General features: G+C 56.0%; 52 protein-coding genes, 1 tRNA gene and 1 pseudogene (1 of these 54 cut by a window edge). 33 read left to right on the forward strand and 21 right to left on the reverse strand.

The window, feature by feature from the left end; all coding sequences use genetic code 11:
• Nucleotides 1-23 precede the first annotated feature (23 nt).
• Nucleotides 24-1,244: a sulfite oxidase gene (locus RSQ48_RS06855; RefSeq protein WP_193353490.1), complete on the forward strand. Its 1,221-nt coding sequence runs from the start codon at nt 24-26 to the stop codon at nt 1,242-1,244.
• 53 nt (nt 1,245-1,297) lie between these two features.
• A complete protein-coding gene (locus tag RSQ48_RS06860; protein WP_240208813.1) occupies nt 1,298-1,609 on the forward strand; it encodes a c-type cytochrome in 312 nt (103 codons plus the stop codon).
• A 36-nt stretch (nt 1,610-1,645) separates the two neighbouring features.
• Here the strand turns inward: RSQ48_RS06860 and RSQ48_RS06865 are convergent, their stop codons facing one another.
• From RSQ48_RS06865 to dapD, 6 genes are all read right to left on the reverse strand, one after another.
• The gene (locus RSQ48_RS06865; protein ID WP_240208812.1) at nt 1,646-3,592 is read right to left on the reverse strand and encodes an alkaline phosphatase D family protein; all 1,947 of its coding nucleotides are present in this window, start codon (nt 3,590-3,592) and stop codon (nt 1,646-1,648) included.
• Between the two features lie 198 nt (nt 3,593-3,790).
• On the reverse strand, nt 3,791-4,177 hold the full coding sequence (locus RSQ48_RS06870) for a hypothetical protein (RefSeq protein WP_415302269.1): 387 nt from the start codon (nt 4,175-4,177) through the stop codon (nt 3,791-3,793).
• Nucleotides 4,178-4,291: 114 nt separating this feature from the next.
• Nucleotides 4,292-6,220: an ABC-F family ATP-binding cassette domain-containing protein gene (locus RSQ48_RS06875; protein WP_240208810.1), complete on the reverse strand. Its 1,929-nt coding sequence runs from the start codon at nt 6,218-6,220 to the stop codon at nt 4,292-4,294.
• On the reverse strand, nt 6,217-7,140 hold the full coding sequence (gene prmB / locus RSQ48_RS06880) for a 50S ribosomal protein L3 N(5)-glutamine methyltransferase (protein ID WP_240208809.1): 924 nt from the start codon (nt 7,138-7,140) through the stop codon (nt 6,217-6,219). The genes RSQ48_RS06875 and prmB overlap by 4 nt, the downstream gene beginning before the upstream one ends.
• A complete protein-coding gene (dapE, locus tag RSQ48_RS06885; RefSeq protein WP_003801435.1) occupies nt 7,134-8,270 on the reverse strand; it encodes a succinyl-diaminopimelate desuccinylase in 1,137 nt (378 codons plus the stop codon). The genes prmB and dapE overlap by 7 nt, the downstream gene beginning before the upstream one ends.
• A gap of 2 nt (nt 8,271-8,272) precedes the next feature.
• Nucleotides 8,273-9,091 carry a 2,3,4,5-tetrahydropyridine-2,6-dicarboxylate N-succinyltransferase gene (gene dapD / locus RSQ48_RS06890; protein WP_003801431.1) on the reverse strand — a complete coding sequence of 273 codons (819 nt, stop codon included), beginning with the start codon at nt 9,089-9,091 and terminating at the stop codon, nt 8,273-8,275.
• Between the two features lie 863 nt (nt 9,092-9,954).
• Here dapD and RSQ48_RS06895 point away from each other — a divergent pair.
• Nucleotides 9,955-10,860, forward strand: a complete 906-nt coding sequence (locus RSQ48_RS06895; RefSeq protein WP_415302270.1) for a hypothetical protein — start codon at nt 9,955-9,957, stop codon at nt 10,858-10,860.
• Between the two features lie 91 nt (nt 10,861-10,951).
• Here the strand turns inward: RSQ48_RS06895 and RSQ48_RS06900 are convergent.
• Nucleotides 10,952-11,275 (reverse strand): annotated as a pseudogene (locus RSQ48_RS06900) (transposase); the annotation flags it as partial.
• A gap of 206 nt (nt 11,276-11,481) precedes the next feature.
• On the opposite strand from RSQ48_RS06900, the gene RSQ48_RS06905 reads away from it, so the two are divergent.
• The gene (locus tag RSQ48_RS06905; RefSeq protein ID WP_003801424.1) at nt 11,482-13,248 is read left to right on the forward strand and encodes an SLC13 family permease; all 1,767 of its coding nucleotides are present in this window, start codon (nt 11,482-11,484) and stop codon (nt 13,246-13,248) included.
• A 200-nt stretch (nt 13,249-13,448) separates the two neighbouring features.
• Here RSQ48_RS06905 and RSQ48_RS06910 read toward each other — a convergent pair whose 3' ends face one another.
• Nucleotides 13,449-13,739 (reverse strand): DUF202 domain-containing protein, encoded by a 291-nt coding sequence (locus RSQ48_RS06910; protein WP_240208807.1) that lies wholly within the window; start codon nt 13,737-13,739, stop codon nt 13,449-13,451.
• A gap of 391 nt (nt 13,740-14,130) precedes the next feature.
• On the opposite strand from RSQ48_RS06910, the gene RSQ48_RS06915 reads away from it, so the two are divergent.
• Together RSQ48_RS06915 and RSQ48_RS06920 are read left to right on the forward strand one after the other, a co-directional pair.
• Nucleotides 14,131-14,529, forward strand: coding sequence for a DUF1090 domain-containing protein (locus tag RSQ48_RS06915; protein WP_415302271.1), 399 nt, complete (start codon nt 14,131-14,133; stop codon nt 14,527-14,529).
• 202 nt (nt 14,530-14,731) lie between these two features.
• Nucleotides 14,732-15,640, forward strand: a complete 909-nt coding sequence (locus RSQ48_RS06920; RefSeq protein WP_003801417.1) for a DNA/RNA non-specific endonuclease — start codon at nt 14,732-14,734, stop codon at nt 15,638-15,640.
• A gap of 33 nt (nt 15,641-15,673) precedes the next feature.
• On the opposite strand, the gene RSQ48_RS06925 is transcribed toward RSQ48_RS06920, so the two are convergent.
• Nucleotides 15,674-16,099, reverse strand: a complete 426-nt coding sequence (locus RSQ48_RS06925) for a hypothetical protein (RefSeq protein WP_003801415.1) — start codon at nt 16,097-16,099, stop codon at nt 15,674-15,676.
• Between the two features lie 132 nt (nt 16,100-16,231).
• Here RSQ48_RS06925 and RSQ48_RS06930 point away from each other — a divergent pair, with 132 nt between their 5' ends.
• From RSQ48_RS06930 to RSQ48_RS06950, 5 genes are all read left to right on the forward strand, one after another.
• Nucleotides 16,232-16,474: a hypothetical protein gene (locus RSQ48_RS06930; RefSeq protein ID WP_003801413.1), complete on the forward strand. Its 243-nt coding sequence runs from the start codon at nt 16,232-16,234 to the stop codon at nt 16,472-16,474.
• Nucleotides 16,475-16,516: 42 nt separating this feature from the next.
• Nucleotides 16,517-17,482, forward strand: coding sequence for an arsenic resistance protein (locus tag RSQ48_RS06935; RefSeq protein WP_415302272.1), 966 nt, complete (start codon nt 16,517-16,519; stop codon nt 17,480-17,482).
• 167 nt (nt 17,483-17,649) lie between these two features.
• On the forward strand, nt 17,650-18,186 hold the full coding sequence (locus tag RSQ48_RS06940) for an AmiS/UreI family transporter (protein WP_415302273.1): 537 nt from the start codon (nt 17,650-17,652) through the stop codon (nt 18,184-18,186).
• 1,693 nt (nt 18,187-19,879) lie between these two features.
• On the forward strand, nt 19,880-20,938 hold the full coding sequence (locus RSQ48_RS06945; RefSeq protein ID WP_301607206.1) for a DUF1176 domain-containing protein: 1,059 nt from the start codon (nt 19,880-19,882) through the stop codon (nt 20,936-20,938).
• Nucleotides 20,939-21,122: 184 nt separating this feature from the next.
• Nucleotides 21,123-21,207 (forward strand) — tRNA-Leu (locus RSQ48_RS06950).
• A gap of 198 nt (nt 21,208-21,405) precedes the next feature.
• On the opposite strand, the gene RSQ48_RS06955 is transcribed toward RSQ48_RS06950, so the two are convergent.
• A complete protein-coding gene (locus RSQ48_RS06955) occupies nt 21,406-22,617 on the reverse strand; it encodes a CaiB/BaiF CoA transferase family protein (protein ID WP_240208806.1) in 1,212 nt (403 codons plus the stop codon).
• Nucleotides 22,618-22,790: 173 nt separating this feature from the next.
• Between RSQ48_RS06955 and tig the strand changes: the two genes are divergently transcribed.
• The 4 genes from tig (at nt 22,791) to lon (ending at nt 28,887) form a co-directional block, all read left to right on the forward strand.
• Entirely contained in the window at nt 22,791-24,101 is a 1,311-nt protein-coding gene (tig, locus tag RSQ48_RS06960) for a trigger factor (protein ID WP_059317756.1), read from the forward strand.
• Complete coding sequence (gene clpP / locus RSQ48_RS06965; RefSeq protein ID WP_039943264.1) at nt 24,102-24,755, forward strand: ATP-dependent Clp endopeptidase proteolytic subunit ClpP; 654 nt, start codon at nt 24,102-24,104, stop codon at nt 24,753-24,755.
• A gap of 100 nt (nt 24,756-24,855) precedes the next feature.
• The gene (gene clpX, locus RSQ48_RS06970) at nt 24,856-26,157 is read left to right on the forward strand and encodes an ATP-dependent Clp protease ATP-binding subunit ClpX (RefSeq protein WP_039943329.1); all 1,302 of its coding nucleotides are present in this window, start codon (nt 24,856-24,858) and stop codon (nt 26,155-26,157) included.
• A 264-nt stretch (nt 26,158-26,421) separates the two neighbouring features.
• Entirely contained in the window at nt 26,422-28,887 is a 2,466-nt protein-coding gene (lon, locus tag RSQ48_RS06975) for an endopeptidase La (RefSeq protein ID WP_240208805.1), read from the forward strand.
• A gap of 215 nt (nt 28,888-29,102) precedes the next feature.
• Here the strand turns inward: lon and lexA are convergent, their stop codons facing one another.
• From lexA to RSQ48_RS06990, 3 genes are all read right to left on the reverse strand, one after another.
• Nucleotides 29,103-29,762: a transcriptional repressor LexA gene (gene lexA, locus RSQ48_RS06980; RefSeq protein ID WP_003801392.1), complete on the reverse strand. Its 660-nt coding sequence runs from the start codon at nt 29,760-29,762 to the stop codon at nt 29,103-29,105.
• Between the two features lie 81 nt (nt 29,763-29,843).
• Nucleotides 29,844-30,428 carry a GNAT family N-acetyltransferase gene (locus tag RSQ48_RS06985; protein ID WP_240208804.1) on the reverse strand — a complete coding sequence of 195 codons (585 nt, stop codon included), beginning with the start codon at nt 30,426-30,428 and terminating at the stop codon, nt 29,844-29,846.
• Nucleotides 30,429-30,500: 72 nt separating this feature from the next.
• Nucleotides 30,501-31,703: an amino acid aminotransferase gene (locus RSQ48_RS06990; RefSeq protein WP_003801389.1), complete on the reverse strand. Its 1,203-nt coding sequence runs from the start codon at nt 31,701-31,703 to the stop codon at nt 30,501-30,503.
• A gap of 84 nt (nt 31,704-31,787) precedes the next feature.
• Between RSQ48_RS06990 and uvrB the strand changes: the two genes are divergently transcribed.
• The 7 genes from uvrB (at nt 31,788) to RSQ48_RS07025 (ending at nt 38,155) form a co-directional block, all read left to right on the forward strand.
• The gene (gene uvrB, locus RSQ48_RS06995) at nt 31,788-33,809 is read left to right on the forward strand and encodes an excinuclease ABC subunit UvrB (protein WP_240208803.1); all 2,022 of its coding nucleotides are present in this window, start codon (nt 31,788-31,790) and stop codon (nt 33,807-33,809) included.
• A gap of 367 nt (nt 33,810-34,176) precedes the next feature.
• Nucleotides 34,177-34,668, forward strand: a complete 492-nt coding sequence (locus RSQ48_RS07000; RefSeq protein WP_039943261.1) for a low molecular weight protein-tyrosine-phosphatase — start codon at nt 34,177-34,179, stop codon at nt 34,666-34,668.
• A gap of 141 nt (nt 34,669-34,809) precedes the next feature.
• Nucleotides 34,810-35,286: a Fe-S cluster assembly transcriptional regulator IscR gene (gene iscR, locus RSQ48_RS07005; protein WP_051010420.1), complete on the forward strand. Its 477-nt coding sequence runs from the start codon at nt 34,810-34,812 to the stop codon at nt 35,284-35,286.
• A 33-nt stretch (nt 35,287-35,319) separates the two neighbouring features.
• Nucleotides 35,320-36,513, forward strand: a complete 1,194-nt coding sequence (locus tag RSQ48_RS07010; protein WP_059317754.1) for an IscS subfamily cysteine desulfurase — start codon at nt 35,320-35,322, stop codon at nt 36,511-36,513.
• Complete coding sequence (locus RSQ48_RS07015; protein WP_240208802.1) at nt 36,510-36,893, forward strand: iron-sulfur cluster assembly scaffold protein; 384 nt, start codon at nt 36,510-36,512, stop codon at nt 36,891-36,893. The genes RSQ48_RS07010 and RSQ48_RS07015 overlap by 4 nt, the downstream gene beginning before the upstream one ends.
• A 53-nt stretch (nt 36,894-36,946) precedes the next feature.
• On the forward strand, nt 36,947-37,270 hold the full coding sequence (locus tag RSQ48_RS07020) for a HesB/IscA family protein (RefSeq protein ID WP_003801383.1): 324 nt from the start codon (nt 36,947-36,949) through the stop codon (nt 37,268-37,270).
• 6 nt (nt 37,271-37,276) lie between these two features.
• On the forward strand, nt 37,277-38,155 hold the full coding sequence (locus tag RSQ48_RS07025) for a methylglyoxal synthase (RefSeq protein ID WP_059317753.1): 879 nt from the start codon (nt 37,277-37,279) through the stop codon (nt 38,153-38,155).
• A gap of 327 nt (nt 38,156-38,482) precedes the next feature.
• On the opposite strand, the gene lysS is transcribed toward RSQ48_RS07025, so the two are convergent.
• From lysS to infA, 5 genes are all read right to left on the reverse strand, one after another.
• Nucleotides 38,483-40,006 (reverse strand): lysine--tRNA ligase, encoded by a 1,524-nt coding sequence (lysS, locus tag RSQ48_RS07030; protein WP_131071567.1) that lies wholly within the window; start codon nt 40,004-40,006, stop codon nt 38,483-38,485.
• Nucleotides 40,007-40,017: 11 nt separating this feature from the next.
• Nucleotides 40,018-40,755: an SDR family NAD(P)-dependent oxidoreductase gene (locus RSQ48_RS07035; RefSeq protein WP_003801380.1), complete on the reverse strand. Its 738-nt coding sequence runs from the start codon at nt 40,753-40,755 to the stop codon at nt 40,018-40,020.
• Nucleotides 40,756-41,860 (reverse strand): peptide chain release factor 2 gene (gene prfB, locus RSQ48_RS07040; protein ID WP_131071568.1). Its coding sequence is split into 2 segments (ribosomal slippage): nt 40,756-41,778 and nt 41,780-41,860, totalling 1,104 coding nucleotides; the frame shifts between segments, so codons are not numbered across the junction.
• Nucleotides 41,861-41,973: 113 nt separating this feature from the next.
• The gene (locus tag RSQ48_RS07045; protein ID WP_415302274.1) at nt 41,974-43,683 is read right to left on the reverse strand and encodes a methyl-accepting chemotaxis protein; all 1,710 of its coding nucleotides are present in this window, start codon (nt 43,681-43,683) and stop codon (nt 41,974-41,976) included.
• A gap of 112 nt (nt 43,684-43,795) precedes the next feature.
• On the reverse strand, nt 43,796-44,068 hold the full coding sequence (gene infA, locus RSQ48_RS07050; RefSeq protein ID WP_003801377.1) for a translation initiation factor IF-1: 273 nt from the start codon (nt 44,066-44,068) through the stop codon (nt 43,796-43,798).
• 696 nt (nt 44,069-44,764) lie between these two features.
• On the opposite strand from infA, the gene RSQ48_RS07055 reads away from it, so the two are divergent.
• Nucleotides 44,765-45,676, forward strand: a complete 912-nt coding sequence (locus tag RSQ48_RS07055) for a DMT family transporter (RefSeq protein ID WP_059317749.1) — start codon at nt 44,765-44,767, stop codon at nt 45,674-45,676.
• Nucleotides 45,677-45,792: 116 nt separating this feature from the next.
• Here RSQ48_RS07055 and RSQ48_RS07060 read toward each other — a convergent pair whose 3' ends face one another.
• The gene (locus RSQ48_RS07060) at nt 45,793-46,725 is read right to left on the reverse strand and encodes a bile acid:sodium symporter family protein (protein WP_003801373.1); all 933 of its coding nucleotides are present in this window, start codon (nt 46,723-46,725) and stop codon (nt 45,793-45,795) included.
• A 348-nt stretch (nt 46,726-47,073) separates the two neighbouring features.
• On the opposite strand from RSQ48_RS07060, the gene RSQ48_RS07065 reads away from it, so the two are divergent.
• From RSQ48_RS07065 to RSQ48_RS07095, 7 genes are all read left to right on the forward strand, one after another.
• Complete coding sequence (locus RSQ48_RS07065; RefSeq protein WP_240208799.1) at nt 47,074-47,997, forward strand: DMT family transporter; 924 nt, start codon at nt 47,074-47,076, stop codon at nt 47,995-47,997.
• 182 nt (nt 47,998-48,179) lie between these two features.
• Complete coding sequence (locus RSQ48_RS07070; protein WP_338081240.1) at nt 48,180-48,623, forward strand: ShlB/FhaC/HecB family hemolysin secretion/activation protein; 444 nt, start codon at nt 48,180-48,182, stop codon at nt 48,621-48,623.
• 48 nt (nt 48,624-48,671) lie between these two features.
• The gene (locus tag RSQ48_RS07075; RefSeq protein ID WP_415302275.1) at nt 48,672-49,529 is read left to right on the forward strand and encodes a hypothetical protein; all 858 of its coding nucleotides are present in this window, start codon (nt 48,672-48,674) and stop codon (nt 49,527-49,529) included.
• A gap of 111 nt (nt 49,530-49,640) precedes the next feature.
• Nucleotides 49,641-50,201, forward strand: coding sequence for a hypothetical protein (locus RSQ48_RS07080; protein WP_415302276.1), 561 nt, complete (start codon nt 49,641-49,643; stop codon nt 50,199-50,201).
• On the forward strand, nt 50,198-50,671 hold the full coding sequence (locus tag RSQ48_RS07085) for a hypothetical protein (RefSeq protein WP_415302277.1): 474 nt from the start codon (nt 50,198-50,200) through the stop codon (nt 50,669-50,671). The genes RSQ48_RS07080 and RSQ48_RS07085 overlap by 4 nt, the downstream gene beginning before the upstream one ends.
• Nucleotides 50,672-50,912: 241 nt before the next feature.
• Entirely contained in the window at nt 50,913-51,314 is a 402-nt protein-coding gene (locus RSQ48_RS07090; RefSeq protein ID WP_415302278.1) for a hypothetical protein, read from the forward strand.
• A gap of 287 nt (nt 51,315-51,601) precedes the next feature.
• Entirely contained in the window at nt 51,602-52,573 is a 972-nt protein-coding gene (locus RSQ48_RS07095; protein ID WP_240208793.1) for a dienelactone hydrolase family protein, read from the forward strand.
• A gap of 84 nt (nt 52,574-52,657) precedes the next feature.
• On the opposite strand, the gene recJ is transcribed toward RSQ48_RS07095, so the two are convergent.
• Entirely contained in the window at nt 52,658-54,382 is a 1,725-nt protein-coding gene (gene recJ / locus RSQ48_RS07100; protein WP_415302279.1) for a single-stranded-DNA-specific exonuclease RecJ, read from the reverse strand.
• A complete protein-coding gene (locus tag RSQ48_RS07105; protein WP_415302280.1) occupies nt 54,364-55,311 on the reverse strand; it encodes a hypothetical protein in 948 nt (315 codons plus the stop codon). Before RSQ48_RS07105 ends, recJ begins: the two co-directional genes overlap by 19 nt.
• A 42-nt stretch (nt 55,312-55,353) precedes the next feature.
• On the opposite strand from RSQ48_RS07105, the gene RSQ48_RS07110 reads away from it, so the two are divergent.
• The 3 genes from RSQ48_RS07110 to RSQ48_RS07120 all read left to right on the forward strand — a co-directional run.
• Nucleotides 55,354-56,628, forward strand: a complete 1,275-nt coding sequence (locus tag RSQ48_RS07110; RefSeq protein WP_240208791.1) for a lipoprotein-releasing ABC transporter permease subunit — start codon at nt 55,354-55,356, stop codon at nt 56,626-56,628.
• On the forward strand, nt 56,621-57,334 hold the full coding sequence (locus RSQ48_RS07115; protein WP_003801352.1) for an ABC transporter ATP-binding protein: 714 nt from the start codon (nt 56,621-56,623) through the stop codon (nt 57,332-57,334). Before RSQ48_RS07110 ends, RSQ48_RS07115 begins: the two co-directional genes overlap by 8 nt.
• Nucleotides 57,335-57,409: 75 nt before the next feature.
• Nucleotides 57,410-57,671 carry the 5' end (the start) of a TatD family hydrolase gene (locus RSQ48_RS07120; protein ID WP_240208789.1) on the forward strand. Its footprint extends 572 nt past the window's final position, so only the first 262 of its 834 coding nucleotides appear in the window; its start codon is at nt 57,410-57,412; the stop codon falls past the right edge of the window.

The following is a 57,671-nucleotide window of genomic DNA, read 5'->3' on the forward strand; positions in this document are numbered from 1 at the left end:
AACAAACATACATGGAGGCGATCATGGAACCTAGCAATCTTTCACGTCGGCGCATGCTTTTGTCGACAGGCGGGGTGATGGCCCTGGCTGGTACCGCAAGTCTGACCCCTTTGTCAGCCGCTCTGGCTCAGGAAAAGGCTAAAACGCAAGCGAAAGCTCTGCCGGCCTATGCGTCCTGGAAACATGCCGACAGTTTGATCGTGCATAGCGCCAATACGATTGAAACCAAACGCAGCGCCTTTGGCTCCGGTTTGATTACACCGCTGGATCGCTTGTTCGTACGCAATAATGTAGCCCCTCCGTCCGAGCAGATCGTGGCTGATCCGGATGCCTGGGTATTGTCCATCAAGGGGGTGAAGAACCCACAGGACATGACCGTGGCCCAGCTCAAGCGTCTGGGTCTGGTTGCCGTGCCGATGGTGCTGCAGTGCTCGGGTAACGGCCGTGCCTACTTTCCTGAAAAACCCAGCGGCACCAAGTGGACCGTGGGTGCAGCAGGCTGTGTCGTGTTCTCGGGCGTACCTGTCAAGGCTGTGCTGGAAGCTACCGGCGGAATGGACGCCGGCGCTAAGTACATGACGGGTACCGGTGGGGAGGATATTCCAGAAGGCCTGGACCCCAATACCATCATGGTAGAGCGTTCGCTGCCGCTGGAAGCGATTGATGACGCTATTTTGGCCTGGGAAATCAATGGTCAGCCCATTCCCCTGGCTCACGGTGGCCCATTGCGTTTGATCGTGCCGGGTTACACGGGCGTCAATAATGTCAAATACATCAAGCAACTGGCCTTTAGCAAGGACCAGTCGGCTGCCAGCATTCAGCAAAACAGCTACCGCATGACGCCTATGGGCGAAAAGACCAATGTGAATCAGGAATCGGTGTGGGAAATGCCGGTCAAGTCCTGGATCACCAGCCCGAACGGCGAGCCTGGCGAAGACCTCAAGGCAGGACTCGTACAGATTCAGGGCCTGGCCTTTGGCGGCATGTCCGCTGCCAAGGAGGTGGAAGTGACGGTGGACGGCGGCAAGAACTGGGTCAAGGCCCAGTTCGTTGGACCGGACCTGGGCAAGTATGCCTGGCGCCAGTTTGTGGTGGGCATGGACCTGAAGCCTGGTCAATATGAAATCGCCAGCCGCGCGACCAGTGAAGCCGGCACGGTTCAACCTGAGGAGCGCGTGGCTAACAGCCATGGCTATTTGAATAATAGTTGGCGTGACCACATGTTGGCGGTCACCGTTGTTTAAGTATTAAATGTTGTAGCCACCCCGACACGTCGGGGTGGGTGCGGAAGAAAATCATGAATAAATACCTCGTTGTTGCTGCTGCCTGTTTGTTTGCTGTTGCAGGTCAGGCCCATGCAGATGAGCAAGGCAAAGTTCTGTTTAGCAGCGGTGCCAAACCTATTGCCTGTGCGGTTTGTCATACCTTGGCCGATGCCGGTTCTGCCGGTGCCATCGGCCCTGATCTGGATGAGTTGCAGCCCTCGAAAGAGCAAATCCTGAAAGTCATGAAAGAGGGTATGGGTGCCATGCCCTCGTTCGCGCAGACCTTGAGCGATGAAGAGCGCGACGCCATCGCGACCTACGTCAGTTCCGTAGCAGGACAGTAAAACCTGCGATTGCCCCTTGGGGCAGATCTGGTCGCCTTACCCTTCAGTCTCCTGTTCAGGAGGCAGAAATTCGGTAGGCGGTTTTTTGTTGGCATTGTGATGGAGTACGCGCGCTGGACGACCTTGATCGTCCAGCCAGATTTGGCCCAGCCCTGACCCATTCCAGACGCGCTCACCATGCTGGCGTTGATCGGGCAGGCGGGGTGTGATGCTCAAGTCACGCCGTTGCGTAAACCAATTCAGCGGCGAGCGGGGCGAGTAAAGCCAACGGTTGAGCCGATCCAGCCAGTTGAGCAAACCTTCCGGAAATTCATTTTTAATGCCGCTGCTGGTGACCTGCCAGATATGCGGGATATGTTTGCTATGGCGCACCTGCACGTCGTAGACAAATGAATAATGCACATCACCGGACAAAATGACGTAATTGCCCGGCGTGCGTGAATGCCGGAAAATATTGAGCATGGTGTTGGCGGCTCCGCGGTGGGCCATCCAGTTTTCCGCATCTACTGTCAGCGCAAAACCGGCGTACGTGCAAATTCTTTGTATGACCTCAATCAGTTTGACGCCAAACATAGGGGTGGGCGAGACAATGACCGCAGCGCGTTCATCCAGCAACTCGTGCTGCAGCTCGGTCAGGGATTCCCAATCCATCAGACCGGAAGGGCGGCTGGGCAAGCGGCGGTTGTGCCAGCGGCGCGTACGGGTGTCCAGTACGATCAGCGTAGGCTGAGTGCGCAGCACATAGTCCCATTGACGGAAATCCAGCAGCTCTTTGATCAGGGCGTCCTGGGTCGCATGGTCCAGGCGATGATGCTTGTCTGGCAAACGTGTCCAGGCGTTGACGGTGTCCAGAACGGACTCAAAGACATCAGGACGGTTGCCCCAGGCCTGACACAACATATACGCCACCAGCGCATTGCCCACGATCTGACGAGAAAAAGGGTGGCCGTAGGCCGTGCTTTCCCATTTGGCCGACAGGTTCCAGTCATCGGTAATGTCGTGGTCATCAAAAATCATCAGTGTCTGTACATGCGCCAGCAAGCGTGCCGCTTGGGGCAGGTCCTGACGAAAACCTTCTAAGGCACGCGATTCACGTTGCCAGCGCTGCTGGTGCTCAGCGGAGAGCTCCGGCGGAGTGGGCTCGCCAATGATTTGCCAGGCAGTGGGGGACCAGACCAGCAAGTACATGGCCAGGACTTCGGCCAATGTCACCAGGTGATTGTGTGCATTGGCGGTAGTGAAAATGGGTTTTTCCACACCGCCGAAGAAGCGCTCGCGCAAATCTTCATTGGACTTGAAGGCAGGCAGCAGATCAGCCCGCCGATAATAGCTGGCAGGGTGGCGGTAAAGAGATTCGCTGTCGGACACGACCGCGCCTTCCAGATATTCCCCGAACAATCCCAAGCGTTCAATCAGTGCATGGATGGCTGCCAGCATTGGGCCTGCCACATCGTCGGCATAGATCTGATCGCCAGCCAGCATCAGTAAAGCGGGCCGCATATCGGCGTGGCTGATATGTTCGCTCAAGACCCGGTCGGCTTGTGCCAAGCCGTCGCGGGACGCGTGATGCGGCTTGCGGCAAGAGCCAAACATCAGATTGTCAGCGCGGCTGGACAGCACCAGGCTGGGTCGGGTTTGGCCTTGATGCAGCAGGTGAGGGGCCCAATCTGCGATGTTTTGCTCCGTTTCACACGCTGAGTGCAGAATCAGGTCGTAGAAAACAAGCGTATCCAGGGGCAGCGGGTCGGCAAGCTGCACATCAATGAAGTGGATAAAGGCGTGCTTGCCAATGGGCACGATACGGCATTGCCCGGCATCCAGTGCAATGCGATGGGCAGGGGCGCCTTGCGGTTCCAGAAGCAGTTCCAGCGACAGGGCTGAGCTGCCAACCAGCCACAAATTCAGACGTTGCGCATCGAGACGACGCAAAATAGGGCCGGCCAGCACGGGCGGCAAGTTCGAGGAGGAATGGGAGAGATTCAAACGGGTTACAGCCAGAATCAGAAAGGACAATGGACAGCATTATGCGCATAAAGTTGCACGTTGGGCGGTGCCATTGTGTGCGGGGGGCGAGCATCGGGTGCGGATGTAGGGTTTTGAGCACAGAGATGCAGATGGCGGACACCATCTGCCTGATGGGCTGTTGTGGGCAGGATGAGTAGGGTTTGGCAGCGCGGCGGTTTAGCTGTTTTCCAGGGCGGGAGTGGCCTGCAAATAAGCGGTGACTTGTGAATCGAGCTCATCCTCATGTACGACACGAACAGGAAAACCCAGCTTCTTGCTCAGCGGGGTGACGAATGCATTCAGGGAAAAGGCCATCAAGGCATTGTTCACGACCACCAGGCTGGCCGCACAGCACAGGCGTAGACGATCGCGATTGTCTTTGATCCATTGAGAAAATGCTTCTGCGTCATTGTCAGGTCCGTCTGACGCAGCTCCCGGAAGCTCGCGTGTCAGCAGCACAAAGCGCTGACCCTGTTCCAGCAAGGCTTCCAGTTGCTCTTTCCAGTTGGAAGGAGAGTCGTTCGAGATCCAGATGCGGGGAAAATCCTGTGTTGCAAGGTGCATGGTCAAGTTCTGATGTGGTCGGTTGAGGGGATAAAGGTAAGTAGTGGGGCGTGCTGGCTCTGTCTGCGTCGCCAGCAATGTCGCAGGGGCAAAGCTCTTATCGATCAGGTCGACTCAAGCCTGCCGCCCGATTTCCTCCAGGGCTTCCTGAATCTCCAGCCATTCTTCTTCCAGGGCTTGGTGCGTTTTGCTCAGCTCGCCATGCTCGCTCATCAGGGCGGGGCGTTGATCCTTGTAGCTGTCTGAATAGAAGTCCGGGTCCTGCATCAAGGTATCCAGCTCGTGCAGACGTTGCTGGGTTTTTTCCATTCCGGCTTCCACTTTTTTCAAGCGGCTTTCCAAGGGTTTGCGTTGCTGTGCCTGGCGTTGGCGTAATTCCGCTTCCTGCCTGCGTTGGGTCTTGCGGTCGGTGCCCTCATTGCCGTTATCGTTCGCTCGTGCTTCTTGACGCGCTTCCGAACGTGATTGCGCACTGCGGGCCAGTAGCCAGTCGCGGTAGTCTTCCAGGTCGCCATCAAACTCCTGAACCTGGCCATCGGCCACGATCCAGAAAGAATCAACGGTAGAACGCAACAAATGGCGATCGTGCGATACCAGCAGCACGCTGCCACCGTAATCAGCCAAGGCCGTCGCCAGGGCTTCACGGGTATCCACATCCAAGTGGTTGGTGGGCTCGTCCAGCAGAAGCAGGTTAGGTTTTTGCCAAACAATCAGGGACAGGGCCAGACGCGCCTTTTCACCACCCGAAAAGGGGGCGGTCAGGCTGGTGACCATATCACCGCTAAAGCCGAAGGAGCCGAGGTAGTTGCGCAGCTCCTGCTCGCGCACATCTGGTGCCAGCCGCGCCAGATGCTGCAAGGGAGTCGAGTCGGGATCAATGGAATCGAGCTGGTGCTGGGCAAAGTAACCAATCACGAGCCCCTTGGATTCCAGGCGTTCGCCTGTGACGGGAGCCAGCTTGCCGGCCAGGGTTTTGACCAGCGTGGACTTGCCCGCACCGTTCATCCCCAAAATACCCACCCGGGCGCCGCCCCGCACCATCAAACGTACCTGGCTCAAAATAGGCTTGTCTTGTCCAGGGTAGCCCAGGTCGGCCCGATCCAGCATCAGCAGTGGGTCAGGGGTGTACTCCGGTGAGGGCAGGCGAATCGATACGCTGGAGTCGTCACGCAAGGGTGTCAAGGTTTGCATGCGTGCCAGGGCCTTGACCCGGCTTTGCGCCTGCTTGGCCTTGGTGGCCTGTGCCTTGAAGCGGTCAATAAAGCTTTGCAGACGGGCGGCTTCACGAGTCTGGCGTTCGTACGCAATCTGACTTTGCTGTACGCGTTCGGCGCGTTGCATCAGAAAGTCGTTATAGCCACCCTTGTAGCGAACCAGTTTGCCTTGGTCTACGTGCAGAATCGAACGAGCCACTGCATCCAGAAATTCGGTGTCATGCGAAATCAGCAAGACAGTGCCGGGATAAGAACCCAACCAGCGCTCCAGCCAGAGCATGGCGTCCAGATCCAGGTGGTTGGTGGGCTCGTCGAGCAAGAGCAGGTCCGAGGGGGCCATCAATGCGCGTGCCAGTGACAAGCGCATTTGCCAGCCGCCGGAGAACTCGCGTACCGGCAGCATCCACTGATCGGGACGGAAACCCAGCCCTGCCAGCAGTTGCTCGGCACGCGAGGGAGCCGACCAGGCATCGGCCTCGATCAGCGCATTTTCCAGCTCAGCAATGGTCTGGCCGTCGCTGTCAGGGGTATTGGCACGCTGTTCCTGCAAGGCTCGCAGACGTTCGTCACCATCGATAACGAATTCGCGGGCGGGGCGGTCACGGTCCGGGATGGTCTGGCGCACACTGGCCACTTCCCAGACCTCAGGAATGCTCAGGTCGCCCCCGTCCAGGTCCAGCTCGCCTTGCAGCAAAGCGAACAGCGAGGACTTGCCTGCGCCGTTCTTGCCCACGATACCCAGACGCTCGCCTGGGTTAACGATGAAATCGGTATTGTCCAGCAGGACTTTGACGCCGCGACGCAGCGTAATTCCAGTAGCGCGTATCACGGGGCCAACTGCTCCCGGCTTAACAGGAGAATCTGGTCTTCAGCGGTTTCCGTGCTTAGCCAGATCGGTTCCAGCTCCGGGAAGGCGGCAACAAAGTTGTCATACTCATTGCCAATTTCCAATACCAGCACGCCTTCGGGGGAGAGGTAATTGGGCGCGGCTTCCAGAATGCGCCGCACCAGATCCATGCCGTCGTCGCCTCCCGCCAGGGCCAGTTGCGGCTCGTGACGGTATTCCTGCGGCAGGTTCTGCATGGACTGCTCATTCACATACGGCGGATTGCAAATGATCAGGTCATAGGCGGTTTGCGGCACCTGGTCGAGCAGATCGCTCTTGAACAGGCTCATGCGATCGTTCAGTCCGAAGGCATCAATATTTGACTGGGCCACTTCCAGCGCGGCATCGGACAGATCGACGGCATCGACCTGCGCCTGGGGGAATGCCAGTGCCGTCAAGATAGCCAAGCAACCCGAACCGGTACATAAATCCAAGGCGCTGTAGATGGCATCGGGGTCGGCAATCCAGGGCTGGAGCTGCTCGGCCAGCAACTCGGCTATCGGAGAGCGCGGTACGATGGTGTCGGGCGTGACACGGAAGCGATGACCTTGCAGCCAGGCCTCACCCGTCAAGTAGGCTGCGGGAACACGCTCATTGCAGCGACGGGCGATCAGGGCCAGATAGGCAGTGCGCTCGGACTCCAGAACAATGGCATCCAGATAGGGGTCCAGCGTGTCCAGCGGCAGGTGCAAGGTATGCAGCAGCAGATAGGCAGCCTCGTCCCAGGCATTGTCACTGCCGTGGCCGAAGGCCAGTTCACAGCGGTTGAATTGGCTCACGGACCAGCGCAACAAGTCGCGCACGGTGCGCAGCTCCTGCTGGGCGTGGAGCAGGGAGGAATGATCGATGCAAGGGCTTAACAAAGCAGGGATTCCAATGTACGGCGATAAATGTTTTTAAGAGGCTCAAGATCAGCAATGGCAACATGCTCGTTGATTTGATGAATGCTGGCGTTGAGCGGGCCAAATTCGACCACTTGAGGGCAGATTTTAGCGATAAAGCGACCATCTGAGGTGCCACCGGTGGTGGACAGATCCGTTTCCAGACCGGTTTCAGCTTCAATGGCCTTGGCCAGGGCCTGGCTCAGAGGGCCGGCCTCTGTCAGGAAAGGCTCGCCGCCCAAGGTCCAGGTGAGCTGGAAATCCACGCCGTGACGGCGCAAGATGGACTCCACTTCCGCCTGTAGACCGGCAGGAGTCTGCTCAGTAGAAAAGCGAAAATTGAAGTGGACATCCAACTGGCCGGGAATCACATTGCTGGCGCCAGTTCCGGCGTGGATGTTGGAGATCTGGAAGCTGGTGGGGGGGAAATCGATATTGCCAGCGTCCCACATGCGATCGGTCAGTTCATGCAGTGCAGGAGCGAACACATGCAGCGGGTTGATGGCCAATTGCGGGTAGGCCACATGGCCTTGGCGGCCCTTGACGATCAGGTGGCCTGACAGTGAGCCGCGACGGCCATTTTTGATGGTGTCGCCCAGTTGGCGCGAGCAGGTGGGTTCGCCCACAATGCAGTAGTCCAGCTGTTCGTCGCGCTCTTGGAGAACACGGCAAACATGTACGGTGCCATCGATAGCCGGACCTTCTTCATCCGAGGTCAGCAGCAATGCGATCGAGCCTTTGTGTGCAGGATGGGCGGTGGTGAACTCCTCGACGGCATGAAGGAAGGCCGCAATTGAGGCCTTCATGTCTGCGGCACCGCGGCCATACAGCTGACCATCGCGCACGGTAGGCTCGAAGGGGGGCGAATCCCAGGCCGCTTCCGGCCCGGTAGGCACCACATCTGTGTGGCCTGCAAAAACAAACAGGGGGGCCTGGGTGCCACGGCGGGCCCACAGGTTCGAGACCGGGCCGCTGGGCAAATGTTCCAGCTTAAAGCCTGCTTGCTCCAGGCGGGCACCCAGCCATTGTTGACAGTGTGCGTCCTCGGGGGTGACTGAGGGACGGGCAATCAAGGCTTTAAGGGTATCAAGTACAGAATTGTCAGTGCTCATGTTCAGGCGCGAAGTAAATCGTTAATACTGGTTTTGGCGCGGGTACGGGCATCCACACGCTTGACGATGATGGCGCAGGCCAGGCTGTACAGGCCATCGGGCGAGGGCAGCGAACCCGGCACGACGACCGAGCCGGCAGGCACGCGGCCTTGATAAATTTTGCCCGTTTCGCGCTCGTAGATCTTGGTGCTTTGCGACAGGAATACGCCCATGGCCAGCACCGAATTTTCTTCTACGATTACGCCTTCCACCACTTCAGAGCGGGCGCCGATAAAGCAGTTGTCCTCGATAATGGTGGGATTGGCCTGCAAAGGTTCCAGGACTCCGCCAATCCCTACGCCCCCTGACAGATGGACATGCTTGCCAATCTGGGCGCAGGAGCCGACGGTGGCCCAGGTATCGACCATGGTCCCTTCCCCGACATAGGCGCCGATATTCACGAAAGAGGGCATCAGCACTACGTCGGGGGCGATATAGGCACCTTGGCGTACGACGGCGCCGGGGACGGCGCGAAAACCGGCTTGGGCAAAGGCGGCCTGGTCATGTTGCTCAAACTTCAAAGGCACCTTGTCATAGAAGGGAGCGGGCTCGCCAGCCATGACGCGGTTTTCCTTGATTCTGAAAGACAGGAGAATCGCTTTCTTGACCCAGTCATTGACCTGCCATTGTCCGTCAATCTTTTCCGCCACGCGCAGGGAACCGTAATCCAGCTTTTCAATCACGGTATGGATGGCCGTGCGCAGTTCAATGCTGTGTTCTTGGGGGGAGAGGGAAGCTCGCTGTTCCCACGCCGATTCGATCAGACTTTGGAGGTCGCTCATAGGCTAGGCTCTGTGTGAATTCAGGCCGTCATTGGCAGTATCGGGATACAGAAGGCGCATGATGCGCGGCTTACCACCGCAGCGGCCGAGCTTGAATGGAGGCAACAGGATAACCGAGTCTGCCCCATCCATGTACGGTTTTATGGCTTTCTGTAGTGCTTTTGAGGGCCTGATGCGGCCGTTCTGGGCTCTGGCTGGAGTCGTGTGCGCGTTGCCGGGCTTGGTGGATAAGAAAAAGCTTGAACCTGATAGCAGGTTTACCGGGAGGAGTGCAGACATTCTTCTGAGATTATTTTTTGAGTTTTTGCATTCTTGTTTTCCGATAATTTTTTATTGATTCGCCATTTTCGCTTATTTCAGTTATTTCATTGGTGCTGGTGGGGATTATTTATCTATGCTGTGTGCGTAAATAAATATTTCCAAAGACTAAAAAATAAGTATGAAAAGCGGAGTTGGTATTAGCCACCCATCAAGAGTTTTTCACGAAGCACGAGGATGTCGCCTGATAGTTGAGCTTACCGGATATCCGATCTTCCTCTGTGTGGCACGTCAAAAAAGGCTTGCAAGCTTTTTGCAAAAGGGACATGTCAGGGTTTTACAGAGCAATGACCTTGCGTTCCCCGTGCAAATCGAATTGGTTTCGTTTTTTACATTTTATAAGATGTAGGGGTTTTTTATCTGCCTAGAATGACGACGAGGACAGTGTTGTTAATAGCATTTTGCTTTTAATGTCTCATTCGAATGGAGGGGTTATGAGATCAATTCTTTTATGGCTCTTGGGTGTACCTATCCCTATCATCATTTTGTTGGCTTTGTTCTGGCACTGAGGTGCTTGCGATCACAATCCGGAATAAGGAATCATCATGGCTACAACGCAATTTGGTTCAGATGCAGGTTTGGGTACGCCCGCCGTAGCGGAGTCCTCGCATTCAGCGGTATCGTGGGGCGCCGTCATTGGAGGGGCCGTCATCGCCGCTGCCATGACCGTGACCTTGCTGGTGGGCGGGACGGGTCTGGGATTCATGGCGATCTCTCCTTGGAACAATGATGGGGCCTCGGGCACCACGATCGCTATCGGCACAATTGTCTGGTTGTTCCTTACACAGATCATTGCTTACGGGATGGCGGGCTATATAACCGGTCGCCTGCGCACCAATTGGACGGGTGTGCATGGTGACGAAGTCCATTTTCGCGATACGGCACACGGTTTCCTGGTCTGGGCTGTCAGTGCCGTCGTCAGTGTGTTTCTGCTGGGTTCTGGGGTGGCATCGCTGGTGTCGGGCACCGCTCAAGCCGGCGCCAATCTGGCCGGGGCTGGGGTAGGCGCTGCCTCGGCGGTGGTAGGGCAGGCGGGTAAGGATCAGATGCAGGGGCCAGGCCTGGGTTACTTTACCGATAGCTTGCTGCGTCCTGCTGATCCGGCTAATGCACCGGCGCAAACGGCCAATCCAGAGCGTGAGGTCAGTCGTATTCTGGCTCGCAGCCTGGCCGAAGGTCAGGTGTCTCAGCAGGATCAGGACTATTTGCTGAAGCTGATTGCCAATCGTAGTGGTTTGACGCCCGAGCAGGCCAAAGAGCGTCTGGATTCGGTGCAGCAGCAAGCCAAGGAGGCGGCCGAAAAGCTGGAACAACAGGCGCGTGAAGCAGCAGATGCTGCTCGCAAGGCCGCTGCCGCCTTTGCCTTATGGGCCTTTGCCTCGTTGCTGGTCGGTGCGTTTGTGGCGAGCCTGGCCGCAACCATAGGAGGACGGGCGCGTCTGAAGCTCTAAACCGGGTGGTCGGGACGGCGCGCGAGCTCCGTTCCCGTATTCATCCTTACAAGGCCCCCGACTCCTGAGCGACCGGGGGCTTTTTTTTGGATCATTGAGCATTACCGGGGAAAGCGGCGCGGATGTTGAGGAAGAAGAACTCATGGACTCGGTAAGCGTAGGCACGCCGCTTAATGAGCTTGATGGTGTTGTTGAAGCCCTCAACGATACTGGTGTTGAGGCGATGTCGGCATGCGGCCAGAATGCCATGCAGATAGCCTTTCGGGCACTGGGCGAAGGTGTTTAAGAGGGTTATTTAACTGTGCTCGGCCTGCTCGCAACAATGATGCCAAGTTTGTTTTGCCCAGGCAGATCTTCGGTAGAACCAGAGTCGCTTGAGTTCGTCCAGCAGGACATAGACCCTCAGCAGACCCCTGCATCGGCGCACACTGTTATTCAATGGTGCCGCCTACCGCTTAGCGATGCTCTCGCTATATGACTTGCCCAGGAAAGCCTCGTTCTACATTGATTCCTTTGCTGCGCGAACTTGTGTTTTTTTGTTCCGTAAGGCTATATGCAGCGCTTGGGACGCTGGATTTTTACCTATACTGAGCAACACAGAATAAACAGGAGTAGGGCAGCATGACAACAGAGATTGCAGTGGTCTTGGGTCTGGCTTTAATAGCGATTGTCTTGTTTGCTACCGAAAAACTCAGAATAGATGCCATTGCCTTGTTGGTGTTAAGCACCTTGGCAGTGCTGGGCCTGGTGACTCCTGAACAGGCGGTGGGTGGGTTTAGCAATCCGGCCACCGTAACGGTGGCTGCCATGTTTGTGCTGGCAGCGGGCCTGCAAAATAGCGGAGCACTCTCGGGAATTGGAGATTTGCTCAGCAAGGCCCGCTCACCGTTCCAGTTTTTACTGGTGTTGTTTCTCGTTCTGGCTGTGATTGCCCCGTTCGTCAATAACACCGCGGTGGTGGCGGTGTTCATTCCCATCGTGATGGCTGCCAGTGTGCGTATCGGGATGTCGGCTTCCAAAGCGCTGATTCCCTTGTCTTATGTGTCACAAATGGCGGGGGTCTGCACCTTGGTCGGTACGTCCACCAACCTGCTGGTCAATGCCATTGCCCGTGATCTGGGTCATCCCGGCTTTACCATGTTTGAGTTCACCGCCCTTGGTGTGATCTGCATGGTGGTCGGCTGTATTTACTTGCTGACAATAGGACGCTGGTTATTGCCTGACACGCGCGCGGGTGAGCTGGTCGAGCAATATGAATTGGGCAAGTACATTACCGAGCTGCGCGTGATGCCCGACTCGTCTTTGATCGGGCAGTCTGTGGGGGACGCCAAACTGGGCGAGCAGTACGGGGTATTCGTGCTGGAGCTGTTGCGAGGCGATACCAAAGTGTGGGGGCCGCGCGAACAGAAGATTGAGGCGGATGATGTGCTCTTGGCGCGCGGTGACTGGACCAAACTCGACGAGTTGCGTAAAGAGGCGGGACTGGAAGTGGACCCGCAATTCAAGCTGGAGCAGCAGTCGTTTGAGCAGGTGGACCAGGTGTTGACTGAAGTCATGATCGCTCCCCGTTCACGAATCAGCGGGCGCACCTTGGGTAGTCTGGGACCGGGCTGGCACAAGAATGCGACGGTGCTGGGCATACATCGTCGTGGTCAGGTGTTGCGTGAGCAGTTGCGGGCGGTACGTTTGCAGGTGGGCGACATTTTGTTGATGTTGACCCCCGCGGCTGAAAAAGCGGACTTGCGGTCGGACAACAACATTATTGTGCTGTCTGAACGGGAGGCGGAAAAGGAGATGGGCTGGCGCGCTCCCTTCGCGCTGTTCACCATGGCTTTGGTGATTGCAATTCCCGCCCTAGGCTGGGTACCTATCAGCATTACTTCCTTGGTGGGGGCGGTGGCCATGACCCTGGCGGGCTGCCTGAAGGCGGATGAGGTGTACGACGCGATTGACTGGCGCATCATCATCCTGATGGCCGGTTTGTTGCCTTTGGGCCTGGCCATGAGTGAGACAGGGGCTGCTCAGTTTCTGGTTGAAAACACGGTGGGTCTGGTCAAGTCATTTGGGCCCTTGACCGTGCTGGCGGTGGTGTACATGATGGCGCTGCTGTTGACCGAATTCATGAGCAATGCCGCAGCGGCGGTGTTGCTCACGCCGATTGGCATGTCCACGGCCAAAATGATGGATGTGGACCCTACTCCATTTCTGATTGCCGTCACCTTTGCCGCCTCGACCAGTTTTGCCACGCCCGTGGGGTATCAGACCAATACCATGGTCTATGGCGCCGGGGGTTATCGTTTTGCCGATTTTCTCAAGGTAGGCGTGCCCCTGAATCTGATCTTCTGGGTTCTGGGCGTCGCACTGATTCCTGTTTTCTGGCCTTTTTAAGCGCAAGGCTGGCGACCGCCTCACGAAGGGCCTGGCTCATGTCTTGCTTCCCTTCAAAGAGACGCGCGCTTCAGGTTTGTCAGTTCGCCCGTTGGGCACCTGATTGTATCGAGGCAGAATAGGAGGACCAGCGCCCGGGCATGATAGTGTACCGAGGGGTTTGGGGGCGGGCTTAACCGTAAAAAATGGGATTGCAGGGATTAAATCAGGGAACCGGCGGGCTGCTGATCTCCTGGATTTTTGCGGTGATAGCTCAGTAACAGCACCCATAAGACAGCCAGGCACAAACCGTACGCCATAGCCCCGTAAGAGACGGAGATATCAATGCCACAGACACGGGAGAAGCGGTCGGCTGTATCGCAGATATTTTTAATGGCCAAAATGAACACAACCGTGTTCACGGCCATGGCAAGCCAGGCGGAAAGCGTGCGTTCTGCCCAGATCAGGCTGGCTACGGCCAGCGCTGACAAAGGCATGACGGAGTGAAGCACACTGGTGCGCCAGGCAGAATAAGCCTGGGACGTGTTGAGCCAACTTTCGCTGACGTGCGCAAAGGGAAAGAGTCCGAGCACAATCAGAACAGCGCACAGGAAAAAGATCAGTTTCCTGATGGTAAGGGTGAACACGATAACGGTAGAGATTCGCTTTATGAGGATTTCGAGTGTAACTGATGTGTTTTATGCGCAAAGACAAGTTATGTAAGTTCATTGTCACAATTTGCGATAAATTTGTTACTTAAAGATAGCATAAACGCAGGAACATTCGAATTTAATCATGGTTTCATGACAAAACGACGAGAGCGCAGTGCAGGGTGGGGAGATACCCACCCGGAAGACGGTCGTGCCCGTGCGCTGAGCGGATGAAATTGACAGGAGAAAAACGATGAGAATAGCCGCTGCGTGCTTGAGCATCGTACTAAGTGTCATGGCTTTGCCTGTGTGGGCGGATAATCCCGCCTGTCAGTATCGGGCGGCAGAAATTCAGAATCAGATCGACTATGCCCGAGAGCATGGCAATGTGCATAAGCAGCGCGGCTTGGAGCGCGCCTTGACCCAGGTCCAGCAGCATTGCAAGGACGAAGATCTGCTGCGAGATGCACAGGAAGCGATCCGTGAGCAGCAAGAGGAGATTCAGGAGCGGATGGAGGAAATTGCTCAACAAACGCGCAAGGGAGATACCGACAAGGTTCGGAAGCTCGAGCAGAAACTTGAGCGCGACCGGATCGAGCTGGAGCAGTTACGGGAGGAGTTGAACGAATTGCAGGCGTTGGGCGCGATGTAAAAGAGCGGCGACGCAGGCAAGGAGGGTAGGGGTCAGTGCCCTCTGCAAATAGTCTGCGGCAAGGGGTTCAACGCAGAACACGGGCCCCTTGTGGGGCTACGCGCCGTGGAATGGGAAAGGACTGCTTATAATCACAGCTGTGGTGGGCACAATGTTGTAGGCCGATCACGTATAAAACAAGAGTGGTATGAGCAGAAAGAAGATGGGTCGCGGTATAGGAAAAAGCAGCAGCAGGAAAAAAACAGGGGGAGCGGGTCCGGCTCGTTTTTTGAAATCTGTCCTGGCCGCCGCTCTGACCAGTTTCGGGATTGCCACGGCCTGGCTTCATCCCCAGGGGCTGAACTGGCAAAGTGTGGAGCCCTGGTTGCAGTCGCTGGGCTTGCCTGGCTACACGGCTCAGGACCATGTTCCCGTGCCGGCGTCTGTAGATGGTTATGTTCAGACTTCTTTTGCTCATTGTCCACAGTTCTTTCCCGGCGCCCGACCTGTGGTGCCGATGGCTTACACGCAAAGAGAGCTGTGCTTTAGCTCTTTTGCGATCTTGCATAGCGGTCAAACCAAAACGCCGGTGTTTGTAGCGCAGCGCTTGAATCGACAGCATATTCAGGCGGCCAAAGGCATCAAACGCACCGACCGGTTTTACGCCGAGGCGCGTTTGCCTCGGGCCGAGCGGGCTGAGTTGAATGATTATCGGGGCTCGGGCTATTCACGTGGACATATGGCACCGGCTGGCGACATGGCCTCCGAACAGGGCATGGCCCAAAGCTTTTCGCTGGCCAATATGGTGCCGCAAAATCAGATTCATAACGCGGGACCCTGGAACAAGATCGAAGCTGACACGCGTCAGTATGTCTCTCGTGCGGCAGGTCAAGTCTATGTGTTTACCGGACCTGTTTTTGAGCGTAATGCCAGGACGATCGGGGCCAATCAGGTTGCCGTGCCCAGTCATTTGTTCAAGCTGGTGTACGACGCCACCACAGGGCGCGCCTGGGTACATTGGCAGGCTAACCAAGCCTCTACCCGTGCCGGGCCGCCGATCAGCTATCCAGAGTTCGTGCGCCGTACCGGTTTGCACCTGCTGCCCGATTTAAGCCTCAAAGGGGCGGAGTAAAAACCGTTTTTGGGGTGCCGCCGTCGGGTTGTGCTACTTGTTCAGGACCGCGTGGACCTGATCTTCGGAAAAGTACACGCTGTCACCTTGTTCAAAAACGGTGTAGCTGATGTTCTGCTCACTGACCACGCCCCGGAAATAAGCTTTTGGGGTGGCGGGCGCCTGGGTGATACGAACCGTGATATAGCGTTCGCTGGTGTAGGAAACCAGTTGCACGTGCATGTCCGGTTTCAGATCCAGCGCCCCGGGAAACCGGTCCAGGTCGTCATGGCTGACCACAACCCGGAAAGCCGTGGGTCGGTGAATGACATAAGCCTCCTTGATGCGGTGATGCAAGGTCAGCATCCTGTGCGCCTCTGCGCTGCGTGCCTGATTCGGAGTGCGGACCTGCTCTTCCAGCTCAGCGCTTGGCATGATGTTCAGGACTTGGGCTAAAAGCAGAAATTGTTCGTGAGTCATGAATTGCAAATTGTCAGAAAAAGAGAATCGACGTGCTTTGGAGCCTCGGGGTACAGTGTGCCTATTGTCCGCGATTGGCTTTTGTTTCCATTGGCGGTAAATGCAATAAAGATTTTTTGTGGGGAAAACGCAATGATGGTTCGACGACTAACTCAAAGTGCGGCGGTGTTGGGTTTGGCCGCTTTGCTGGCCGCATGTTCTTCGCCCAAGCCCGGTGCTGGCCCCGTATCAAAACTCTTTAACGAATGTACCTGGGACCGGGAATCCTGCATGTACGAGGGTCGCTACGAAGCGGGCGAGAGCGAGTACGCCGAACGCCAGGCCCGTGATTTGAACCGTCAGTCGGCGGCGCGTTTGCGTCAAAGCCGCCTGTGATTTCTTGGTGGCAGTGAGCGACCGGCGTTGCACGTCGAGGGTGTGAGCGTGGTGCGAGCGCTATTGGAAAGCAGACAAATTGCCATCTATTTTGGGGTGATGGTGCTTGCTGCCGGTCTTTCCCAGGTCTGGGTGTTGCCGGTCAGTCTAGTGGACTGGGTCAATCCGGCGCTGGGCTTCATGCTGTATGTCACCTTTTTGCAGGTGCCCCTTGCCCAGTTGGGCAAGGCGCTGACGCAATGGCGCTTTCTGCTTGTTTTGCTGATTGCCAACTTTGTTCTGATTCCTCTGCTGGTATTTGCCTTGTTGCCTCTGCTGCCCGAGCACGATTTGTTGCGCTTGGGTGTGTTGCTGGTTTTGCTGGCTCCGTGTGTCGACTATGTGGTGACCTTTGCCCATATGGGCCGGGCTGATGCACGTGCACTCTTGGCCGCTACCCCGATATTACTGGCTCTGCAAATGCTGTTGTTGCCTGCCTACCTGCGTTTGGCCTTGGGAGAGCAGTTGGCGTTGTCTATTCAGGCCAGACCCTTTCTGAACGCCTTCGGCTTTCTGATTCTGATGCCGCTGCTACTGGCGGCTGCCACTCAGTATCTCGCTGCCAAACGTGCGGTTTGGGCGAAGATCCATCTTGGTTTGGGTTTCGCGCCTGTGCCTGCCACCGCTGCGGTGCTTTTTATGGTGGTGGCCGCTGTTTGGCTGCAATTGGAACCCGCACTGGACGTGATAGGGCGCGTCGTACCGGTTTACCTATTATTTGCGGTTCTGGCCCCGATGATTGGCTGGGCGGCGGCGCGGCTGGCGGATCTGGCAGCTCCCATGCGGCGTGCCGTTGCATTTAGCACTGCCACGCGTAATTCGCTGGTTGTCCTGCCGTTGGTTCTCGCGATTCCCGGCGCCATGCCTTTGCTGCCAGCCATCATTTTGTCCCAAACCTTGGTGGAGTTACTGGCACAGCTGGTCTATGTGCGTATGGCAACTCGACGCCAAGAAGCTACGCAGGCTTGAGCAGGCCTGTGAGCCCTGCACAGTTCTTTCTTATAGCGCTTATAAAAAAACCCACATGGTGATGCGCTAGCTACGCTCTATGATCTGCTCCGCCTCCGTGCCGAGTGCAATCTTTTGTGGCGTGCCTGTTCTGTGCTCGCCTATTTACTACTTGGGAAAACTTCAACATGCTAGTTGCCGCTTTTCTGGCGTTTGCAGGCCTGTGCCTGTTCGTGAATGGTGTTCGTCTCTACTGCTCTGAAGGCCACCACACGGAAAGACTGGTGAGCGCCAAAGATGCCGCCATCGTTAATTTGTTCACCGCTGTACTGGGATTTATCTGTATGTCCCACATCCTGAATCCCGCCAACAGCGCTGCCTATTCCCCTTTGTCAGCTGTCTATCTGGGCCTGTTTGCCTTGACTTACTTCTGGGTGGGGGTGAATGCCTTCACAGGCAGTGATGGTCGGGCCCTGGGATGGTACTCCTTGCTGGTGGCGTGTATAGCTGTTCCGGCTGCATTGACTAATTTGCGCGTGGCCGAGCAGGTTTTTGACTACTGGCAGGTAGTGAGCTGGCTGTCCTGGGCTGTGCTCTGGTTCATGTTCTTCTTGCTGCTGGTTCTGAACAAGCCTATTGCCAGGCTGACTGGCCTGGTATCTGCGGTGCAAGGGGTACTAACGGCCCTGTTGCCGGCGTTGCTGTATTTTTGGGGTGTGATTTAGGCTCCAGGCTGGAGGGAAAAGAGAGCCCCTCCAGTTCGGGCTGCAAACCCAAGACCGCTATGGCGGTCTTTTTTTATAGGATCGCTTGATACGGGGGGCGCAGTGTGCTTGCGTGTTTTCATTGAGTAAGCTGTTAAGACGCGGGCCAGCTGAGAGGGTTTTTAAGGAAAAATGAAAAGTAAATTAAGGCGGATAAATATTTGGTTGTCGGTGGGGAGTTAAAAAATATATTTCCCTAATTTACATTGGAATTGTTAATGATTTTTTTAATTGATGCTAAAGTGAATGGGTTTGCTAGTAATAAGCCGATGCGGTTATTGATTTTTCACTTTTTTAGTGGAATAGGCATATGGCTTTACGATTTTTGATTGATCCGTGAAGGAGTTTGAATCGTGTACCATGCAGCCGCTTCCAGTCCAGCCCCCCAGCCCAGGCCGGAGCCTAAACCCATGCGTTGGCCTGGTGATTTTCCGGGTAAACATGATAGGCAGGATTAGCTTCTGCTAGATGCAAAAAACCGCTCTCCTTGAGCGGTTTTTTCTTATTTGAAAATTAACCCTGTCAGACCTCTACCCCTGAGAGAACCAGGTGTATGCATATAAAAGCAAAAATCAGTTTTTTTCGAATGAGAGAGAGGCGGCTAAGGTTTACCGGTCTTGGCTAAGAAGAATGGCTGAAAGAGGGCTTGCAGAAAGGCATGATGAGGCTTGCAACGCATTGGGAACATAGTCTGTTAGCAATTTTGGAAATAGGCTGGCTACCGCTCTTTCTTTTTCAAGCCCTTTATAAGCAAAACCGGCTTATTTATAACATCCAAAAAAAGGTACACCGACGATGAAGAAAAGGAGAGGGATGCTGCCTTTCTTTGTGTGGATTCACGGCGTGGTAATGGAAAAAAAGTGCTGCTGACTTGCTTTAATGCTGAAATAAAAGACGGCAGAGTTTTTGTGCTTTATGTCAAGAAAGAAGCGGAATGAAGATGGTACTTGCAATCAAGGGATAGAGGTTTTTCTGGTGATCGATTTTTAACTCAAAAGTATGGTGGCTGATAGCTTGGGGTGTTTGTTTTTTTGTTGCTTTCTATACGGTAACTAGGTCGCTGTATATCAGTATCTTCGGGAATAGGCGCAGTAGGGGCTGGCTATATATCGTTGCCGACAGTAATCTATGATTTGGTGGCTTTCTACCTGATTCGCTGGATGGGGTTTTTACCTAAGTGCCCCAGGCAGTGGCAAAGCAGGAGTCAATGCCATTTATGGGCGATAGATGCTAGCTGATATGGTATTTCAATAATAGTTTTAATTCTTATTTAGGCGTATAGGAAAACGAGATATGCCAAGCAACCCTCAGCCAAACCCCACCCCTAATCCGGACCCTAAGCCCACCCCGGCTCCGGAGCCCGTTCCCGGCCCGAAACCGATGCGCTGGCCCAGTGACTTCCCGGGAAAGCATGATCGACACTCGTGACCGCTGACGAGTGATTCCAGAAGCAAACTTTCGAGTCTTGTAGCCTTAGGGCCGGCGCTTCGTATTCAACGGTGTTTTCGCCCGTTTCCTCCTTCGCAAGGCATAGGTAGAGCGTTGCGCGCACGGACGACTACCGCACAAATTCGCTAGGTAAATTGTGCCCGCCGTGTGGATAAAATGCCGGTACGTGAATTGAGCTGAAAGAAATTTTTGGGGAGTAACGGAAATGAGTAGGGCAAAACAAGATGACAACGTGCTTTTTTCAGTGCGCATGCTGGCAGTGTCCCTCGTGTTGGCGATGAGTAGTGCGGCTGCCAAGGATGTGTCAGTCACCTTTTCTCATAAGGATTGGGATCTGAGCTGTGATAACACCCTGACTTGTCGTGCCGCCGGTTACGCACCTGAGAGTGAGGAGCCAGGTTCAACCGTGCTGTTAACTCGTAAGGCAGGCAGGGGGGAGCCGGTTGTCAACAAGGTGATGCTTGCGCACTATGACGATGCTCAGCAGCAGACAGGTGCGGCGCCAGAACTGTTTATCGCAGGTCGTACTGCAGGCCGATTAAGCTCGGCGGGCGATGAGTCATGGCAAATGAGCGAGGATCAGTTCACTCGCTTTCTGGCGGCCTTGAAAAAAGACGATGCTCTGTCTTTCCGCCGGGATGACCGAACCTATTTGTTCTCAGGGGCAGGTTCAAGTGCGGTCTTGCTGAAAATGGATGATGTGCAAGGGCGCGTGAATACGCCAGGGGCGATTTTACGTCAGGGAAAGGCGAGTGAGTCGACGGTGAAGCTCCCCCTTGACGCCCCTCGTATTACTCGTGCCCCGGTTATCGATAAGAACCTTCGTCCCATGAATCAGCAAGAGGACGCCTTGATTCGGCCAGTGCTGTTGCAGGCGCTGGCAGCCGATGCCGAGCAGTCCTGTAGTGATGACAGACTGTCCGAACCTTGGGAAATCGCACGACTTGATCCGCAGTTTTCCCTCGTTGCCGCACCGTGCTGGCTGGCGGCTTATAACGCGGGGGACGCCTATTTTCTTGTCAGTAATACCATGCAGTCGGCTCCCGTGTTGGTGAGTGACAGTGCTACCGGGTACGACAATGGTCTTATCTCCTCTGCGATGAAAGGCCGCGGGTTGGGGGATTGCTGGAGCTATGAAACATCGGTCTGGGATGGCAGCCGCTTTGTAGAAAGTGAACGTGGTGATACGGGGCGTTGTGCCCTGATTCGGGCAGGAGGAGCCTGGGATATCCCGGTCTATGTCAGCGAAGTGGTCGGACCCTAGGGAACAAACCGGCCACGGACGCCGTTTGCAGGGCATCCTTGGGCGTGCCGGCCCAAGGGGCCGGTGCAAGCGCCTATACGGTCACCGAATCAGGGCGCGTTCCAGGCGGGCCCTGATCTTTTTTTGCCAGTTCAGGCACTTGCCTAGGGTGAAAATCCACGATAGAATCTACGTCTTTCGTGTTGCGAACGTGGCGGAATTGGTAGACGCACCAGATTTAGGTTCTGGCGCCGAGAGGTGTGAGAGTTCGAGTCTCTCCGTTCGCACCATCAAACGAAAGCCGATGTTTTACAAAATCAATTTTAAATACGTCAACGGTTTCGTTTTTTCTTCTTATTGTCTGGCTTTTGACAGACTGCTTTCACGCTTTCCAGCGTCTGGCCCTAGTGCACAGAGTTTATTTGCGGTGGTGGGTCGATTTGCTCGGGAGGCTACCTTCTGCGGCAGCCTATTGCGTATCACCCCATTCAGTGACGTTTAGGACTCTTGGCGATCAGGCCACGTGCCTGCCAATCAGCCTGCTGTTCGGCGCTGATGCCTAGGCTGTTCAAGATGTCTTCCGTGTCCTGGCCCAGACGGGGGGCGGGGCGGTATAGGCCGCCGGGCGTCTCGCTCAGCTTGGGGACGATGCCAGGGACTTTCAACGGTGTGCCATCGGGCAGTTGGCTGTCGAGCAACATGTCGCGTGCCTGATAGTGCGGGTCGGCCGCTATGTCGGCAATGTCGTAAACACGACCGGCTGGAACGCCTGCCTGATCCAGAATTTCCAGCACCTTGTCCAGTTCCAGGGCGCTGGCCCAGTGGCCGATGGCCGCATCAATCACACCTGCGCTCCTGGCACGCCCATCGTTATGGGCGTAGTCCGGGTTGTCGGCCATGTCGGCACGGCCAATTGCGACCATCAGGCGTTTGAAGATACTGTCGCCGTTGCCCGCGATCAAGGCATATTTACCATCTTTGCATACATAGGCATTGCTGGGCGTGATGCCCGGCAAGCTGCTGCCGGCTGGTTCACGTATGGCGCCAAACGCAGCGTATTCCGGTAGCAGGCTTTCCATCATGTTGAAAACGGCTTCGTAGAGGGCGACATCGATATACTGGCCGACGCCTCCGTTTTGTTCACGTTGCCGCAGAGCCATCATGATGCCGATGACGCCGTGCAAAGCGGCCAGCGAGTCGCCAATCGACACGCCGACACGCACGGGCGGGCGCCCGGCCTCGCCGCTCAGGTGGCGCAAGCCGCCCATGGCCTCACCGATGACGCCAAAGCCAGGCTTGTCCTTGTAAGGGCCGGTCTGTCCATAACCCGAGACCCGCAACATGATCAGGCCGGGATTGATTGCCTTGAGGTCTTCCCAGCCCAGCCCCCATTCCTCCAGGGCGCCAGGACGAAAATTCTCGATGAGGATGTCGCATTCCTTGACCAGGGCGCGCACCACGTCCTGGCATGCAGCTTGACGAAGGTCCAGAGCCAGCGACTTCTTGTTACGAGATTGCACCTCCCACCAGACCGAGTTACCGTCATGCAGCAAACGCCATTTACGCAAGGGGTCGCCGCCTTTAGGGGATTCGATCTTGATAACGTCTGCGCCAAATTCGCCCAGGATCTTGGCGGCAAAGGGGCCGGCGATCAATTGGCCCAGTTCCAGGACCCGGATGCCGCCTAAAGGGGTGTTCATGTGCATGTCAGTCTTGCGTCGGGAAGGTAAAGTAAGGGATGATAGTCCGGCACGGCTGTATTGTCTTGACAGGAAATTATGATTCAAAATACGTTTGTTTGGATTTACCGTGCCAGTTTCCGGTAAAATGCCGGATTACTCTTATCAATTACTCAATTTAATATAGGTCTTCAATGCAGCCCGAGGTTGAAATTCTGTCCGGCTTGGAGCGCCGAGTCGATGTGGTCGTTTCGGTGGCCGACGTAGAAAAACAAGTCCAGGCCCAGCTCAAGCGTGTGGCTCGTACGGCCAAGGTACAGGGCTTCCGTCCCGGTAAAGCGCCTTTGTCCGTTGTCGAGCGCAGCCACGGCCCTGGTATCCGTTACGACGCCATCAACGAAGAAATCGGCAAAGCTCTGGACAAAGTGATCCAGGACTCCAAACTGCGTGTTGCTGGCACGCCCAATCTGGAAGCCAAAGAAGGCGACGTGCCTGAAGGCACCATGGCCTTTACCGCCACGTTCGAAGTCTATCCTGAAGTGAGCTTGCCTGATTTGTCCAAGCTGGAAATCAAGCGTGCCAACACGCCTGTGACCGACGAAGACATCCAGCGCACCGTAGACGTGCTGCGCAAGCAACGTGCCAACTACGAATCCAGTGCTGATCGCGCGGCTCAGGAAGATGACCGTATCACGCTGGACTTTGTGGGCACCATCGACGGCGTCGCCTTTGAGGGCGGTAGCGCTGAAGGGTTCCAGTACCTGCAAGGTCGTGGCCGCATGCTGCCTGAGTTCGAAACGGCTGTTGCCGGTATGAAAGCAGGCGAAACCAAAACATTCCCTCTGGAATTCCCTGCCGATTACACCGGCAAGGAAGTGGCTGGCAAAACTGCCGAATTCAAGATCACCGTGACAGACGTGGCCCAGCCTGTTCTGCCCGAGCTGGATGCTGAATTTGCCAAATCCCTGGGTCAGGCTGAAGGCGATGTCGAGGCCCTGTTGGCTGATATCCGTGCCAACATTGAGCGCGAGATCAAGGCCCGTGTCCACGCTCGCAACAAGTCTGCTGTGATGGATGCATTGCTGTCTGCCAGCGATTTCGAGGTCCCCAAGGCCTTGGTGGACAACGACGTGCAAGGTCGTATTGCTTCGGCTCGCGCTGAACTGAAAGACCGTGGCGTGCCTGATGCCGACAAGATGCCTATTCCGGCCGAGGCGTTCCAGGAAGAATCCACTCGCCGTGTGCGTTTGGGTCTGCTGGTCTCCGAACTGGTCAAGGCCGCTGAATTGCAAGCCAAGCCAGAGCAGGTTCGCGCCCGCATCGAAGAATTTGCCCAGAACTACGAACAGCCCGCCCAAGTGGTGGCCTACTACTTGTCCGATCGCCAGCGTCGCGCCGAGATTGAGGCAGTGGTACTCGAAGACAATGTCGTCGAGCACGTACTGTCCCAGGCCAAGGTGACCGACGAGGAGGTGGCGTTCGACCAAATCATGGGAACCAACTAAATGTCGTCAACCTTTGTCGACTTCTACGCTTCAATGCATGGGGGGCACTCCGTTGCCCCTACGGGTTTGGGCTATGTGCCTATCGTGATCGAGCAGTCTGGTCGGGGAGAGCGTTCTTACGATATCTACTCCCGCCTGCTGCGCGAGCGCATCATTTTTCTGGTGGGCCCGGTTCATGACAACTCGGCCAATCTGATCGTGGCCCAGCTGCTGTTTCTGGAGTCGGAAAATCCTGAGAAGGATATTTCGCTCTACATCAATTCGCCCGGTGGCTCGGTCTATGCAGGCCTGGCCATCTACGACACGATGCAGTTCGTCAAGCCGGAAGTCTCGACATTGTGTACCGGCATGGCTGCCAGCATGGGTGCGTTCTTGCTGTCTTCGGGCGTCAAGGGCAAGCGCCTTGCCTTGCCCAACTCGCGCATCATGATTCATCAGCCCTCGGGCGGTGCGCGGGGGCAGGCTTCCGATATCCAGATTCAGGCCAAGGAAATTCTGAGCCTGCGCGAGCGTTTGAACAAGATCCTGGCCGAGAACTGCGGTCAGCCTGTCGAGCGTATCGAGCTGGATACCGAGCGTGACAACTTCATGGCAGCTGAAGACGCTGTGGCCTATGGCCTGATCGACAAGGTGATGAGTACTCGTGACGAGTAATCACCTTCCCCTGCGAGGGGCGGTCTGAAGCAGTACTATGGCTGTTCGGGGGCGGGACTTGTTCCCGTCCTTTTACCATCCTGAAGTGAAATTTAAATTTATGTCCGAAAAGAAATCGGCCGACGAGAAAGTTCTGCATTGCTCGTTTTGCAACAAAAGCCAGCATGAGGTCAAAAAACTGATCGCTGGGCCTTCGTCCGTGTTTATCTGCGACGAATGTATTGATCTGTGTACCGATATCATTCGTGACGAAGCGGCGGGCGCCACTCCTGATGGTGAACGCAAGGAATTGCCTACTCCCCGGGAAATCAAGGAATTTCTGGACGGGTATGTGATTGGCCAGGAGATGCCCAAGCGCACCTTGGCCGTAGCGGTGTACAACCACTACAAACGAATTCGTAGCGGCAAGGCAAGCCGTGACGATGTAGAGCTGTCCAAAAGCAATATCTTGCTGATCGGGCCAACGGGTTCGGGCAAAACGCTGCTGGCCCAGACACTGGCCCGCATGCTGGATGTGCCTTTTGTGATGGCCGACGCCACGACGCTGACCGAGGCCGGCTACGTGGGCGAGGACGTTGAGAACATCGTTCAAAAACTGCTGCAAAACTGCGATTACGATGTGGAAAAAGCGCAGCGCGCCATTATCTACATCGACGAAATCGACAAGATTTCCCGCAAGTCGGATAACCCTTCGATCACCCGCGACGTCTCGGGCGAGGGCGTGCAACAGGCACTGCTCAAGCTGATTGAAGGTACGGTGGCGTCTGTGCCCCCGCAAGGTGGCCGCAAACATCCGAATCAGGACTTTGTGCAAGTGGATACCACGAGCATTCTGTTCATTGTGGGTGGTGCCTTTGACGGTCTGGAAAAGGTGATCCGAGACCGTACGGAAAAATCTGGCATTGGCTTTGCTGCTTCGGTGAAAGCCAAGTCTGAGCGCGGCGTTGGCGAATTGTTCTCCGAAGCCGAACCCGAGGATCTGATCAAGTTTGGTCTGATTCCCGAGCTGGTGGGCCGGTTGCCAGTGGTAGCCACGCTGGAAGAGTTGCATGAAGATGCGTTGATCCGCATCCTGACCGAGCCTCGCAATGCGCTGGTCAAGCAATTCCAGAAATTGCTGAACATGGAAGGGGTGGAGCTGGAAGTTCAGCCCGAAGCCCTGCGCGCCGTTGCTCAGCGGGCCATTAAACGTCGCACCGGCGCTCGCGGTCTGCGCAGTATTGTCGAGCAGGCCCTGCTTGATACCATGTACGAGTTGCCCTCGCGCAAGGACGTCAGCAAAGTGGTGCTGACCGAAGATGCGGTTCTTGGAAAGAGTAAACCCGAATTGATTTTGGGTCGTCCTTTGTCCGATAGTGAAGCCAGTGACACTGAGTCGCCCTTGAAAAACGCAGTAGCTTAGAGATATTTCCTTGCTGGTGCTCGCTCTGGCTTCGGTCAGAGGCGCGCAGGCAAGACAGGGCGGCAGGCAAGGATTAAGAAAGGGGTGAGAAACCTACGGGCGTAAACGTTGGCCTTTCTTTAACTTTGTAAAGTTCTGTTCTCATGTTCGTTCGGCCTACTTGAAATATCAAAATTTGCCACAATCTGAGCTACAACAGGTTAAACCGTGAAAGGGAAGCCCAGGCTTCCCTTTTGCGTCTAAGGACATTTATAGGAAATGACTATGTCTGCGAGCCAGATTCTTTCTACGGAACCTATTGAGCTGCCGCTGCTTCCTTTGCGCGATGTAGTGGTGTTCCCTCACATGGTGATTCCGCTTTTTGTGGGCCGGCCTCGCTCGATTAAAGCTCTTGAGCTGGCGATGGAGTCCGGCAACAATATTATGCTGGTGGCGCAAAAGTCCGCGGGCAAGGACGATCCTGCTCCCGAGGATCTCTACGAAATTGCGTGTGCGGCCAGTATTTTGCAAATGCTCAAGCTGCCCGATGGCACGGTTAAGGTGCTGGTCGAGGGTTTGCAGCGCGCTCGCATCACGCAGGTTCAGGATGCGGAAACCCACTTCATGGCCTCCGTGGTCGAGGTGCCCGGTGATGCCGGTGATGCGGCTGAAACCGAAGCGCTGCGCCGTGCTGTGCTGAGCCAGTTCGAGCAATACGTCAAATTGAACAAGAAAATTCCTCAGGAGATTCTCACTTCTCTGACGGGGATTGATGACGCCGGTCGTCTGGCCGATACCATTGCTGCTCACTTGCCTTTGAAGTTAGAGCAAAAGCAAGGCATGCTGGAAACGCCCAAGGCTATGGAGCGCCTGGAAGGTTTGTTGTCTCAGTTGGAAGGCGAAATTGACATCTTGCAGGTCGAGAAGCGTATTCGCGGCCGTGTGAAAAAGCAGATGGAAAAGAGCCAGCGTGATTACTATCTGAATGAGCAGGTCAAGGCCATTCAGAAAGAGTTGGGCGAAGGCGAGGACGGTGCGGATGTTGAAGAGCTGGAAAAACGCATTGAACAGGCCCAACTGAGCAAAGAGGCGCTTAAGAAAGCCGAATCCGAAATGAAGAAGCTCAAGCTGATGTCGCCGATGTCAGCCGAAGCTACGGTGGTGCGCAACTACATTGAAACGCTGGTCGGCTTGCCGTGGCGTAAAAAGAGCCGTATCAATAACTCCTTGAGCAATGCCCAGGATGTGTTGGATGCGGATCACTTTGGCCTGGAGAAGGTCAAGGAACGGATTGTCGAGTACCTGGCAGTGCAGCAGCGCGTGGACAAGCTCAAGGCACCTATCCTGTGTCTGGTTGGCCCTCCGGGTGTGGGTAAAACCTCTTTGGGTCAGTCGATAGCCAAGGCCACGAACCGCAAGTTCATTCGCATGGCTTTGGGTGGGGTGCGTGACGAGGCCGAGATTCGTGGTCACCGCCGTACGTACATCGGCTCCATGCCCGGCAAGGTGGTTCAGAACATGAGCAAGGTGGGTGTACGCAACCCGCTGTTCCTGTTGGATGAGATCGACAAGATGGGTGCGGATTTCCGTGGTGATCCATCCTCGGCATTGCTGGAGGTTCTGGACCCTGAACAAAACCACACCTTCCAGGATCACTACCTGGAAGTGGACTACGACCTGTCCGATGTGATGTTTGTGGCAACCAGCAACACCTTGAATATTCCACCGGCCCTGCTGGACCGTATGGAAGTGATTCGTCTGTCGGGTTACACCGAAGACGAAAAGGTGCGGATTGCCTTCGATTACCTTCTGCCCAAGCTGATGAAAAACAACGGCGTACGCGAAGGCGAACTCGAGGTGACGGAAGATGCCGTGCGCGACATCGTACGCTACTACACGCGGGAAGCGGGTGTCCGTTCGCTGGAGCGGGAAATCAGCAAAATCTGCCGCAAGGTGGTTCGCAAATTGCTGGTAGCCAATCCTCAGGCTGGCACACGAGCGTCCCGTCACAAGGTTTTGACGCAGGAAACCCTGGTGGTTACCTCGGAGAACCTGAGCGAATACCTGGGCGTGCGTCGTTTCTCCTTCGGCCTGGCCGAGAAAGAGAACAAGATTGGTCAGGTGACTGGTCTGGCCTGGACCGAGGTGGGTGGCGATTTGCTGACCATCGAAGTCGCCGATATGCCCGGTAAAGGCAATGTGCTGCGTACCGGTTCGATCGGTGACGTGATGAAAGAGTCGGTCGAAGCGGCCCGTACGGTTGTGCGATCCCGTGCTCAGAAGTGGGGTATCCCCAATACGGTGTTTGAGAAGCGTGATCTGCACGTACACTTTCCAGAGGGCGCGACGCCCAAGGATGGTCCATCGGCCGGTATCGCCATCACGACCGCTATCGTATCCAGCCTGACGGGTATTCCGGTTCGTGCCGACGTGGCCATGACGGGTGAAATCACCTTGCGCGGCGAAGTTCTGCCTATCGGTGGCTTGAAAGAGAAGCTGTTGGCAGCGCAACGCGGCGGTATCAAAACCGTGATGATCCCGGAGGAAAACGTCAAGGACTTGGCGGATATTCCCGATAACGTGAAAAACACGCTGGAGATCATTCCGGTGCGTTGGATTGATCGCGTATTGGAAGTAGCGCTGCAAGATCCCGTCACGCCCTTGAGCGACGAGGAAGTGGCTCGTTTGGCTGCTGAAGCCCTGGCGGCCTCTCGTGCTGCTGGTGCTGGCTCCGAGTCATTCAAGCACTAAGCCGTTCTTTCTCGCAGGACCAAAAACAGGCTACCTTGGGTTCAAGGTAGCCTGTTTGCATGTTGGGAGTGCTACCCAGGCGGGGCTGAGTCATTCCTGCGCTTGCCGTGCCTGGTAGGGGCAAGCCGCAAAAAAAGCCCCATAGTCCACAATGGGGTATGGGGTTTTGAGCTTGGTCTGTGTATGTCGCCCGGAACCTGGGCCAGGACAGGGGCTTAATGGAGCGGGTTGGTGCGAATGAGACCGACAGCAATGCCTTCCAGGGACAGGGAGTCGGGATCAGTGACGACAATCGGCTCAAAGTCCGGGTTTTCGGGCAAGAGGATTACCTGATTGCTGGAGCGTGACAGGCGCTTGACCGTGACATCATCCCCAATGCGAACCACCACAATCTGACCATTACGTGCCTCGGTGGTTTTTTTGACTGCCAGCAGGTCCCCATCGAAAATACCGGCGTCTTTCATGCTCAGGCCACGTACACGCAGCAGATAGTCGGGCGTTTGAGAGAAAAGGGTGGGGGCAACGCCAATTTCGCGCTCGATATGCTCGGTGGCCAGAATAGGACTGCCGGCGGCAACGCGACCAATGATCGGCAGCAAAAGTGCATCGGCCAAATTGGCCAGTACGTTGTTGCTGCTAGGCGTACTGTCGCGGGTGTCCGTGCCGAGCAGTCGTATGCCGCGCGAAGCGCCGGCCGTCAGCTCGATAGCGCCTTTACGGGCCAGAGCCTTCAAATGATCTTCGGCTGCATTGGCGGACTTAAAGCCCAGCACCTGAGCGATCTCGGCTCGAGTGGGAGGGAAACCGGTCCGTTCGATCTCGGAACGGATGATGTCCAGCACTTGTTGTTGGCGTGCAGTGAGCTTGGCGGTCATAGTATTGTCTGCTGAATATATATACAGTAAAGATTGTGCGTTACCGTTCGTGTTTTGGCAAGCGGCTCAGGCCGTAAAGACTTAACTTTTGGCCTTTGGTGGCACCGAAGCGGGCGGGTTCCAATCCTTGCGGTCCAGTGTATACAGAACATGCGGCACAAGTTTGTGGCCGGCAGGGACGCCGGGATGATCGAAGGTGCCCGGCTGCTCCGTCATGCCCAGACGTTGCATAACGGTTTGCGAAGGGAGGTTCAGTTGCGCGGTGTAAGCAACGATCTGCTCCAGCTCCAGTTCTTTGAAAGCAAAGGCTAGGCAGGCGCGAGCCGCTTCCGTCGCAAACCCCTTGCCCCAGTACTCGGGTAACAGGCGCCAGACCAGTTCTACGCAAGGTTGAAAATACAGGTCGGCCGTGGGGCGGTTCAAGCCCACCATGCCGATGAATGCGCCGGTTTCGTTCAGTTCTACTGCCCAAGGGCCCCAGCCGTGTTCTTCGATCAGACTTTGGCTTCGCTGAGCGATGGCATCACTTTGAGCACGATCCAGCGTTGCGGGATAAAAGCGTAGTGCATGCGGATCACGGTTCAAACGGTGAAAGGGCTCCAGATCGGTGGCGTTCCAAGGGCGGAGAAGCAGGCGGTCGGTATGTAGGGAAATCGCGTCGGTCATGAGTGTTTTCCAAGGGCTGTAACAACAACGCCCTTCCGGAGAAGGGCGTTGGTGGGTAGGGCTAAGGCCGGCTTATTTCAGGACTTGAGCGATGGCCTTGGCCACGACGTCAATGTTCTGGCTGTTCAGTGCGGCAACGCAGATGCGGCCGCTGCTGACCGCGTAAATCCCATGCTCCTGGCGCAGACGCTCTACTTGCTCGGCGGTCAGGCCCGAGTAGGAGAACATGCCGCGCTGTTGCAGAACGAAGTCGAAGTTTTGTGCGACGCCGTGCTCTTTCAGCTTGGCAACCAGCTGGGCGCGCATGTCGCGGATGCGCTCACGCATGCCGGCCAGTTCAGTGGCCCAGGTCTGGAACAATTCGGGAGAGTTCAGTACCGTGGCCACTACTTTGCCACCGTGGGTAGGGGGGTTGGAGTAGTTGGTGCGAATCACGCGCTTGACCTGACTGAGCACGCGCGACGTCTCATCCTTGCTGGATGTGACCAGGGTCAGGGCACCCACACGCTCACCGTACAGCGAAAAGGATTTGGAGAACGAGGAGCTGATGAACATGGACAGCCCCAGCTTGGCAAACAGGCGCACGACGCTGGCGTCTTCGTCCAGGCCGTCACCGAAGCCCTGGTAGGCAATGTCCAGGAATGGAACCAGTTGACGCTCTTTAATCAGTTCGGCGATCTGTGCCCATTGTTCCATGCTGGGGTCCACGCCCGTGGGATTGTGGCAGCAGGCGTGCAGCACCACGATGGACTGGGCGGGCATGGTGCGCAAGGACGCGATCATGCCTTCAAAGTTCAGGCCATGGGTGGCTGCATCGTAATAGGTGTAGGTGTCGACCGTGAAGCCCGCACGCTCGAACAGGGCGCGGTGATTTTCCCAGCTTGGATCGCTGATGTAGACCTTGGACTGGGGCAGCAGCTGCTGCAGGAAATCGGCACCGATTTTCAGTGCGCCGGTCCCGCCCAGAGATTGGACAGTCAGGGCGCGTCCTTCGGCAATGACGGGGGAGTCAGCGCCCAGCAACAGGGTTTGAGCGCCCAGATTGTAGGTGTTGATCCCTTCGATGGGCAGGTAGCTGCGGGCAGCAGCAGTGCTCATCATGGCTTGTTCAGCCTTCTGAACCGCCTGCAAAATCGGGATTCGCCCTTGATCGTCGTAGTAAACACCGACTCCAAGATTTACTTTGCCGCTGCGTTCGTCGGCATTGTATTGTTCGTTCAAACCCAAAATGGGGTCGCGTGGAGCCAGTTCGACGGTTTCGAAGAGCGATGTCATGATGATATGGGGGCGTTAGTGCGGAAAGGTAGAAAAACAAAGCATTAATGTGATAATACGGGCTTACCCTAAAGTGTGTCTAGCATGAAATTTGAGCCTGCCTTTCAAGAATTTCCGGGGAGTTCCTTCAAACTTTTCCAACCTTATTTGCCTGCTGGCGACCAGCCGGCGGCCATCGAGCAGTTGGTCGAAGGGATTAATGATGGCTTGATGTACCAGACTCTGCTGGGGGTGACGGGCTCGGGCAAAACCTACACCATGGCCAACATCATCGCGCGTACGGGACGTCCAGCCATTGTGCTGGCACCCAATAAAACCCTGGCAGCGCAGTTGTATGCCGAGATGCGCGAGTTCTTTCCGCGCAATGCCGTCGAGTATTTTGTTTCTTACTACGACTACTATCAGCCCGAGGCCTATGTGCCCTCGCGAGATCTGTTCATTGAAAAGGACTCGTCCATCAATGAGCACATCGAGCAGATGCGTTTGTCAGCCACGAAAAGCCTGCTGGAGCGACCCGACACCATTATTGTGGGCACCGTGTCCTGCATTTACGGCATAGGTAATCCGGGTGACTACCACGCCATGGTGCTGACCTTGCGCAAAGGCGACCGTATTGCCCGGCAGGAACTGCTGGCGCGTCTTGTGGCCATGCAATATGAGCGTAACGACCTGGATTTTCAGCGTGGGGTGTTTCGGGCCCGCGGTGAGGTGGTTGATATTTTTCCGGCGGAAAACGCGGAGCTGGCTTTGCGGGTCAGTCTGTTTGATGACGAACTGGAAGAGCTGGAGCTGTTTGACCCGCTGACCGGCAAAGTGGTGCAAAAGCTCAACCGCTTTACGGTGTTCCCCAGTTCTCACTACGTGACGCCGCGTGAAACGGTGTTGCGGGCGATTGAAACCATCAAGATGGAGCTGCGTGAACGGTTGGAGTTTCTGACCCGTGAAGGGCATCTGGTCGAGGCGCAACGCCTGGAGCAGCGTACCCGTTTTGATCTGGAAATGCTGCAGGAACTGGGGTTCTGCAAGGGAATCGAAAACTATTCGCGGCATTTGTCGGGTGCGGCGCCGGGCGATCCGCCACCGACACTGATTGATTACCTGCCGCGCAATTCCCTGATGTTCATCGATGAAAGCCATGTCACGATCGGGCAATTAGGGGCCATGTATCGAGGTGACCGTTCTCGTAAGGAAACCCTGGTGCAGTTCGGCTTTCGTCTGCCCTCTGCGATGGATAACCGGCCGTTGAAGCTGGAAGAGTTCGAGCGTCGCATGCCGCAGACCGTGTTTGTGTCAGCCACGCCGGCCGCGTACGAGCAGGAACACGCGGACAATGTGGTCGAACAGGTGGTGCGGCCTACTGGCCTGGTGGACCCGGAGATTGAGGTGCGTCCGGCTACCACCCAGGTCGATGATCTGCTCGGTGAAATCAAGCTGCGTACTGCCCAGCAGAACCGGGTGTTGGTGACCACACTGACCAAGCGTATGTCGGAGGACTTGACCGAGTATTTGTCCGAAAACGGAATACGCGTGCGCTATCTGCACTCCGATATTGATACGGTTGAGCGCGCCGAGATCATTCGAGATTTGCGGTTGGGCGTGTTCGATGTTTTGGTGGGGATTAACTTGCTGCGCGAGGGTCTGGATTTGCCCGAGGTGTCTTTGGTGGCGATTCTGGATGCGGACAAGGAAGGCTTCCTGCGTTCGGAGCGCAGCCTGATTCAAACCATCGGTCGGGCGGCGCGCAACCTTAACGGCAAAGCCATTTTGTATGCCGACAGGATGACCGATTCCATGCATCGGGCCATTGAGGAAACCGAGCGGCGTCGAGCTAAACAAATTGCTTTTAATGAGGAGAACGGCATTACGCCACGTGGTGTCAACAAGGCTGTGCGCGAGCTGATTGATGGTGTGGTGGCGTCTGATCCGACTGCCGGTTTGCGCGAGGACATTCCCGAGGAGCTGATCCGCGATGAAAAGGCGGCTGCCCGCGAGATCAAGCGTTTAGAAAAAGAGATGATGGATCACGCGCGCAACCTGGAGTTTGAGCAGGCTGCGGCTGCCCGCGACAAGCTGCAACGACTCAAGGCCAAGCTGCTCATGGGGTGATGTGCCGCAAGGCCTGATCGGACAGGGGAAATCAAGGCGCTTCTTTGAACTAAGGAGCGCTTCTTTTATTGTTTTGTTGTGTATTTGCAACTCTTTCTGGACGGATAGTCAGAAAAAACAGGGTTCGGCTATCCGCTTTCATCGCACAGGTGTATTGCTTGATTTACCTCAGCCCATCAAGGGCCTTGATCCGCTAAGCAAACAGTGCCGCGCCTTTGGTTTATTCCATACGTCCATCCTTGGCGTATAGCGCTGATTTGCAGCCTCCAAACGATACGGTTTTGCGGTTTTCAAAGCGGTTGACGGGGGCTGTTTCAGGCTCTGTTCTGTCTTGCCTTATTTGGGGTTTTCCCGCAGACTTTGACGCATTATGAGTAAGGTTCTGTTTGTCTGTACAGGGAATATTTGCCGCTCTCCCAGCGCCGAAGGCGTCTTGCGCCAACTGGTCGACCAAGCCAGCTTGTCGGAAGATATTTTGGTGGATTCAGCCGCTACACATGGCTTTCATGTGGGCGAGCATCCTGACACACGCGCACAAATAGCCGCTCGTAAACGCGGTTATGACATCTCTGCCTATCAGGCCCGACAGGTCCAACGCGAGGACTTTCGCAACTTCGACCTTATCTTGAGCATGGACTGGGAAAACCACGCTGCTTTGCAGCAAATGTGTCCGCCCATTTATCGTCACAAGCTCATGCTGTTGATGCGTTTTGCCACCGACTACGAGGCGGCGACCGTGCCCGATCCTTATTATGGTGGCCAGGAAGGCTTCAATAAGGTCATGGACTATATCGAGGATGCCTGTCAGGGCGTATTCGAACTGGTTCGCAAGCGCGTCCCCCATTACCGTGCCGCCTGAGCGCCGCGATAACACTGCAGTATAAGTGTAAAAACACGCGCTCAAGCACGGTAGTTTCCCCTGTATTTGCTATACTGGACCAAATTGGTCGGATTTGCCTTTGGCATTCCGGCCGCTTTCGCCTTTGGCAAGGAAACTATCATGCGTTTGACGACAAAAGGGCGTTTCGCCGTAACCGCGATGATCGATCTTGCGCTGCGCCAGCAAAGTGGACCGGTGACGCTCGCAGGCATCAGCCAGCGACAGGGAATTTCGCTCTCCTATCTTGAACAGCTCTTTGGCAAACTGCGCCGCCATGAGCTGGTCGATAGCGTTCGAGGTCCAGGTGGTGGCTATACGCTTGCGCGTCTGGCCCGTCACATTACCGTTGCTGACATTGTGTTTGCGGTCGATGAGCCCGTTGATGCCACCCAGTGCGGTGGCAAGGGTAATTGCAAGCAAGGCACAAACGGACAGAAAGGCGAGTGCATGACTCACGAGCTTTGGGCGACGCTTAGTCGTAAAATGGTCGATTACCTGGATTCTGTCTCTTTGCAGGACTTGGTTGATCAGCAGCGTTTGCGTCAACTCAAGATGGCCGCCCAGGAAGCCGGCCAGCCAGAAGAATGTACCTTGTAGTGGACGCTCGCCGCTACTGATCCGGAGTTTTGTATGAGTCGCGCTCAGCGTATCTATATGGATTATGCCGCCACCACACCGGTAGACCCGCGTGTGGCCGACAGCATGATCCCCTGGTTGACGGAACGATTTGGCAACCCTGCCTCCAGCAGCCATCCTTACGGGTGGGATGCCGAAGAGGCGGTGGACCAAGCGCGCCGCCAGGTGGCCTCGCTGATCGGAGCGGAGCCGCGCGAGATCGTGTGGACCTCGGGGGCGACCGAGGCCATCAATTTGGCGTTAAAAGGGGCCGCTCAGTTTTATCAGGCCAAAGGCCGCCATATCATTACCGTCCGTACGGAGCACAAGGCCGTGCTCGATACCTGCCTGGCCTTGCAGGATGAAGGGTTTGAAATCACCTTTCTGGATGTACTGCCCAATGGACTCATTGACCCGCAGGTGTTTGCACAAGCCATTCGCCCAGACACGATTCTGGCCTCGGTCATGCTGGTCAATAACGAGATTGGCGTGATTCAGGATGTCCAGGCTTTGGGAGCTGTCTGCCGTGAGCACAAGGTGCTGTTCCATGTGGACGCAGCCCAGGCGACCGGTAAGGTGGCGATCAATGTGCAGGAGTGGCCGGTGGATCTGATGTCCATGTCGGCACACAAGACCTACGGCCCCAAAGGGATTGGCGCCCTGTACGTTCGTCGTAAGCCGGCGGTGCGTCTGAAAGCGCAGATCCATGGCGGGGGCCATGAGCGCGGTTTTCGTTCGGGTACTCTGGCAACGCATCAGATTGTCGGCATGGGGCGAGCTTTTGAGCTGGCTGCCCAGGAGATGGATCAGGACAATCAGCGCATTACGGCGCTGCGTGATCGTTTATGGGCGGGGCTGCAAAGTATCCCGGATCTTTACCTGAATGGAAGCTTGGAGCAGCGCGTTCCGCATAACCTGAATATCAGCGTGGATCATATTGAGGGTGAGGCCTTGATGATGGCCTTGACGGAGCTGGCTGTGTCCAGCGGTTCGGCCTGTACGTCGGCTAGCCTGGAGCCCTCCTATGTGTTGACCGCCCTGGGTCGTAGCGATCAGTTGGCGCACAGCTCCTTGCGTTTAAGTCTTGGCCGGTTCACCACCGAACAGGAGGTGGATGACACGATCGCCGCCATCGCCCGTGTGGTCGAACAGCTGCGGGCCATCTCGCCCTTGTGGGATGAGTCTGCGTCGGAGCCGTGCGCACAATGAGATATAGTGACGCCGTCATGGAGCATTTTCTGCACCCGCGTCATGTGGGTGTCCTGAACAGCAGTGATGCTGATGTGGGGACAGGGGAGGCGGGTAGCCATGAGACCGGGGCTGTCATCCGTATTCAGCTCAAGGTATCCGACCAGGGCCAGATTCAGGAGAGCTGTTTCAAGGCATATGGTTGTGGTTGCACCATTGCCGCTGCGTCGTTTGCCGCCCAGTGGTTGCAGAATCGCAGTCTGGAGCAGGCAGCCTGCTTTTCGTCCGCGGACGTGCAGCAAGCGTTGGAATTGCCCCCGGTCAAAGTGCATTGTGCTTTGTTGGCCCAGGAGGCGGTTCAGGCCGCCGTTGCCTCGGTGCAGAACAAAGGCGTGTTTTAGTTGTCCAAGCCTGAAGGCTGATTGTGCTTCAGGTGTATAGAAAGGAACAGATTATGTCTATTTCTCTTACTCAGCCCGCCGCAGAACATATCCAGCGTCATTTAAAAAAGCGTGGTGGCGGCTTGGGGCTACGTTTGGGTGTGCGCCTGACCGGTTGTTCGGGTCTGGCGTACAAACTGGATTTTGTTGATGAGCCGGTAGAAGGCGACCAACTGTTTGAAGAGCACGGCGTTAAACTGTTTGTTGATCCCAAAAGCCTGCCTTTCATCGATGGCACGCGTCTGGACTATGGCCGCGATGGCCTCAATGAAGGTTTCAAGTTCATCAATCCAAACGAGAAAGCCTCCTGCGGGTGTGGCGAATCGTTTACCGTGTAGGAACTCATGTCATTACGTTTCGGTTTGGCGGCCAATCAATTGCACCATGATTCGGCAGATGCGGCTCTGTTTCAGTGGTTGCGGCGTTCGGCCAGCGGTATTCGCGAATTGGAGATTGAGCTCTATACGGTAGGGCGTACCTGCAACGCGATTGAGCGTTCGGGCCTGCTGGAAGGTTACGGCGGCCTGGTTCGCTATCCCTACGGTCGTGATGGAGGGTTGATGAAACTGGTTGCCCGGGTGACGCAAAACCCGGACGGCACGCCGCCGTTTGATGGCGCCATTTACTTGATCGACCCGGTGGACCCTTCTTCCATTTTTCCGGAAGCCCTGGCGCTCAAGCGTCAGTGCATTACGCATGGTCGACCCTTTATCTCCACCTTGATGGGGGCCATTGAATGGATCGAAGTAGAGCGTGTCAGCCGAGGTTTGTGGCCAGACTCGAGCTGCAAACGTATTTTCGACTTCCCTAATCAAACCTTGGCCCTGATTGCGCATGATGCCCTCAAGGAGAAAATGGTTGATTTTGCCAGCAAGCATTTTGACCTGCTGTCGCGATTTGGGCAGCGTGTGGGGACGGGCACGACCAGTCGCTTGTTAAACGAGTTGGCCTGGTCCAAAGGCTGGCCCAAGGAAACACCTTGGATTCAGTCTTACTTGAGCGGCCCTTTGGGTGGCGATGCACAAATTGCGGAGCTGGTCTTGGAAAACCGTTGCCAGCGAGTGATCTTCTTTGAAGATCCGCACGTGGCGCGCCAGCACGAAGCCGACATTCAGTTGCTGGAACGCGCGGTGCGTGTGGTGGCGGATAAAGCCTCGTGTTTTTCTTCGCCTGAAGTGGCCCATAAATGGGCGCAGGCGGTGATGCGCTTGCCGGTGGATTGAATGAGCTGTCCGTACAGGCACCGCACGATGTATTGATCGTTGAGCAGACAACAAAAAGGACGCGTTAAGGCGTCCTTTTTGTTGTTCGGGAGGCATGGAGTGCACCAGGCAAGGGGGCATCCAACCTGGCTGTTGCGGCTTGACGAGGTGCTTCGGTCGATTCGGTATGCCGAATTACACCAGAGTCAGTGGCTCAACGAGCGAACATGGCTGTCAGGGTTGCGATGTTCAATCGCCCAGCGCTGTTTACCAAGACGCTCGCCCGGGCCGTTGCGCCGCTTAAACGCGGCGCGGCGGCCCGGGCGAGAGCCGCGTCTGGCGCAGCGATCAGTCTTCGCGACGCAGGTGAGGGAACAGGATCACATCGCGGATCGCGGGGCTATCGGTCAACAACATGACCAGACGGTCGATGCCGATACCGCAGCCGCCTGTAGGAGGCATGCCGTACTCCAGTGCGCGGATGTAGTCGGCGTCGTAGAACATGGCTTCTTCGTCGCCAGCATCCTTGGCTTGAACCTGGGCCTGGAAGCGAGCTGCCTGATCTTCAGGGTCGTTCAGCTCCGAGAAGCCATTGGCGATCTCGCGGCCAGTGATGAACAGCTCAAAGCGCTCGGTAATGCCCTCCTGGGTATCCGAGGCCCGTGCCAATGGCGATACTTCCACGGGGTAGTCCACGATGAACGTAGGGTGCCAGAGCTTGGATTCCGCAGTTTCTTCAAACAGAGCCAGTTGCAGGGCGCCCAGACCCGCATCGCGCAATGGCGGCGCATTCACGTCCACTTTCAAGCGCGCCAGCTCGGTGCGCAGGAACTGAAGGTCCTGCAACTGCTCCTGGGTGTAGGACGGAGCGTACTTCATGATCGCACCGGTGATGGTCAGGCGATCAAAGGGCTGGCTCAGGTCCAGCTCGCGCTCCTGATATTGCAGGGTTGCCGTGCCACAGGCGCTGATCGCTGCTTCGCGAATCAGATTTTCAGTGAAGTCCATCAGCCATTGGTAATCGGTGTAGGCCGCGTAAAACTCCATCATCGTGAATTCGGGATTGTGACGGGGGCTGACACCTTCGTTACGGAAGTTGCGGTTGATCTCGAACACGCGTTCAAAACCGCCCACGATCAGACGCTTCAGATACAGCTCGGGAGCGATACGCAGGTACATTTCCATGTCCAGCGCGTTGTGATGCGTGATAAAAGGCTTGGCCGAGGCACCACCCGGGATCGGGTGCAGCATGGGGGTTTCCACTTCCAGAAAGTCGGCCTGGGCCATGTGCTGGCGCAGACTGCTCATGACCTTGCTGCGGGCAAGGAATGTCTGGCGAGTGTGCTCACCCATGATCAGGTCCACATAACGCTGACGGTATTTCAGTTCCTGATCTGCCAGACCGTGGAATTTGTCGGGCAGGGGGCGCAGGGACTTGGCCAGCAGGCGAACGCTGGTGGCGTGTACCGACAGTTCGCCTTTATTGGTTTTGAAGACGGTGCCTTCCACAGCCAGGATGTCACCGATATCCCAGCCTTTGAATTCCGCGTAGCGTTCTTCGCCCAGTACGCCTTTGTCCAGATAGATCTGGATGCGGCCCGAGGCATCTTGCAATGTGGCAAAACTGGCTTTACCCATGACACGTTTGAGCATCATGCGGCCAGCCACTTTCACCATTTTATTGATTGCTGCCAGGGCATCTTTGTCCTGTTCACCGTACTGACTGTGCAGTTCGGCAGCGTGCACATCGGGGCGGAAATCGTTGGGGTAAGCGATGCCATTCTCGCGCAGGCGATCCAGTTTGGAGCGGCGCTCGGCGATCAGGCGGTTCTCGTCTACAACGGGTGCGGAAGTGTCTAGCGGTTCAGTCATTGTGTCAGTACTTATTCGTAGTGGCGGATGTCATCCAGAACGTGCTGGCCAAAGGCAGGGCTGTCCAGATAGCGCAGAATTTGCTTGGCTGTGTCGTCCGGGCTGCGTAGCTGCCCTTTCTGATGCAGGTCGATAAAGCGGCTCAGATTCGGGAACTGGTCGCGGGACTGGTTACGGATATGGCCTTGCATATCGGTATCCACCACGCCAGGGGCCAGGGAGCAAACGGCCAGCTCCGGGTTTTCCAGCTTCAGGGTCTGCGTGTAAAAGTCCAGCGCGGCCTTGCTGGTTCCATACACGGCCCAGCCCGATACGGGCTTGCGGCCGGCACCCGAAGAGATGTTGAGCACCTGTCGCTGGGCATCCTTGGGGGCGCCTTGTAAAAAGGCGGCGGTCAGGCTCATGACACTGGCGACGTTCAGTTGCAGCGCCTGTGTAATGGCCTGGGCATCGAGCAGGTGGCTGGCCTGCGCAACAGGATCAACCGTGCCTGCATTGTTAATGAGCACGTAGCGTTGAGCCTGGGCCTGGCTGATCAAGGCCTGCACAGCCTTGGCAGCCTGTTGTGTGCCTTCCGCGCTGGCCAGGTCCACTTGCAGATGCTGGTGCGCCCCGGGGGGCGCGTCCAGCTGCAGCTCGCTGCGGGCCAGCGTAATCAGCTGGTGGCCAGCGGCCAGCGCCTGACGCGCCAGGGACAAGCCCAGGCCACGCGAGGCACCGCTCAAAATGGTCAGCGTGGAAGCGTGCATTTAAATACCCTGTTTCAGGCTGGCCTGAATAAAGGGGTCTAGATCGCCGTCCAGTACCTTTTGCGTATTGGAGATTTCGTAATTGGTGCGCAAGTCCTTGATACGGCTTTGATCCAGCACATAAGAGCGGATCTGGTGTCCCCAGCCTACATCGCTCTTGGAGTCTTCCAGTTTCTGCTGCTCGGCCATACGGTTGCGCATTTCCAGCTCGTACAGGCGGGACTTGAGCATTTGCATGGCTTCCGCACGGTTGCGGTGCTGCGAACGGTCGTTCTGACACTGCACCACGATGCCGCTGGGTTCGTGCGTAATACGAACTGCCGAATCGGTTTTGTTAATGTGCTGACCACCGGCGCCACTGGCGCGGTAGGTGTCAATACGCAAGTCGGCCGGATTGATTTCCACTTCAAAGGAGTCATCAATTTCCGGGTAGACAAACACACTGGTAAACGAGGTGTGGCGACCATTGGACGAATCAAAGGGGCTCTTGCGAACCAGGCGGTGTACCCCGGTTTCGGTGCGCAGAAAACCATAGGCGTAATCGCCTTCAATCTTGATGGAGGCCGATTTGATGCCAGCCACGTCCCCGTCAGACTGTTCCAGAATTTCCGCCTTGAAGCCTTTGTGTTCGGCATAGCGCACGTACATGCGCAGCAACATGGAGGCCCAGTCCTGGGCTTCGGTACCACCGGCGCCGGCCTGGATATCCATAAAGCAGTTAAGCGGGTCGGCAGGGTTGGAGAACATGCGGCGAAACTCCAGCTCTTCGATCCGGCTGGCCATGGCGGCGCAATCTTCCTCGATGGCGGCAATGGTGGCATCATCATCGTCCATCGCAGCCAGTTCAAACAGATCCTGCGAGTCTTTCAGACCCTTGTGCAAGGCATCGAGCACATGCACCACGTTTTCCAGACTTTTTTTCTCGCGGCCCAGATCCTGGGCTCGTTGCGGGTCGTTCCAGACGTTGGGGTCTTCCAGTTCGGCATTGACTACGTGCAAGCGATGCGCTTTTTCATCGTAGTCAAAGATACCTCCGTAAGGCATTTTCCCGCTCCGAATAATCGGCAAGGCGGGCTTCCAGTTGATTAAGTCGTTCCGATTCCATGATTCAGCGGCTTTCCTATGTTTGAGGTGCCATGCGCACCAGCGCTGCAAAGGCGGCGCGCGGCAAACTTCCGATTTTACCCTTATCGGCGGTCTATGGCACGTATTGGCCGCTCAGGAACCGGACATTGTGCAAGCGACGGCACGATAGACGGGTGCACAAGGGTAGGAATCTCGGTTTGATACGGTGCTTTGGGAGTGAGGCGCCGGTTCGGAGAGAGCTTGATCCAGGCTGAAATGCGCCACGACCTGTGCCAGCAACGTGGTTTGCTCCAGTTGTTCCTGGGCTGTGTGGGCGCTGTGTTCAAGCAGTTGGCGATTGCTCTGGCCTTGCTGGTCCAGATGGGTCATGGCCTGGTTCACTGAGTCGATGTGGGTGGCCTGATCCTGGGAGGCCTGTGCAATGTCGGCCACAATACGGCGCATTTCATTGACCTTGTGCTGCGTGCTGGCCATCACCTGCGCCATGCCGCGCGCCGCCGCCGAGCTTTGTTCGGTTTGTTCCACCGAGCTGGAGATCAGGGTGGAAATCTGTTGCAAGGCATCCGTGGAACGAAGGGCGAGGTTGCGTACCTCGGCAGCGACGACCGCAAAGCCATGGCCGTGCACACCGGCGCGGGCCGCTTCCACCGCGGCGTTCAAGGCAAGAATATTGGTTTGAAAGGCGATACTGCGAATGAGCTTGGTGATCTCGCTCATTTTGTGCGAGCTATCGGCAATCGCATTGATGGTCTCGAGCAGGGTGTGCGCAGCCAGATTGCCCTGTGCGACCTGGCTGGAGGTATCTTGGGCCAGATGGTCTGCCGTTTGGGCCTGCCGGGCATTTTGTCTTACGGTGTCGGCCAACTGATTCATGGTTTTGACAGTCTGGTTGAGCTCGGTCGACTGCTCCAGAATCTGTGTGCCCAGGTTCTGGCTTCCCAGTACGATCGCGTGCGCCCCTTCCCGGATCAGACCGGTTTGTTCACGAATTTGATGTACAACGGTTTGTACGCCCTGTCCGATGCCGTTCAGGGCGGTGAGCAAGGTGCCAAACTCGTCGTGACGACGCACGCTCAATTGGGCATTGAGTTTGCCTTGCGCCAGTTCCTTGGCCAGATTGGCACCCTGGTCCAAGGGCTGCTTGATGGAGCGGTACAGCAGGCGCAGTGCGACTGTACTGGCGATGAAGAACAGCGCCAGGGCGGCCAGGGCCAAACTGAAGGCGCGATCACTGCTGCGACCGGCCAACCCCAGGGACTGATCCAGGCGCTCGCTGAACTGATGCTCGAACTGGTCGAGCGTGTGGGTGATTTGGGTGGATGCCTGAATGTATTGCTGGCTGAACACCAGCACTTTGGCCATCAGGGCATTGGGCAAGGCGATCCGGATGGCGCCGTTGCTGTCTTCAAACTGGCCGCTGGCGGTTTGAATGGCCTCGAACTGAACTTGGCTCAATGCCAGGGTCTGATCATAGGCCGAGCGCAGCAGATCCTGTTCGGCCGGCTCCAGGTCCAGATCGTTGAAGCGTTCCAGCATGCTCAGGGTCACCCCCTCCTGATCCGCCTGGGCACCGGTAAACACCGCCAGCAGATGGCGGAAGTTTTCCTGGAATTCGATCTGCTCGCTGGAGACAAACGCGATAGCCTGCCGGCTCAGTAATTCGCTGATGCGTTTGAAGTCTTTGCTGAGCGCTGTGGTTTGATGGCGCTGCGCTTCCAGGTGCTTGCGTTGTTCGATGCTGTTGCTCAGGTGCTGCAGGGCAATCAGCATCAGGACTAAAAACAGGCTCAGGATTGCAAAATAGGCGATAAAGCCTGTTTTGAGCGTCAGTAGTTTTTTCAAGGCGACTCCCACAGTAAAGTGGGGTGCGCCTAGGCGCTGATGGCGTTTGTCGCACCCCTGTCAGGCACGGTTATCTTTGCATCTAATTGTGACAGGGGTGTGGCGATAGGGTTTAGCGACGCTGGGGGCTGCGACGCGGCGCGGAGCTGGGAGCGCCAACGCGTTTGGGCAGGTGGCGGAAAATAATGCGACCTTTGCTCAGGTCGTAGGGCGACATTTCCAAAGTGACGCTGTCGCCAGCCAGGATACGGATGTGGTGTTTGCGCATCTTGCCGCCTGTGTAGGCGATAACTGCGTGACCGTTGTCCAGGGTGACACGAAAGCGCGAGTCAGGCAGGATTTCGGTGACGGAACCTTGCATTTCAAGTAGCTCTTCTTTGGCCATAAATCGGGACTCCTTTAAAAATAATAATTCCCGTCTGGCCCTGCAGGGCGGGACGGGGACAGGCTCAGCCACAAGGCAGACCGACAAACCGGGTAAGGGTATCAAAGGTCCAGCCTGGGACTAGGCCCATAAAAATCGGGGCGAAACAGTGTCTGTCAGGAGCAGGGGGTTCCGGACAGGGTCGGGTTGATCAAATTGAAAACATGCCCAGCGTTCATGAGGGGAACCCGCCTGTGCAGACGGAATCTGCATACCTGAAAAGCGGGCAAAAACACGACGACTTGCCAAGAACGTAGACCTGCATTGCGCCGCCTGGAACAGGCCCATGCGGTCAACGATACGGGTTGTGGTGCCAAGTAATGCACTTGGGGCGGCGCTTGAACAGGTCAAGCCTTATTCCCAAAAGTGGGGGTGTTTCAAGGTCGATTTACCCTGGGTAGCTGCATCTGCTGTTGTGAAAGCCAGACGAGCGTGAATGGGATGGGCCAATGGTATTCAGTCGGCGCCATGACGTGACAATTGTATGATTATAAATAATATTTATGGATTGGTCAAAGATTGACCAGTTCATGCGTGTGCAAACGGTCCGGTCCAGGCGTAGAGAGCAAGCCGCTCTTGCCTATATACTAGGCCCATCGTAACGGCGCAGCGCTGATCTGAAGAGGGATCAGATGCGCCGTTGCTGTTTTTTAGGACATGCTTGTGAGCACTCAGAAACTGACCCCTGGCACCACTGCTTTACTGGTATTACCCACGATTTTGTGGGCAAGCAATGCGATTGTAGGGCGCCTGATTCATGATCAGGTCCCTCCCATTACCCTGAATTTTTTTCGTTGGCTGGTCGCGTTTACCATCTTGCTTTTTGTGGGGCGGCAGGTGTTGCAACGCAACAGCAACCTGTGGGCCAACTGGAAGCGTTACTCCATCCTGGGTTTGCTGGGCATAGGGATTTATAACGCCTTGCAATACCTGGCGCTACAGAGCTCCTCTCCCATCAATGTGACGCTAGTCAATGCCAGCTTACCGTTTTGGATGCTGGTGATTGGGCGTTTGTTCTTCAAGTCCAGCGTGAATGGCCGTCAGTTGCTGGGCGGCCTGATGTCTTTGCTGGGCGTGCTACTGGTATTGACCCGGGCGGACTGGCAGGAACTGGTGGCGTTTCGTTTTGTGCCGGGCGACCTGTATATGGTGATCGCCACCATTGCCTGGGCGGTGTACAGCTGGATGCTTAGCACGCGGCGCCATGAGGGGGTCATCGCTCAGACCTGGGCGACAGTGGTGATGGCACAAGTCTTTTTCGGGTTGATCTGGTCGGGTGCGTTTGCCGCCATGGAGTGGAAGTTTACCGACTGGCATATCGACTGGTCCTGGGGGCTGGTATTGGCTATTTTGTATGTCGGTACCGGGCCGGCTCTGATCGCTCTCCGATGCTGGGGGGTCGCGGTCCAGCGCGTGGGTGCAGCCACCGCCGGGTTTTTCGTCAATCTGATGCCTGTCTTTGCCGCGTTGATGTCCGTCTTTATTCTGGGCGATACGCCCAAGCCCTACCATGGCGCGGCTTTTTTGCTGATTGTGGGCGGTATTTATGTGTCGTCGCGCAAGACGTAAGGGATAAGCTCGTTTGAGCGTCTAACGGTAGGTGGTAGGTGAAAGGTAAAAAGGGCGCTCTGTGGAGCGCCCTTTTCAGGTCTTGAACTCAAGTTCCTGAATGCGGCAGTGACGGCTTACTTGTCGTTGCGCATGCGGCGGAAGATTGTCGCCACCAGAGGTCCGGAAATATTGTGCCAGACACTGAAAATGGCACTGGGCACAGCGGCCAATGGCGAAAAGTGGGCACTGGCCAGTGCCACGCCCAGTCCGGAGTTTTGCATGCCCACTTCAATTGCCAGTGTTTTGCGTTGAGGTAAAGGCATGCCGCTCAGGCGGGCCAACAAATAACCGAGGAGGTAGCCCAGCGTGTTATGGATGACCACGACCGAAAATACCAGCAGGCCGCTGGTTGCGATTTTGGCCTGGTTGCCAGCCACCACCGCAGCGACGATAGCCACAATGGCCACTACCGAGATCAGGGGCAGGGCGGCCACGCCGGCCTGGATTTTCTCACCCAGCAGGGATTGCACAATAATGCCCAGGGCAATGGGCAGAATCACCACCTGAACGATGGACCAGAACATGGCCGTGGCGCTGACTTCCAGCCATTGGCTGGCCAGGAAGTAGATCAGGGCGGGAGTCACAATGGGCGCAAGCAAAGTGGTCACCGACGTGATGGCTACTGACAGGGCCAGGTCGCCACGAGCCAGGAAGGTCATGACATTGGACGAGGTGCCGCCGGGGCAGCAACCCACCAGAATCACGCCAATGGCCAGTTCGGGTGGCAGAGAAAAAGCGTAGGTCAAAAACCAGGCCAGGGCGGGCATGATGATGAATTGACCCAGTACGCCGATGGCCACCCGGCCGGGCCGGACAAACACTTCGGCAAAGTCCTGACGTGACAAGGTCAGTCCCATGCCGAACATGATGATGCCCAGAAGTGGAACAATATAGGCGCCCAACCAGCGATAGTGGTCGGGGAAGTAGTAAGCCAGAATGGCAAACAGGAGAACCCAGATGGCAAAGGTATTGCCAACAAAACGGCTCAGGCGGGCGATAGCCTGCATGATCAAATTTCCTTCAAGGAGCACGGCTGGCCGGTAGGCTGGCACGATGCGGATTAGTCTGTGACGGGGAGCAGCATGGATCGGGCCGGATTGTCCCGGCCCTACATCGCAATCCTGCTTAAGGACTGGCGACGCGACGTTCCGCAGGGGTGGGATAAAACGCTGGCAACACAGTGCCGTACAGCAGATCTGGGTAAGGTCAGGGGTACAGGCGGCGGTGAGCGAAACGGGCAACATGGCAGGCCATGTCTTTTATCCAGGAAGGTCGAGCTCGGGCGTATTGTAGACCTTGGTCACCGTGGTATTTTGATTAGCTGCCTGGCGAATGTGTGTATTAGGAGAGGGTGGGTGAAGAGAGCGGGATCACGTCTGAGGGCCTACGCGTGTTTGGCCTTGTCCATGTCCTTGGTGGGCAGTTATATCGCCCTGACGCGGCCCCTGGTCGCAGCGTTGCCAGTGTTTTTGCTGGCCTGGCTACGCTTTGGCATTGGCGCAATAGCCATGCTGCGCTGGGTACGCAAACCATCGACGGAGCCCGCACTGGACCTGCGTACTCGAGGCCTGATTTTTCTGGAATCCTTCCTGGGCAATTTCCTCTTCACTCTTTGCATGGTGACGGGCATCAGCATGACCAGTGCGGTCTCTGCGGGCGTTATTTTGTCGGCCATCCCTGGCATGGTGGCCTTGTTCAGCTGGTATTTTCTAAAAGAAAGCATAGGACCGCGTACGTGGGCGTCTTTGGCCTTGGGCATGGGGGGTATTGCTTTGTTGGCTTGGGTGCAGGCTGATGAGCACGGGGTGGATCAATTGGAGCCAGGGAAAGTGTGGTTGGGTAATGCACTGATTTTTTGTGCGGTCCTGTGCGAATCGGCCTACGCCGTTATTGGCAAACGCCTGACTGCCATGCTTAGCCCCAAACGTATCAGCGCGATCATTAATCTCTGCAGTTTGGCCCTGATTACGCCACTAGGCTTATACGCCGCCTGGGATTTTGATTTCACGGCACCGGCAGGCTGGATCTGGCCGCTGCTGGTTTTTTATTCTTTGGCCGCCAGTGTCTGGACGGTTTGGCTGTGGATGACGGGTGTGCGTTCCGTGCCTGCTTCGCAAGCCGCAGTGTTTATGGTGCTGATGCCGTTAGGCACCGCAGCAGTGGGTGTGTTGGTGTTGGGGGAGAGCTTCACCACCGTGCATGTGTACGCTTTCATCCTGGCTTTGGCGGGCTTGGTGCTCGCGACTTTGCCGCAGCGTTCAGAAGCCAGATTGTCCTGATGGCTAGCCATTCAAATTGTCCTTATTCGTAAGTATTTCTACAGGGTATTACTGTCGCGCCCATCATTTGTTTACTTGGGTATCATTAGCCCCGCCAGTTTCCTGGTATTAGAAAAAAATATTGATGCTTACGAAAAGGGATATGGGTGATGAGGGGCACGGTTTGGCCCAAGAGGTGGCCTTTGCTGGTTTTGTTTGCGCCGTTTGTTCCTGCATTGGCGCAGACACAAAATGGAATGGCGCAAGAGTTGTTGCGACAGCAGGAACGGGAACGTGTGCTGCGTGAGCAGCAAGAGAGCCTGCCTGATGTGCGTTTGCTGCCTGTGCAAATCCTCGCTCCCGAGCAATTGCCTGACAAGGAAAGTCCTTGTTTTCCTATTTCACAGATCGAGCTGGAGGGGGATCAGTCCCAGCGTTTTATTGGTGGCCGTTACTCGGTGCGTGCCTTTGATGGTGAGCTGATGCTCATGGGTGAGCGTGGCTGGGCCTGGCACAATGAAATCGGTGTATCAGTGGGTGCTTATTATGGTCATGTGGGTGGGCCGTCCACACGCTGGCTTCAAGAGCGCAACTTAGCGGGTTCCGTGATTGGGCTGGGAGCAGGTGCCTGGCACCACCTTGCCTAACCATGGCGGCTAGCGGCAAGAGTAGCAGCACCACGTATAGCGGCATTAGTGGCGCAAATCACCATTACAGATCAAGCTAAGCAACAGCTTCTGACAGGGGAAACACTGGATGAGCGTCTTGCCAGTTTGAACCGTGACGTATTGACGAGCCAGGACGGCAGCAATGCTCTTAAGCCGATTTTTAATGAGCAGGAAATTCAGGCGGGTTTTGAAATTGTCGGGGCTTTGCAACGTGAGACCGGCGTATTCCTGAACAATCGGGCCAAAGAAGCCACAGCCGCCAAGAATGCATTGGATCGTGAGCGGAGCAAGCCGGAAGGTGAGCGTGATCCTGCCCGTTTGGCGGCGCTTGAACAACAGCTAAAAGCCACGGCAATCTGGGCCCCGGGTGGTGCAGGCCGTCAGGTGCTGACAGCCCTGGCGGCGGCCGCGGGGGGCAATGTGACAGGCGCCTCCTCACAGTTTGCCCAGAATCTGGTGGTCAATTACCTGCAACAGCAAGGGGCCGGGTTTATCGGCGGCTTAGTTAAAGATGGCACATTGACCGAAGGCAGCGCCTTGCATGCCGCCTTGCATGGTGTGCTGGCATGTGCGGGAGCGGCGGCCAGCGATCAAGCTTGTGCTGGCGGGGCACTAGGCGCTGCAAGCAGTAGCTTGTTGACCAATCTGTTCCTGGATCAACCGGGAGAGACGGCGCAGGCAAAAGAAGCGAAGCGCAATCTGATTGCAACGCTGGTGGCCGGTATCAGTGCAACCGGTGGTCTGGAGGCGGCTACCGCCACCAACAGCGCCATTGCTGCTCTTGATAACAACTATCTGACGCAATCTTCGGTCGATAAAGTGAAAGCCTGCCTGAGCGGCAAGACATGTTCCTCCGAGGAGCAAAAGAAGGTCAGCAAGGAATAAGCTGAACGGCTAAGTCAGTTCCTGGATCGAGAAATGAATGCGATATGTGCGGCCAATTCGGCCACGCAGTTCATTGCCTAGCAAGATGCCTGGGCCTTATTGAGCGGGGATGTGACTCGTTCGTCCAAAAATATATTTGTTTATGTCTACAACAGCCTTGGAGCAGAAGTGCGCTTTGCGTTGTACTACAACACCATTGATAACCGCGCGGATTTCTTTGGGGCATCAGTCCGTTATGAGCAAAACGTCGGTTCGGGGGCGAAATGGTATGGGGGTGCGGAAGATGTATCGAGGAGGTTCCTGACGGGGCTGGGTGCAGATGGAAGTGGATCTAGTTACACTTTTCTGATGGGGTCTTTATTGGCTGGCGTAAATGCACCCTCCATTTATGAGTGGCGAGCAGAAGCGGGTAGCGCCTTGATGAAGGCGGGCTTTAGGAATTTCTGTAATTTGTATAATAAAACTATTAATAACGTTGTAGCTTGGGATATCAACCAATTAATGAGCGAGCAGAAAATTCTTCAGCCAATCCATGAAAAATACCTTACCGAAAGAATTATTCTCAGAGCAGTTTCCAGAATTTCAGGTCTTGATATTCTGGACTATGCATCACGAGTTCGCTTTGGTTGCAAGTTACTTGGATATAGTGAAGCGCAGGGATGTAAGCCATGAGTAAGTATCCTGTATTGAGAGTCATATTGGCTTTCTCTCTCGTTCCTATGTGGGGAGGGTTGTGTATGGGATTGGCAATTCTATTCACGATGCCTGCTTCCGATACCGTAGGAATTTTGTTGAATGTATGGCTTCAGTTCGTAATGTTGCTGCTCTCTATGGCTGTTGCCCTGTTCTTTGAAGTGGTTCCCGCAGCTATCTTGGGGGCGCTTTATGCTTGGATAAAGCTAAAACGAGGAGCATTGAGTTACTTGCTCGTTTTTATATGTGGAGGTTCTACAGCATATGCTTGGACAGTGTATGTTTTTGGGTTGGGTGGAAATGATCTATCAGCTAGATTTCAACACGCTTATCCATTAATTTTGCAGAACATACAGTCAAAGGCATTCGTATTAGGTGCGATATTTTCGCTGATAACGGCGATGGTTGTTTTGCCCCCATCTAGAGGAGAGCAAAGCTTCAGGTCGTGAAAACCATTTCAAGAGGGTCGACAAATCTGCTCTAATGGGCAGTGGCCTGGATGCAGCTACCGGCACCAACAGTGCCATTGCTGCTCTTGATAGTATTAAGGGATTTGTTTAAGTACCCTAGCGGCGAATCATTTAATTCGTCTTGTGATAAGGGCTGAGGTTTGTTTATGTTTCGACCTCCGAGGTATAGCCAGGAACAGGGGCGCAAGCCATGAGCCCATACCCACGCAGGCGTGTGTTTTTGAGTTTCTTGCTGTGTCCCGTGCTGGCCGGCCCATTTATTGGGGGGTGGCTGGCCTTGTCGGGGCCACAGACCGGGGATGAGGCATGGGTGGTGTTGGTAGGCAGTATGGCAGGTGCTTTGCTGGCCGCACTCAATGTGCTTGTTTTCTATGGTGTTCCAGCGCTGCTATTAGCCTTGCTCTATAGCGTAGTGCAACCTACAAAAACAGGGCTTGGTGTCTTATTGATTACCCTTCTGGGGGCGCTGACTGCCTTATTTTGGAATATGTTTGTGTTTCCCGGTCTAAAGGATTGGGTGAGTGCGTTGTTAGGAGGCGGCACCTCATTGTTCATGGCCCTATGGGCCTTACCAGAGCAGTCTCCCAATTCGCATCTGAAAGGCACGATGTCGGACAAGTAGAGCGAAATCGACTATGAATGTTGAGGTGGGATGTAAATAGGTTCTAACAAGAATTAAAGCAAAGGGCCGATCATTTTTTACACCTTGTCTCAGTAGCGGGGAGTGTGAGCAAAGAGCACTAAGGGACAAGCGGTCACGGCAATCAATAGCGTCCATAGGCCTGCCAAGCTCGGTTGAATCACACTTTCATTTATGTTGCACTAGGGATGAAGCTGCATCGACGCCGTACCACTTGGTGACAGCAGCAAGCTTTATGTTCTGAACGAGATTTCCTGGTCGTGGTGGCGATGAAAAACAGTCGACAGAGCCTGGTGAATAATCGGATGGATGCAGAGCAGACAGCCAGCGGCTTTACGCGTAGGTCTGGTTCGCGGTTCAGGGGCCTGATTGCAGCGGCCTTGGCTTTGGTGCTGGGCGGGACCATGCTGGGAGTGGCGCAGGGAGAACCGGTGCAGCCCGAGCAGCTTAGTTTTCCTAGCCTTGATACGTGGAAGGGAGATCAGGCTTTAACGCTGGACGGATACCTGTTCAAGCCGGCCGCTCAGGCGCCTTTTCCTGCTGTTGTTATGTTTCATGGCTGCGCCGGAGCATTATCTGCCAAGACCGGGCGCATCACCCCGCGATTTACCAAAATGGCGCAGTTGCTCAACGAGATGGGCTATGCGGTGTTGATGGTGGACAGCTTTAATCCACGCGGCGTGTCACAGATATGCACGACTCCTCTTGCGGATCGGGATATCAAGAACAGACACCGGGTCTTGGATGCTTATGGGGCCTTGCAATACCTGAACTCGCGCTCCGACATTGTTAGGAACAAGATCGGCGCCATCGGGTTTTCGCACGGGGGTAGCGGGGCACTGTCGGTAATGGATGCGACAAGTGAAGCGTATAGGCGTTCGGGCCAGCAATTTGCAGCAGCAGTGGCCTTGTATCCAGGTTGCGGCTGGCAGTCGCGCAAGCGTCCCGAGTTTTCGGCGTATGGCCCCTTGCTGATTTTAGCGGGCGAGAAAGACGATTGGACGCCGGTAGAGCCCTGCCGAGAGTTGGCTACCCGCAGTCAGCGGCGCAACGAGCCCGTTGAACTGCGCGTTTATGAGGGTGCCTATCACGCCTTTGACAGCGACAGTGAGGTTTACGTCCGTAAAAATGTTCCCAACGGTGTTAATGGCGAGGCAGGGGTGCATGTAGGAGCCAATCCGGCTGCCCGCGAAGCGGCCTATGAACGCATCCGCGGGTTCTTCCGTGAGCATTTGAGTTAACTCATCCGGAGTGCGCTATCCCTGTGCGGCGATAATCAAGGGATAGCGAACGTTAATGGGGTGCGGGCAGGGGATTGGGTTTGGTCAGCCCGCTGGGTTGATGGGGCAGTCCTGAGCGAATTCAATAATGAATTGCACACTGACATTGCCATTCCATTCGTTTTGATCCAGGCGATAAGCGGCTTCGATATGCTCGGGCAGCAATGCGTCACGATTGAACCAGATGGCATCGAAGTATTCGCCGTTACGCTCCAGGTTCAGTTTCAAATGCTTGTTTTTCAGCAGGCGCTGCTGGCGAACAAAGAACCGGTCGCGGAATACGGGTGCTGGGAAACCTGCACCCCAGACTTGTTTTTGCAGCATTCCAGCCACCGTGATATTGATGTGCTCAGGCTCCAGGGAGCCGTCTGTTTCAATGACGGGGTCAAATTGGAAGCGACCAGTGAGCTCTTGCACGGCCTCATCAAAAGCCTGCACAAAGACATCGTAATTGTCCTCTTCAATCGTCAGCCCGGCTGCCATGGCGTGGCCGCCAAACTTCAGAATCAGGCCAGGATAGCGTTTAGAGACCAGATCCAGTGCATCGCGCAGATGAACGTCGGGAATGGAGCGGCCTGAGCCTTTGATTTCGCCTTCATTACCTTGGGCGAAAGCCAGGGTCGGGCGCCAGTACTTTTCTTTCAGGCGGGAGGCCACCAGACCCACCACGCCCTGGTGCCATTCAGGATGATAAACGCAGACCGTGGCGCTGGTCTCCGGCTCGGCCAGTTCAGCTGCACGCAGTGCCTCTTCGCGCATGGTTTGCTCAATCGATCGACGATCCTGATTCATCTCCTCCAGTTCGCGAGCTAAATGGGCGGCCTCGTCTTCATCGTCCGTAATCAGGCAGCGTATCCCCAAGGCCATGTCGGCCAGTCGACCCGCGGCATTGATACGTGGGCCCAAGGCAAAACCCAGATCGAAAGCACTGGCCTGGCGGGGGTCACGACCGGCCACCTGGAATAGCGCCCGTAGTCCCACTTGCATTTGGCCTTTGCGCATGCGCTCCAGCCCCTGGGTGACAATCAGGCGATTGTTGGCATCGAGACTAACCACGTCGGCCACCGTACCCAACGCCACCAGATCGGCCAGCTCGTTCAGGCGTGGGCCACCATTGGCGTCAAGAACGCCGCGTTGACGCAGCTCGGCACGCAAGGCCAGCATCAGGTAAAAAATGACCCCGACGCCGGCCAGGTTTTTGGAGGGAAAGGCGCAGCCGGGCTGGTTGGGATTCACAATTGCCAACGCGTCGGGCAACTCATCGCCCGGTAAGTGGTGATCGGTGATCAGCACCTTCATTCCTGCCTGATGGGCAGCCTCGACGCCCTCAATACTGGCAATGCCGTTATCGACGGTGATGAGCAGATCCGGCTTGCCCGAGGGGTGGTGCTCGGCCAGTTCGACGACCGCTGGGGACAGGCCGTAGCCGGTTTCAAAGCGGTTGGGAACCAGAAAGTCCACAATGGCTCCCATGCTGCGCAGGGCGCGCAGGCCTACGGCGCAGGCCGTGGCACCATCACAATCGTAGTCGGCGATGATCAACATGCGATCACGACGGGCAATGGCATCGGCCAGCAGGGCAGCGGCCTCACGGGCCTGTGTCAGCATGGCAGGTGGAATCAGATTGCGCCAGGCTGGATCAATCTGCGCGGCGTCTGTCACTCCTCGGGAGGCCAGCAAGCGGGCCATTAAATCGTGAATTCCGGCCTGTTTCAGGGCTTGGCTGGCGGCTTCTTGGACGGGACGGGTTTTCAGGATAGGGGTGACCACCACTGACTCCAGTTAGAGTGTTGTTTGAACAGGGAAAAAGGCCAGATACGGCGCGCCGCGGGACCGACGTGAGCGTAGCGGTCCAGTCCGGTCAACACCAGCTCTGGCATGGGCCCTGTGAGCAAGGGGGCAAGCAGGGTGCGATCCAATTGGGCCAGTTGTTCAAGCCAAAGCCCCCAGTCTTGCCGTATCAAGCTGTCATGCAAATCATCCACCAGATGCAAGTTCCCAGGTTCGCGGCCTAACTGCTGGCAGGACGCCCCACCAAATAGCCACAAGCTGTTGACACTGGGTAAACCTGCCTGTTCGCGCTGCCGATTGTCGGGCAGGGCAAAGGCCAGCATCTGAAATTCATTGATCAGACGACGCCAGGGGCGGGTTTGCACATCTTGAGTCCACCAATTGTTCAAATTGCTTTGACTGACCAGTTCTGTTGAGGCCGCTTGCACCGTAAAATCAGCCGGTGGTGTGACGCGCCACCATTCGGGGCTGAGATACTCGAATTGAAAGCCAGTGTCGTCCAGGTACGGAGCAATGGCCTGCAACAAGGCTCGGCTGTAGGATTCGGACAAGGCCAATTGGTCGGCGGGGATCAGCATGGCGCCCTCGCGTGACGGGGCAATGTGTACCAGTTCGGCCAGCCAGACAGGCTGATCCGGTGCTACCGAGTGGATTTGTTTCAACTGACGTAGCCGCAAAGGGGCCAGACCTGCGCTAAGATGCTGGGCTTGGTCCCCCGTAAAACCGTGGGCCTGCAACAGCCAGGATTGTGCGGGTGTACACAGGTCCGTCGCTGGGTCGCGTACCGACAGGGTGCCTGTGCCCTGAGTCAGTAGTTGAATCAGCGCAGGGGCCTTCTGGGGCAAGTGTTTAATGAGTTCGCGCGCGATGGCCGGTTCCGGCAGCGCGCCGTTGATTACGATCTGCATGACAGCGATTGTAGTGTTTTCTTTGAGGCGATAGCAGCTCGCATGGGATACGAATTTTGGATTGGGGCGCGGTATGCCGGTCTGGCCAAAGGCCGCAAACGGCGTGGCGGACACAAAGACCGCTTTGTGTCCTTTATTGCGGGCAGTTCAATGGCGGGGATTGCCCTGGGCGTGGCCGCGCTGATTGTTGTGCTCTCCGTGATGAATGGTTTTCAGACTCAGGTGCGTGATCGCATGCTCTCAGTCTTGCCGCATATTGAACTGATTGTGCGCAATGCCGATCATCAGCAGGTCTTGAACGAATGGAACGCTCTGGCGCAAAAAGCCCAGACCAATCCCGCTGTGGTGGGGTCCGCTCCGTATGTTGCGGGGCAGGGTATGTTGGTGCGCAGCAACCAGCTGATGGGGGTGCAGGTGCGCGGGATTGAGCCCGGACAAGAGAGCAAGGTGTCCGAGTTGGCCCAGCAAATGGTCATGGGCCGACTGGAGAATTTGCAACCGGGCACCTTCGGTATTGTGCTGGGTGAGCAGTTGGCCAATCAGCTGCGAGTCAGCACTGGCGACACGGTGATGTTGATGGCTCCGCAAGGCTCGATATCGCCGGCGGGGTTTTCACCGCGCATGCGTCAGTTTACCGTCACCGGTGTGTTCTCCTCGGGCTATTACGAGTACGACGCCAGTCTGGCGTTTGTGAACGTGGAAGATGCCTCGAAGATCTTTCGTGACAGCGGCAACAGCGGCGTGCGTCTGCGTATCAAAGACATGCAGCAAGCCCCTTTGGTGGGACAGGAATTGGCCAGCGCCATGCCGCGTAATGTGCTGGTGTCGGACTGGACCGCCAATAACCGTACCTGGTTTGCAGCTGTTCAAACTGAAAAGCGCATGATGTTTCTAATTCTGGCGCTGATTGTGGCCGTTGCTGCCTTTAACTTGCTGTCGTCGCTGGTTATGGCTGTCAAGGATAAACAGTCGGATATTGCGATTTTGCGCACCATTGGCGCCACGCCTAGCGAGATTGCTCGCATTTTTCTGGTTCAGGGGTCGCTGATCGGGGTGGTGGGTACCCTGTTGGGTGTGGGGCTGGGCACGCTGATTGCCTACAATATCGACGTGATCGTGCCCTTTATTGAAAACCTGATGGGTCGTAAATTCCTGCCCCAGCAGATTTATTTCATTAGTGAACTGCCATCCAATCCGCAGGTTTACGATATTGTGCTGATTGCCTTCGTTTCCCTGGTGTTGTCTTTCCTGGCCACGCTGTACCCCAGCTGGCGTGCCTCCAAGCTCCAACCTGCACAGGTGCTGCGTCATGACTGATCTTATCGCTCCCACCGTGTTGCGCGCCCGCGATGTCAGTGTTCAGTACGAAGAAGGCGGCAACACTATCCACGTACTTTCGGGTGTGAATCTGGAAGTATGCCGTGGTGAGATGGTGGCCATTATCGGGGCTTCCGGTTCGGGGAAAAGTACCTTGCTGCATGCTCTGGGTCTGCTGGATAAACCTAATTCAGGCAGTATCGAGGTCAACGGCACGCAGACGGAAAGCCTGAATGAAGGCGAGCGCAGCCAGTTGCGCAACAAGGTGCTGGGTTTTGTCTACCAGTTTCATCATTTGCTGCCTGAGTTTGATGCTTTGGACAATGTGGCCATGCCTTTGATCGTGCGACGCATGAAGCGCAAAGAAGCCCGCGAGCAGGCTCAGCAGATTTTGGAGCAGGTGGGTTTGTCGCAGCGTGTGCATCACTATCCGGGCCAGTTGTCCGGGGGGGAGCGTCAACGGGTCGCTCTGGCGCGCGCCCTGGTGACACGACCAGCCTGCGTGCTGGCGGACGAGCCCACGGGCAATCTGGATCGCTATACCGCCGAAGGCATGTTCGAGCTGTTGAGCCGGGTCAATGAGGAGTTTGGCACGGCGTTTGTGATCGTCACCCATGATCAGGCTCTGGCCTCCTTGGCGCATCGTCAGTTGCTGATGGACAAGGGGTATTTGACCCAGGAAATCAGAGCCAATCGACCGTCCTGACACCCGGCCGGACGCGATGTGGGCCAGTGTATCTGCTCTTTGCTGACCTGAAGGGGCTATTGTCGGAATTCTGTAATGCTTATCGACACACATTGTCATCTGGATGCTTCTGAATTTGACCGGGACCGTGAGCAAGTCATGGCGCGCGCCCGCGCAGCCGGTGTGCAGTCGATTGTGGTGCCGTCGGTCGCCGTGTTTGATTTTCAGACGGCTCGCGAGACCGCCTTGGCAGCGCCCGGTGGTGTGTATGCGCTGGGCATTCATCCATTGTTTACACCGGGAGCAGGGGTAACGGACCTGCAGGCCTTGGAGCGGGAAATCCAGTTGCGGCTGCCTG

Origin of the sequence: Alcaligenes sp. SJTW-7, from assembly GCF_047716895.1 — a bacterium.
Lineage (GTDB): Bacteria > Pseudomonadota > Gammaproteobacteria > Burkholderiales > Burkholderiaceae_B > Alcaligenes > Alcaligenes ammonioxydans.

Excerpts from the sequence above, each read along its gene's own strand:
- RSQ48_RS06855 (WP_193353490.1), top strand. The coding sequence starts at position 24 with ATGGAACCTAGCAATCTTTCACGTCGGCGCATGCTTTTGTCGACAGGC.
- RSQ48_RS06860 (WP_240208813.1), top strand. The coding sequence starts at position 1,298 with ATGAATAAATACCTCGTTGTTGCTGCTGCCTGTTTGTTTGCTGTTGCA.
- RSQ48_RS06870 (WP_415302269.1), bottom strand. The coding sequence starts at position 4,177 with ATGCACCTTGCAACACAGGATTTTCCCCGCATCTGGATCTCGAACGAC.
- dapE (WP_003801435.1), bottom strand. The coding sequence starts at position 8,270 with ATGAGCACTGACAATTCTGTACTTGATACCCTTAAAGCCTTGATTGCC.
- dapD (WP_003801431.1), bottom strand. The coding sequence starts at position 9,091 with ATGAGCGACCTCCAAAGTCTGATCGAATCGGCGTGGGAACAGCGAGCT.
- RSQ48_RS06895 (WP_415302270.1), top strand. The coding sequence starts at position 9,955 with ATGGCTACAACGCAATTTGGTTCAGATGCAGGTTTGGGTACGCCCGCC.
- RSQ48_RS06905 (WP_003801424.1), top strand. The coding sequence starts at position 11,482 with ATGACAACAGAGATTGCAGTGGTCTTGGGTCTGGCTTTAATAGCGATT.
- RSQ48_RS06915 (WP_415302271.1), top strand. The coding sequence starts at position 14,131 with ATGAGAATAGCCGCTGCGTGCTTGAGCATCGTACTAAGTGTCATGGCT.
- RSQ48_RS06920 (WP_003801417.1), top strand. The coding sequence starts at position 14,732 with ATGGGTCGCGGTATAGGAAAAAGCAGCAGCAGGAAAAAAACAGGGGGA.
- RSQ48_RS06925 (WP_003801415.1), bottom strand. The coding sequence starts at position 16,099 with ATGACTCACGAACAATTTCTGCTTTTAGCCCAAGTCCTGAACATCATG.
- RSQ48_RS06930 (WP_003801413.1), top strand. The coding sequence starts at position 16,232 with ATGATGGTTCGACGACTAACTCAAAGTGCGGCGGTGTTGGGTTTGGCC.
- RSQ48_RS06940 (WP_415302273.1), top strand. The coding sequence starts at position 17,650 with ATGCTAGTTGCCGCTTTTCTGGCGTTTGCAGGCCTGTGCCTGTTCGTG.
- RSQ48_RS06945 (WP_301607206.1), top strand. The coding sequence starts at position 19,880 with ATGAGTAGGGCAAAACAAGATGACAACGTGCTTTTTTCAGTGCGCATG.
- RSQ48_RS06955 (WP_240208806.1), bottom strand. The coding sequence starts at position 22,617 with ATGAACACCCCTTTAGGCGGCATCCGGGTCCTGGAACTGGGCCAATTG.
- tig (WP_059317756.1), top strand. The coding sequence starts at position 22,791 with ATGCAGCCCGAGGTTGAAATTCTGTCCGGCTTGGAGCGCCGAGTCGAT.
- clpP (WP_039943264.1), top strand. The coding sequence starts at position 24,102 with ATGTCGTCAACCTTTGTCGACTTCTACGCTTCAATGCATGGGGGGCAC.
- clpX (WP_039943329.1), top strand. The coding sequence starts at position 24,856 with ATGTCCGAAAAGAAATCGGCCGACGAGAAAGTTCTGCATTGCTCGTTT.
- lon (WP_240208805.1), top strand. The coding sequence starts at position 26,422 with ATGTCTGCGAGCCAGATTCTTTCTACGGAACCTATTGAGCTGCCGCTG.
- lexA (WP_003801392.1), bottom strand. The coding sequence starts at position 29,762 with ATGACCGCCAAGCTCACTGCACGCCAACAACAAGTGCTGGACATCATC.
- RSQ48_RS06985 (WP_240208804.1), bottom strand. The coding sequence starts at position 30,428 with ATGACCGACGCGATTTCCCTACATACCGACCGCCTGCTTCTCCGCCCT.
- RSQ48_RS06990 (WP_003801389.1), bottom strand. The coding sequence starts at position 31,703 with ATGACATCGCTCTTCGAAACCGTCGAACTGGCTCCACGCGACCCCATT.
- uvrB (WP_240208803.1), top strand. The coding sequence starts at position 31,788 with ATGAAATTTGAGCCTGCCTTTCAAGAATTTCCGGGGAGTTCCTTCAAA.
- iscR (WP_051010420.1), top strand. The coding sequence starts at position 34,810 with ATGCGTTTGACGACAAAAGGGCGTTTCGCCGTAACCGCGATGATCGAT.
- RSQ48_RS07010 (WP_059317754.1), top strand. The coding sequence starts at position 35,320 with ATGAGTCGCGCTCAGCGTATCTATATGGATTATGCCGCCACCACACCG.
- RSQ48_RS07015 (WP_240208802.1), top strand. The coding sequence starts at position 36,510 with ATGAGATATAGTGACGCCGTCATGGAGCATTTTCTGCACCCGCGTCAT.
- RSQ48_RS07020 (WP_003801383.1), top strand. The coding sequence starts at position 36,947 with ATGTCTATTTCTCTTACTCAGCCCGCCGCAGAACATATCCAGCGTCAT.
- RSQ48_RS07025 (WP_059317753.1), top strand. The coding sequence starts at position 37,277 with ATGTCATTACGTTTCGGTTTGGCGGCCAATCAATTGCACCATGATTCG.
- lysS (WP_131071567.1), bottom strand. The coding sequence starts at position 40,006 with ATGACTGAACCGCTAGACACTTCCGCACCCGTTGTAGACGAGAACCGC.
- RSQ48_RS07035 (WP_003801380.1), bottom strand. The coding sequence starts at position 40,755 with ATGCACGCTTCCACGCTGACCATTTTGAGCGGTGCCTCGCGTGGCCTG.
- infA (WP_003801377.1), bottom strand. The coding sequence starts at position 44,068 with ATGGCCAAAGAAGAGCTACTTGAAATGCAAGGTTCCGTCACCGAAATC.
- RSQ48_RS07055 (WP_059317749.1), top strand. The coding sequence starts at position 44,765 with ATGCTTGTGAGCACTCAGAAACTGACCCCTGGCACCACTGCTTTACTG.
- RSQ48_RS07060 (WP_003801373.1), bottom strand. The coding sequence starts at position 46,725 with ATGCAGGCTATCGCCCGCCTGAGCCGTTTTGTTGGCAATACCTTTGCC.
- RSQ48_RS07085 (WP_415302277.1), top strand. The coding sequence starts at position 50,198 with ATGAGTAAGTATCCTGTATTGAGAGTCATATTGGCTTTCTCTCTCGTT.
- RSQ48_RS07095 (WP_240208793.1), top strand. The coding sequence starts at position 51,602 with ATGAAAAACAGTCGACAGAGCCTGGTGAATAATCGGATGGATGCAGAG.
- RSQ48_RS07105 (WP_415302280.1), bottom strand. The coding sequence starts at position 55,311 with ATGCAGATCGTAATCAACGGCGCGCTGCCGGAACCGGCCATCGCGCGC.
- RSQ48_RS07110 (WP_240208791.1), top strand. The coding sequence starts at position 55,354 with ATGGGATACGAATTTTGGATTGGGGCGCGGTATGCCGGTCTGGCCAAA.
- RSQ48_RS07115 (WP_003801352.1), top strand. The coding sequence starts at position 56,621 with ATGACTGATCTTATCGCTCCCACCGTGTTGCGCGCCCGCGATGTCAGT.